This is a genomic window from Candidatus Finniella inopinata, assembly GCF_004210305.1.
Lineage (GTDB): Bacteria > Pseudomonadota > Alphaproteobacteria > Paracaedibacterales > CAIULA01 > Finniella > Finniella inopinata_A.
The window spans coordinates 1-57,671 of sequence record NZ_SCFB01000006.1 but is presented as its reverse complement, the minus strand read 5'-3'; the positions used below and the strand labels follow the sequence as shown (position 1 = coordinate 57,671).

General features: G+C 45.1%; 44 protein-coding genes, 2 tRNA genes and 1 pseudogene. 25 read left to right on the top strand and 22 right to left on the bottom strand.

Annotation, left to right across the window (positions count from 1 at the left end; translation table 11 throughout):
- Nucleotides 1–140: 140 nt before the first annotated feature.
- Nucleotides 141–1,295 (top strand): polysaccharide pyruvyl transferase family protein, encoded by a 1,155-nt coding sequence (locus EQU50_RS05220; protein WP_130154088.1) that lies wholly within the window; start codon nucleotides 141–143, stop codon nucleotides 1,293–1,295.
- A 71-nt stretch (nucleotides 1,296–1,366) separates the two neighbouring features.
- Here EQU50_RS05220 and EQU50_RS05215 read toward each other — a convergent pair whose 3' ends face one another.
- From EQU50_RS05215 to EQU50_RS05200, 4 genes are all read right to left on the bottom strand, one after another.
- A complete protein-coding gene (locus tag EQU50_RS05215; RefSeq protein ID WP_130154087.1) occupies nucleotides 1,367–4,003 on the bottom strand; it encodes a valine--tRNA ligase in 2,637 nt (878 codons plus the stop codon).
- 334 nt (nucleotides 4,004–4,337) lie between these two features.
- On the bottom strand, nucleotides 4,338–4,643 hold the full coding sequence (locus EQU50_RS05210; protein ID WP_130154086.1) for a hypothetical protein: 306 nt from the start codon (nucleotides 4,641–4,643) through the stop codon (nucleotides 4,338–4,340).
- An 86-nt stretch (nucleotides 4,644–4,729) separates the two neighbouring features.
- On the bottom strand, nucleotides 4,730–5,494 hold the full coding sequence (locus EQU50_RS05205) for a hypothetical protein (protein ID WP_130154085.1): 765 nt from the start codon (nucleotides 5,492–5,494) through the stop codon (nucleotides 4,730–4,732).
- A 388-nt stretch (nucleotides 5,495–5,882) separates the two neighbouring features.
- The gene (locus EQU50_RS05200; RefSeq protein WP_242508826.1) at nucleotides 5,883–7,568 is read right to left on the bottom strand and encodes a ribonuclease J; all 1,686 of its coding nucleotides are present in this window, start codon (nucleotides 7,566–7,568) and stop codon (nucleotides 5,883–5,885) included.
- 254 nt (nucleotides 7,569–7,822) lie between these two features.
- Here EQU50_RS05200 and EQU50_RS05195 point away from each other — a divergent pair, with 254 nt between their 5' ends.
- Together EQU50_RS05195 and EQU50_RS05190 are read left to right on the top strand one after the other, a co-directional pair.
- Nucleotides 7,823–8,434 carry a hypothetical protein gene (locus EQU50_RS05195; RefSeq protein ID WP_130154084.1) on the top strand — a complete coding sequence of 204 codons (612 nt, stop codon included), beginning with the start codon at nucleotides 7,823–7,825 and terminating at the stop codon, nucleotides 8,432–8,434.
- Nucleotides 8,435–8,585: 151 nt separating this feature from the next.
- Nucleotides 8,586–9,737, top strand: coding sequence for a L,D-transpeptidase family protein (locus EQU50_RS05190; protein ID WP_165380347.1), 1,152 nt, complete (start codon nucleotides 8,586–8,588; stop codon nucleotides 9,735–9,737).
- A 24-nt stretch (nucleotides 9,738–9,761) separates the two neighbouring features.
- Here EQU50_RS05190 and EQU50_RS05185 read toward each other — a convergent pair whose 3' ends face one another.
- The gene (locus EQU50_RS05185; RefSeq protein ID WP_130154082.1) at nucleotides 9,762–11,615 is read right to left on the bottom strand and encodes an autotransporter outer membrane beta-barrel domain-containing protein; all 1,854 of its coding nucleotides are present in this window, start codon (nucleotides 11,613–11,615) and stop codon (nucleotides 9,762–9,764) included.
- A 188-nt stretch (nucleotides 11,616–11,803) separates the two neighbouring features.
- Here EQU50_RS05185 and EQU50_RS05180 point away from each other — a divergent pair, with 188 nt between their 5' ends.
- On the top strand, nucleotides 11,804–13,159 hold the full coding sequence (locus tag EQU50_RS05180; RefSeq protein WP_130154081.1) for a carbohydrate-binding module family 20 domain-containing protein: 1,356 nt from the start codon (nucleotides 11,804–11,806) through the stop codon (nucleotides 13,157–13,159).
- Nucleotides 13,160–13,173: 14 nt separating this feature from the next.
- Here the strand turns inward: EQU50_RS05180 and EQU50_RS05175 are convergent, their stop codons facing one another.
- The 5 genes from EQU50_RS05175 to EQU50_RS05155 form a co-directional block, all read right to left on the bottom strand.
- The gene (locus EQU50_RS05175; RefSeq protein WP_130154080.1) at nucleotides 13,174–13,569 is read right to left on the bottom strand and encodes a hypothetical protein; all 396 of its coding nucleotides are present in this window, start codon (nucleotides 13,567–13,569) and stop codon (nucleotides 13,174–13,176) included.
- Nucleotides 13,570–13,746: 177 nt separating this feature from the next.
- Entirely contained in the window at nucleotides 13,747–14,895 is a 1,149-nt protein-coding gene (locus EQU50_RS05170) for an ISAs1 family transposase (protein ID WP_130153184.1), read from the bottom strand.
- A gap of 109 nt (nucleotides 14,896–15,004) precedes the next feature.
- Nucleotides 15,005–16,141 (bottom strand): glycosyltransferase, encoded by a 1,137-nt coding sequence (locus EQU50_RS05165; protein WP_130154079.1) that lies wholly within the window; start codon nucleotides 16,139–16,141, stop codon nucleotides 15,005–15,007.
- Nucleotides 16,142–16,143: 2 nt separating this feature from the next.
- A complete protein-coding gene (locus EQU50_RS05160) occupies nucleotides 16,144–17,616 on the bottom strand; it encodes a glycosyltransferase family 32 protein (RefSeq protein WP_130154078.1) in 1,473 nt (490 codons plus the stop codon).
- Between the two features lie 15 nt (nucleotides 17,617–17,631).
- A complete protein-coding gene (locus EQU50_RS05155; RefSeq protein ID WP_130154077.1) occupies nucleotides 17,632–18,981 on the bottom strand; it encodes an autotransporter outer membrane beta-barrel domain-containing protein in 1,350 nt (449 codons plus the stop codon).
- A 351-nt stretch (nucleotides 18,982–19,332) separates the two neighbouring features.
- On the opposite strand from EQU50_RS05155, the gene dapD reads away from it, so the two are divergent.
- The 5 genes from dapD to EQU50_RS05130 all read left to right on the top strand — a co-directional run bounded on the left by dapD (nucleotide 19,333) and on the right by EQU50_RS05130 (nucleotide 27,199).
- Nucleotides 19,333–20,145, top strand: coding sequence for a 2,3,4,5-tetrahydropyridine-2,6-dicarboxylate N-succinyltransferase (gene dapD, locus EQU50_RS05150; protein WP_130154076.1), 813 nt, complete (start codon nucleotides 19,333–19,335; stop codon nucleotides 20,143–20,145).
- A 109-nt stretch (nucleotides 20,146–20,254) separates the two neighbouring features.
- Nucleotides 20,255–22,639, top strand: a complete 2,385-nt coding sequence (locus EQU50_RS05145; RefSeq protein WP_130154075.1) for a DNA translocase FtsK — start codon at nucleotides 20,255–20,257, stop codon at nucleotides 22,637–22,639.
- A complete protein-coding gene (gene recJ, locus EQU50_RS05140) occupies nucleotides 22,640–24,415 on the top strand; it encodes a single-stranded-DNA-specific exonuclease RecJ (RefSeq protein ID WP_130154074.1) in 1,776 nt (591 codons plus the stop codon).
- 217 nt (nucleotides 24,416–24,632) lie between these two features.
- Nucleotides 24,633–26,432 carry a tetratricopeptide repeat protein gene (locus tag EQU50_RS05135; protein WP_130154073.1) on the top strand — a complete coding sequence of 600 codons (1,800 nt, stop codon included), beginning with the start codon at nucleotides 24,633–24,635 and terminating at the stop codon, nucleotides 26,430–26,432.
- A 485-nt stretch (nucleotides 26,433–26,917) separates the two neighbouring features.
- Nucleotides 26,918–27,199 (top strand): hypothetical protein, encoded by a 282-nt coding sequence (locus tag EQU50_RS05130; protein ID WP_130154072.1) that lies wholly within the window; start codon nucleotides 26,918–26,920, stop codon nucleotides 27,197–27,199.
- Here the strand turns inward: EQU50_RS05130 and EQU50_RS05125 are convergent.
- Complete coding sequence (locus tag EQU50_RS05125) at nucleotides 27,196–28,257, bottom strand: Ppx/GppA phosphatase family protein (protein ID WP_130154071.1); 1,062 nt, start codon at nucleotides 28,255–28,257, stop codon at nucleotides 27,196–27,198. The genes EQU50_RS05130 and EQU50_RS05125 overlap by 4 nt on opposite strands.
- A gap of 188 nt (nucleotides 28,258–28,445) precedes the next feature.
- On the opposite strand from EQU50_RS05125, the gene EQU50_RS05120 reads away from it, so the two are divergent.
- The 4 genes from EQU50_RS05120 (at nucleotide 28,446) to EQU50_RS05105 (ending at nucleotide 32,630) form a co-directional block, all read left to right on the top strand.
- A tRNA-Gln gene (locus tag EQU50_RS05120) sits at nucleotides 28,446–28,519 on the top strand.
- Between the two features lie 22 nt (nucleotides 28,520–28,541).
- Nucleotides 28,542–29,591 carry an MraY family glycosyltransferase gene (locus tag EQU50_RS05115; RefSeq protein ID WP_130154070.1) on the top strand — a complete coding sequence of 350 codons (1,050 nt, stop codon included), beginning with the start codon at nucleotides 28,542–28,544 and terminating at the stop codon, nucleotides 29,589–29,591.
- A gap of 113 nt (nucleotides 29,592–29,704) precedes the next feature.
- Complete coding sequence (recO, locus tag EQU50_RS05110; protein ID WP_130154069.1) at nucleotides 29,705–30,403, top strand: DNA repair protein RecO; 699 nt, start codon at nucleotides 29,705–29,707, stop codon at nucleotides 30,401–30,403.
- A 1,330-nt stretch (nucleotides 30,404–31,733) separates the two neighbouring features.
- Nucleotides 31,734–32,630, top strand: coding sequence for a DMT family transporter (locus tag EQU50_RS05105; RefSeq protein ID WP_165380346.1), 897 nt, complete (start codon nucleotides 31,734–31,736; stop codon nucleotides 32,628–32,630).
- Here EQU50_RS05105 and EQU50_RS05100 read toward each other — a convergent pair.
- The 5 genes from EQU50_RS05100 to ubiG form a co-directional block, all read right to left on the bottom strand.
- A complete protein-coding gene (locus tag EQU50_RS05100; RefSeq protein ID WP_130154067.1) occupies nucleotides 32,614–33,186 on the bottom strand; it encodes an energy transducer TonB in 573 nt (190 codons plus the stop codon). The two genes, EQU50_RS05105 and EQU50_RS05100, sit on opposite strands and share 17 nt — an antisense overlap.
- Complete coding sequence (locus EQU50_RS05095) at nucleotides 33,183–35,141, bottom strand: TonB-dependent receptor plug domain-containing protein (RefSeq protein ID WP_130154066.1); 1,959 nt, start codon at nucleotides 35,139–35,141, stop codon at nucleotides 33,183–33,185. The genes EQU50_RS05100 and EQU50_RS05095 overlap by 4 nt, the downstream gene beginning before the upstream one ends.
- 114 nt (nucleotides 35,142–35,255) lie before the next feature.
- Complete coding sequence (locus tag EQU50_RS05090) at nucleotides 35,256–37,316, bottom strand: beta strand repeat-containing protein (RefSeq protein WP_130154065.1); 2,061 nt, start codon at nucleotides 37,314–37,316, stop codon at nucleotides 35,256–35,258.
- Between the two features lie 120 nt (nucleotides 37,317–37,436).
- Nucleotides 37,437–38,039 (bottom strand): hypothetical protein, encoded by a 603-nt coding sequence (locus EQU50_RS05085; protein ID WP_130154064.1) that lies wholly within the window; start codon nucleotides 38,037–38,039, stop codon nucleotides 37,437–37,439.
- A gap of 97 nt (nucleotides 38,040–38,136) precedes the next feature.
- Nucleotides 38,137–38,889, bottom strand: coding sequence for a bifunctional 2-polyprenyl-6-hydroxyphenol methylase/3-demethylubiquinol 3-O-methyltransferase UbiG (gene ubiG / locus EQU50_RS05080; protein ID WP_130154063.1), 753 nt, complete (start codon nucleotides 38,887–38,889; stop codon nucleotides 38,137–38,139).
- Nucleotides 38,890–39,027: 138 nt separating this feature from the next.
- Between ubiG and EQU50_RS05075 the strand changes: the two genes are divergently transcribed.
- The gene (locus EQU50_RS05075; protein ID WP_130154062.1) at nucleotides 39,028–39,780 is read left to right on the top strand and encodes an outer membrane protein; all 753 of its coding nucleotides are present in this window, start codon (nucleotides 39,028–39,030) and stop codon (nucleotides 39,778–39,780) included.
- 81 nt (nucleotides 39,781–39,861) lie between these two features.
- Here the strand turns inward: EQU50_RS05075 and EQU50_RS05070 are convergent, their stop codons facing one another.
- The 3 genes from EQU50_RS05070 to EQU50_RS05060 form a co-directional block, all read right to left on the bottom strand.
- Nucleotides 39,862–40,623, bottom strand: coding sequence for a DotU family type IV/VI secretion system protein (locus EQU50_RS05070; protein WP_130154061.1), 762 nt, complete (start codon nucleotides 40,621–40,623; stop codon nucleotides 39,862–39,864).
- Nucleotides 40,624–40,629: 6 nt separating this feature from the next.
- The gene (gene tssK / locus EQU50_RS05065) at nucleotides 40,630–41,976 is read right to left on the bottom strand and encodes a type VI secretion system baseplate subunit TssK (protein WP_130154060.1); all 1,347 of its coding nucleotides are present in this window, start codon (nucleotides 41,974–41,976) and stop codon (nucleotides 40,630–40,632) included.
- 108 nt (nucleotides 41,977–42,084) lie between these two features.
- Nucleotides 42,085–43,950: an autotransporter assembly complex protein TamA gene (locus EQU50_RS05060; RefSeq protein WP_130154059.1), complete on the bottom strand. Its 1,866-nt coding sequence runs from the start codon at nucleotides 43,948–43,950 to the stop codon at nucleotides 42,085–42,087.
- A 248-nt stretch (nucleotides 43,951–44,198) separates the two neighbouring features.
- Between EQU50_RS05060 and EQU50_RS05055 the strand changes: the two genes are divergently transcribed.
- A complete protein-coding gene (locus EQU50_RS05055; RefSeq protein WP_130154058.1) occupies nucleotides 44,199–45,179 on the top strand; it encodes a hypothetical protein in 981 nt (326 codons plus the stop codon).
- 107 nt (nucleotides 45,180–45,286) lie between these two features.
- On the opposite strand, the pseudogene EQU50_RS05050 reads toward EQU50_RS05055, so the two are convergent.
- Both EQU50_RS05050 and EQU50_RS05045 read right to left on the bottom strand, forming a co-directional pair.
- Nucleotides 45,287–45,654 (bottom strand): annotated as a pseudogene (locus tag EQU50_RS05050) (integrase core domain-containing protein); the annotation flags it as partial.
- 39 nt (nucleotides 45,655–45,693) lie between these two features.
- Entirely contained in the window at nucleotides 45,694–45,927 is a 234-nt protein-coding gene (locus EQU50_RS05045; RefSeq protein WP_130154057.1) for a hypothetical protein, read from the bottom strand.
- Nucleotides 45,928–46,093: 166 nt separating this feature from the next.
- Here EQU50_RS05045 and EQU50_RS05040 point away from each other — a divergent pair, with 166 nt between their 5' ends.
- The 10 genes from EQU50_RS05040 to EQU50_RS04995 all read left to right on the top strand — a co-directional run bounded on the left by EQU50_RS05040 (nucleotide 46,094) and on the right by EQU50_RS04995 (nucleotide 54,829).
- Nucleotides 46,094–46,855, top strand: coding sequence for a hypothetical protein (locus tag EQU50_RS05040; protein ID WP_130154056.1), 762 nt, complete (start codon nucleotides 46,094–46,096; stop codon nucleotides 46,853–46,855).
- Nucleotides 46,846–47,274, top strand: coding sequence for a hypothetical protein (locus EQU50_RS05035; RefSeq protein WP_165380345.1), 429 nt, complete (start codon nucleotides 46,846–46,848; stop codon nucleotides 47,272–47,274). The genes EQU50_RS05040 and EQU50_RS05035 overlap by 10 nt, the downstream gene beginning before the upstream one ends.
- A 37-nt stretch (nucleotides 47,275–47,311) precedes the next feature.
- The gene (locus EQU50_RS05030) at nucleotides 47,312–47,590 is read left to right on the top strand and encodes a helix-turn-helix domain-containing protein (RefSeq protein WP_130153492.1); all 279 of its coding nucleotides are present in this window, start codon (nucleotides 47,312–47,314) and stop codon (nucleotides 47,588–47,590) included.
- Nucleotides 47,587–48,438 (top strand): IS3 family transposase, encoded by an 852-nt coding sequence (locus tag EQU50_RS05025; RefSeq protein ID WP_130153610.1) that lies wholly within the window; start codon nucleotides 47,587–47,589, stop codon nucleotides 48,436–48,438. The genes EQU50_RS05030 and EQU50_RS05025 overlap by 4 nt, the downstream gene beginning before the upstream one ends.
- Nucleotides 48,439–48,995: 557 nt before the next feature.
- On the top strand, nucleotides 48,996–49,358 hold the full coding sequence (locus EQU50_RS05020; protein WP_130154054.1) for a hypothetical protein: 363 nt from the start codon (nucleotides 48,996–48,998) through the stop codon (nucleotides 49,356–49,358).
- Between the two features lie 87 nt (nucleotides 49,359–49,445).
- Nucleotides 49,446–49,519, top strand: a tRNA-Gln gene (locus EQU50_RS05015).
- A 31-nt stretch (nucleotides 49,520–49,550) separates the two neighbouring features.
- Nucleotides 49,551–50,846: a proline--tRNA ligase gene (gene proS / locus EQU50_RS05010; RefSeq protein WP_130154053.1), complete on the top strand. Its 1,296-nt coding sequence runs from the start codon at nucleotides 49,551–49,553 to the stop codon at nucleotides 50,844–50,846.
- 5 nt (nucleotides 50,847–50,851) lie between these two features.
- Nucleotides 50,852–51,676 (top strand): SDR family oxidoreductase, encoded by an 825-nt coding sequence (locus EQU50_RS05005; RefSeq protein WP_130154052.1) that lies wholly within the window; start codon nucleotides 50,852–50,854, stop codon nucleotides 51,674–51,676.
- Between the two features lie 90 nt (nucleotides 51,677–51,766).
- Nucleotides 51,767–53,020, top strand: a complete 1,254-nt coding sequence (locus EQU50_RS05000) for a lipoprotein-releasing ABC transporter permease subunit (protein ID WP_130154051.1) — start codon at nucleotides 51,767–51,769, stop codon at nucleotides 53,018–53,020.
- A gap of 165 nt (nucleotides 53,021–53,185) precedes the next feature.
- A complete protein-coding gene (locus tag EQU50_RS04995) occupies nucleotides 53,186–54,829 on the top strand; it encodes a hypothetical protein (RefSeq protein ID WP_130154050.1) in 1,644 nt (547 codons plus the stop codon).
- 30 nt (nucleotides 54,830–54,859) lie between these two features.
- On the opposite strand, the gene EQU50_RS04990 is transcribed toward EQU50_RS04995, so the two are convergent.
- On the bottom strand, nucleotides 54,860–57,340 hold the full coding sequence (locus tag EQU50_RS04990) for a hypothetical protein (protein WP_165380344.1): 2,481 nt from the start codon (nucleotides 57,338–57,340) through the stop codon (nucleotides 54,860–54,862).
- Nucleotides 57,341–57,671: the final 331 nt, after the last annotated feature.

Genomic DNA, 57,671 nt, shown 5'->3' with positions numbered 1-57,671 from the left:
ATTTATGGTTTCAGAAACTCCTAGATGAGGTTGTCATGTATTGTAGCTAAAGCATTTTTAATTTTGGCTCAGGAACTCAGTATAGTAAATTCTACGTAAAAGAAGGGCACCGCGTACCCAAATTATAAAGGCTTGGTTGTATGAATAAAGAGAAGCTGAGCAGAGTCCTGCTGATTAACGATACCACAAATTGGTATCACTTTGGATGTACTGCCACCAGCCTGGCAATTAAAGATGAAATTACCAAACTGGGATATCAATTAGATTCCATCTCAATCACAGAAACTTATAAGATCACCGCACCTCCAAGCTCTATCCAAGAGTTTAATGATGGAAATAATTTTATTAAATTCTCTGTATCACATTCCGAAATTATAAAAAGGATAAAGCAGAATGATATTATAATTGTGAATGGTGAAGGGACCCTTCACGGAGTCAGACCTGCCCCTTTAAGCTTATTGTATTTGTGCTATGTCGCTAAAGTATTTTGCAGAAAGCATGTGGAAATTATAAATCATTCAATCTACCCACAAGACAATCTTTCAGTTGATGACCGTAACATTATAAAATTATACAAGCTTGTTTATGACGCTATAGACTTTGCAGAAATTCGTGAGCACTTAAGTTATACTTTAGCAAGGAAGATAGGAATTAGAGCGATTGAGAGCTTCGATTGCTCGCCCCTATATATTAAAAATCATTACACCCCTGACGGAAAAAAGGATCCTAAAACCTTATTAATTGCAGGTTCTGCTAACTGGCTGAATTTGAATATTTTGTCTGATGAAAGGGGTAATATTGATGAATTTAAAAATGGGCTTTCCCAGTTCAGCTCTTACTTAAATGCAATGCATCGACAAGGATATAGCATAACCTTTTTATATGGAGCAAAAGACTGGGCTGCCAAGGACGATAGGGAATTCATTGCTTTTGTAAAACCCAGACTTAAATTCGATTTAAAAATTTTTGAGGCCAAAAATATAGACCAATGGCTATCGTGTATTGAAAATGCAGAATTGCTAGTGAGTGGGAGATTTCATCATACAATAGCTGCGGGTTGTCTGGGCACAAGATTTATTGCGCTGAATAGTAATACACCCAAAATGGATGGGTTATTGAAAGCATTAGGTACAGAACGTGCTCTTAGATATGATGATCCAGATCTAGCAGAAAAGCTGCATAAACAAACATTAGAATCATATGACAAATCAATAGATCACATTTTAGGTCAGAAATTATGTGATAAAGCTATGTTGAACTTTCATTGCTTGCATAATGCCATTTGTTATAAATAAGCATCTGGGCTGGATGTCGTATGCTGTCTAAAGGAGGAGAACCTTCAATGAACTGTATCAGTCTCATAAATTTACCCCTCCACAATTCGCCTCAACCGTTTTTGTTCGTGCTGTTTCGTTTCTAACAACTGTTTGTCAGTCTGCCATGATTCAGGTTTTGCCTGCTGATAGGCAGTGTTTCGAAGTTTATTCTCTAAGTGGTTTGATTCTTTCATCAACGTTTCCAACTTGATGTCCAAAACTTTATAGGCAGCCTCAAGATTAATTAAATGCCCTAACTTTAAGTAGAAAGTGTTTTGTCCGATCACAAACGGAACGCTTTTCTGTTTTTCTTCGTCCTTTGGGTTGAAGTCAAAGCTTTCTAAACGCGCAAGGTGCAAAATCCACGACTGATGGGCTTGCAAAACGGTTGCGTCATTCATGCAACCACCATCTAACAGCAAAGGGATCTTTAGGTTAGGGGACAGATTGAACAATCCGCGAAGCGACCGCACTTCGGCCACGATGCTTAAGGCAAAGTCCACGGCCTTTAAGTCTTTATTCTCTGCTAATGCCCCATCGATGGCGGGCCAAGCGCTTTGAATCAATAAGTGAGGCGCGTTCGGGTAAAAGGCGTGCCACAATTCTTCGGTCACTAGCGGAATGAACGGGTGGGCAACCTTCAAAAATTCCAGCAAAACCCAGCTGGCGGTTTGACGGGTTTCTTGATGGAGGTCCTGGTCGTCCGTTTCATGTAACAGCGGCTTCAAGCATTCAATATAAATATCGCAAAAATTCCCCCACAGGAATTGATACAGGCTTTGCGCACCCCAATCAAAACGATACGTTTCCAGGTGTTGGTGAACATCCCTGGCCAACATTTTTGTTTTATAAACAATCCAACGGTTCAACAAATGTTGGCAATTGTTACTGTCAAAATCTGGGTTATAAGTGCAGTCGTTCATTTGCAAAAAGCGGGCAGAGTTCCAAATTTTGGTCAGGAAATTGCGGTAGCCTTCCACACGCGATTCGCCCAACTTTATGTCACGCCCGGGGGCGGCTAGGGCAGCCAGGGTAAAGCGCAACGCATCGGTTCCATACTTGTCAATAATTTCCAAAGGGTTGATAATGTTCCCCTTTGACTTGGACATTTTTTGACCCTTTTCATCGCGCACCAACGCGTGAATGTAAACGGTGCGAAATGGAACATCATCCTTAAAGTACAGCCCCATCATGATCATGCGGGCGACCCAAAAGAAGATAATATCAAAGCCGGTGATTAACACATCTGTTGGATAGTAACGGTCTAATAGCGTTTCGTCCTGAGGCCAACCCAGGGTGGAAAAAGGCCATAAGGCGGATGAAAACCATGTATCCAGAACATCGGTATCGCGGGTCAGGTTAACCTTTTCGCCATAATGGGCGATGGCTTGTGCCTGGGCCGCCTCGTCGTCCTTAGCCACGAAGACATGACCATCAGGGCCGTACCACGCAGGGATCTGATGCCCCCACCAAATTTGCCGCGAAATACACCAAGGCTGAATGTTCCGTAGCCACTCGAAATACGTATTATTCCATTGTTCGGGCACGAAACGGATGCGGCCTTCCTCTACGGCTTTAATCGCCGGCTCAGCCAAAACCTTGGCATCCACAAACCACTGGTCGGTCAACCATGGCTGGATTTGAACGCCTGACCGATCACCATAAGGAACGGCATGGGTTATCGCCTCTACATTTATCAACAGGGCATGCTCGGCCAGTTCGGTCACAACTTTTTCACAACCTTTGTCAACCGACAATCCTTGAAATTCTGCAGGCACCTGATCGTTCAAACAAGCATCGGCATCTAAAATATTGATCTGCGGCAGGCCGTGGCGTTCACCCACAGCAAAGTCATTAAAGTCATGGCCTGGGGTTATTTTGACAGCCCCTGTGCCCTTTTCGGGGTCGCAATAGGTATCGGCGATGATGGGAATAACCCTGTCCGTAAGGGGCAGGTGGACCATTTTACCAATCAGGTGCTGATACCGTTCATCATCGGGATGCACGGCCACAGCTGTGTCCCCGAACAAAGTCTCGGGCCGTGTTGTTGCCACCAGGATGCCTTGCGTTGGATCATCAGCCAGTGGATAGCGAATATAATACAGGTGTCCCTTAACGTCTTGGTTGATAACCTCTAAATCAGAAATGGCTGTTTTAAGCTTGGAATCCCAATTAACAAGGCGTTTAGCGCGATAGATAAGACCTTTTTGATAAAGCTCTATAAAGACTTTGCTGACGGCTTCAGACAACCCTTCATCCATGGTAAAGCGCGACCGTTCCCAGTCGGGTGAAATGCCCAACCGGCGCTGTTGTTCAACAATCGTGTCCCCTGATTCTTTTTTCCATTCCCAAACCTTTTCCAAAAAAGCATCCCGCCCCAAGTCTTGTCGCGATATGTTTTTTTCAGCCAATTGACGCTCCACCACCATTTGTGTCGCAATGCCAGCATGGTCGGTTCCTGGTTGCCATAAGGCATCAAACCCGCATTGGCGTTTAAAGCGCACCAGAATATCTTGCAGTGTATACGTCAACGCATGCCCCAAATGCAGGCTGCCGGTCACGTTGGGCGGCGGCATCATCAGGGTAAACGGGTTTTTATCTGACGTTGGGTCAGCCTTAAAAAAGGGCTGCGTCTGAAGGTAGCGAATCGATTCAAAGCTTTTCGGGTTAAAGGTTTTTTCTAGCATTTCTAAATTTTTATTCTCAGTTTCTGTGTTTTACAAAAGGGGATACTAAGGCATCCTATATCCTTTTTACCCTTTAATGATCAAAAGGTGGAAATGGTTTTATAAAACTGGTTGTAAATTTATTAAGACCAAATTCATTTAGATGAACAGACATTCTGGTATTTCCATGAAAAAAACAGGAAGACGGTCTGTAAATTAGCTATGGTTTCGTCCGGAGGGTATTGTGACTTTTATAAAAAAAGCACCCTGTCTGTGTGGCAAAGTGCTGCATGAAGTGTTTTTAGGGTGCGATTAAATTACGATGACCTTCTGAGTTGTTCTAATTACCCCGCGCTTACCTTTTTTTACGCATGTGTGCGTCGTATTGAGCCTTCGTCACGCCGCCTCTTTGGACATCTTCTGGTCCACCACCATCCAGCTCTTCGTCGTCATCAGAAGCAGGAGCGGCGTTGGCAGCCATGGCTTCATCACAAGCAGCTTTAAGGTGTTTATTCGTTTTCATTTTCGCTTCATTTGCTTTTCCTGTGCAGTATTTTTCGACAAAAGCCTGTGGGTCGGCCTTTTCAGAAGCATCCACGCTGTCTGCATAACCAAGAGCCATCAGTCCTATTGCTAAGATATATTTCAAATTTTTTAACATTGTTTATTCTCCTTATGGTGTTTCTGGTGTAAAGAAAAAGCACCCTGTCTGTGTGACAGAGTGCTGAATAGGGTATTTTTATTTTTTTAATAATCTCTCTTATTTCCCTTCCTCGCCTTCCTCTCCATCCTATCACCTAAAGCTTGTTGACGGCCGTAGCCACCCATAGATCCGCTATACAACGAGTCACCCTCCTCCTCTTCGTCTTCTTCAGTAGTTCCACTATCATCCTCTTCGCCTTCGTCGCCTCCAGCGGCGCCATCCTGGTCTTCATCGTTCATTTGCTCGCCGTCATCGTTATTATCTGAATCGTCTCGTTGAGCCTGCTCTGCTTCTGCTCTTTCGTTTTCAGCATCGGCTGCGTCCTGCTCTGCCTGTTTTTGTTTCTGGATAGCAGCTGCATGGGCATCACGTGCTTTTTGCTGATTAGCTAGTGCTTTTTCGTGTTGCAGACGCTTTTTCTCAGATTCTTTTTTAGAAACGTCATGTGCTTTGGCAGCTGCAATATGCTTATGTGTTTTATGGGCTAGATTGGCTGTTTTACATGCCACTTTAAGCGTTTTATCTTTTACTTTTTTCATGTCTGTGCAATGGCTTTTAACAAATGCCTCTGAAAAATTTTTAATTTTCATAGGGTCAACTTCGGTTGCACATCGCATAGCAAAGGCATAGTTTTTGGGATTTTTTGCTTTTTGGGCAGTTGCGACACTTCTGGTACAAGTAGCGCTACCTGGTCCTGCGGCCTCTCCCATCCGGCGGCTAATATTATCAAACATCCCAGCCTTGGCGCTGTCTGCATAACCCAGGGCTATCAACCCCATGGCTACGATATATTTCAAACTCTTTAACATTGTTTATGCTCCTTATAATAATTAAACAATAACAAGATTTCTGTAATCTTTAATTAAAGTCTATTTTATAAAGGTTAACAAAACGTCAATATGCTGGAAATAAATTTACATTATAGGAAGAATACATGGATGGCCACGGAGCGATAGCTCCTTGCCGTGATGGGGTCGCTTTCTTATTAAGTGAAATGTGTATACCCCATTCAAATGATTTTGCGGGATTTTTCCCATACATAAGCACCTCGGATGTCATTCCCGTGCAGACGGGAATCCAGACAACAATACAACTGGACCCCCGCCTTCGCGGGGGTGACAATGGGTGACGAGGGGGGCACAATACAGGTCTTCAAGGGGCGACTGAATTCCGGCGAAATGACCTGAATTGGGTATATCAATCTTTCACAATGTGAATCTCTACCAAGGGCTTTTTGCCAAGTCGTTGATTAACAAGCTGCCTAACAACTTTCCGCAAGTCGTTCATCGAATTGGTTTCATCCTTTATAAAGTCAGCCGATGGCATATCCCTTACCAAACATTGAAGATCGCGCTTAAGGTCTTGCTCTTCTTCGCCTGGTTGACAAACCCCCAACAAGGTGAATTGAGGTAATCGTGTTCTGCTGCCTAATGCACTGATCCCCACGGTTATAAAGATAATGCCCTGCATAGAAAGTTTATTGCGTTGTTTTAAAACTAAGCTGTCCATGGGAATCATACGGTCCCCATCCAGGGCCCAACGCCCCGTTTGAACCTGTTCAATCACCGACACAGATTCGGCACCCAGCTGAATCAAGCTGCCATTCTGGGTGGCTAAGACGTCATTGACTCCTTGCTCCTTGGCCAGTTGCGCATGCGCGTGCAGGTGACGGGCTTCGCCGTGTACAGGAATGGCAGAACGGGGGCGCACCCATTGATACATTTGCTTCAGCTCATCACGGGCGGGATGGCCCGAGACATGAATATCCTCATCGTTGGCGGTAATCAAAGTAACTCCACTTTGGACCAAACGATTTTGCAAAGATCCAATATGACGTTCATTGCCTGGAATAACACGTGATGAGAAAAATACCACGTCGCGGGGGCCCATTTTAATAACCGGATGCTGCAGGCTAGAAATGCGGGCCAACCCCGACCGGGCTTCGCCTTGTGAGCCAGTTGTGATAAACAAAACCTTCTCTGGTGGCATGTCTACGGCTTCGCGGTCGCTTATGAACCCAGGCAGGTTGTTCAAATAACCAGCATATTGGGCGGCGGCGACCATGCGATATAAAGAACGACCCACCAGGCAAACCTTGCGTCCATGGGCAGCAGCCGTCAGGCCAATCGTTTCCAGCCGGGCAATGTTAGACGCAAAACACGCAACCGTTACGCGATGGTTGGGAAACTCACCAATCAGTCGGTTCAATTCATCCCTGACGTCCTGTTCGGATCCCGATGACCCCTCGCTTAAGGCATTGGTCGAATCACAAACAAGGGCCAGAACACCCTGATCGCCCCATTCTTGAAGGCGTTTGAAGTTCGTTGCCTCGCCAACCAAAGGATGGGGATCAATTTTCCAGTCGCCCGTATGAATGACCGTCCCTAAGGGTGTTGTGATGGCTAAAACATTAGGTTCAGCAATCGAATGGGTAATGGTGATAAATTCAACCTTAAAATGGCCGATTTGAACTGTTCCTGACAGGGGAACCTCAATAATCTCAACCTCGTCAGCCCAAATCTTATCAGAAATTTTTTGGCGAATGATGGCGGCCGTAAAGGGTGTTGCATACAAAGGGCACCGAAGGTAAGGCCATAAGTAAGGAATGGCACCCACATGATCTTCGTGGGCATGGGTCAAAACCAACCCCTTTAAATTTTTTTGAAATGGCAAAATGGCCGATGGATCAGGACTTAGAACCTCGACGCCCAAACGGTCATGAAATGTAATGCCAAGGTCAACCATCAACCATTGCTGATCGTGACCATACAAATTTAAATTCATACCAATTTCGCCAGCCCCGCCTAAAGGAAGGAACCAGAAATCTTTTTTTGAGGGCAATTTTTTCATGAAAGGAAACAAAACTCTTAATAAAGTGTCCATAACGCTACCATAAACTGGTTTTTGCTTACAGTGAAAAACAGCTTAATTAATTCAGCTTTTACATCATCGGCAGATGGGCCAAAACAAGAATTTAGGTCTGCTCAAAGAGTTCTAGGACTATGCGACCCTAAAACATGTTCGCTTATCATGCCATCAAGAATTTTAAAATAAGAATAATTTTAAATTTTCAACTTTTAGTTGTTTTTTCCTTAAATTTGCTGGCATAAAAAGTGATAACAATAAGGGGAATGGAAATGAACAAAATAGTGGCGTTATGTGTCCTTGCGTTAACAGTTGGAATGATTGGCGATTGTTGCAGGGCCTCGTCGTCAGCGTCATCAAGTTATGAAGCAGATTATCAAAGATTTTTAAAGGTAAAATTGGTTTATTGCCCGAAGAAGGAGAGTGATGTCGGGAAGATAGTACTGCCGATAAAAGAGTTACGGAACCCGTTAGAGGGGACATTTGATTTATCTGGGTATGATGATACTGGACAATACTTGAGTATAGCGACGGGATACCCTAAGGAAAAGAATCCAGAAAACGCCGACAAGATAGAGATATGGATAGCTCCAAGGTTTTTAATTGAAAAAGAACTGACGACAACAGCTGGTCATTTTAAAGGAATCATGAGTAACTGGCCAAGCACGGTGCCGGTTGGAATTTTTTGGAGGTGGGGAGGATGGAATAATCTCGAATGGATGGATTATTTGACAACGAATTCATTAGAAAAAATTGGAGATAATAATTTATATAGAAAATATCAATTCTCCCAGAACTCGGACGAAGAGAATTATAATACTACGGGCATGAATATGCTAAAAGAACACTGGCGTTCGCTGTCACGTTATAAGTTGGAATCTTAGCCCCAGACGAAGCCCATTCGCCGAAATAGGATCCCGCGAAATCATTTGAAATGGGTACAGGGTGAATCTGTGGCGAAAACGGCCTGCTTCATTCTTCGTTAAGGAAGTGTATGCTGTAGTAGCAATACCACCTTAGAATATGATGAACAGAATGTTTTCGTTTGGTCGCTTTTTAACGCCTATTTTTTTCTGTTGTATGACAGCGACGCGGCTTGGCTCTGCCAACGAAGGGATCAGCCCTCCAAGCCCGCTGGTTCCGCAAATTCAGGCGCTTGAGGGCCTTTTGGAAGACTATGAAAAGGAGGCTAAAAATCCTTATCCGGAGTGGACTTGCACCCAGTATGCCTTTAAAAAAGGTGACAGCGATCCGATAGTGCGAACAGTCAAAAAACAACTGAAGGACCCTGATTTAGGAACCAGCTTTGATTTTGATGACGATTTAGAACAGGCCATTATTCGCTTTCAAAAGCAGCATTTTCTGAAACCTGATGGCGTGATCGGAAAGGCGACGTGTCGGGCTTTAAACATGACGGTTACGGACCGTATTCGTAAAATTAAGCTGAACCTTAAGCGATGGAAAAAGCTGTCCCCGCTGCTGAATGGTCGGTGCGTTATTGTGAACGTCCCAACGTATCATGCAGAAGCTATGGAGGGGGGCCAATCTATTCTGAAGCAAGACATTATTGTGGGCATGAAAAGCCGAGCCACGCCCCTTTTTAGCACGACCCTGACCAGGGTGGTTTTGAATCCCGCCTGGTATATGCCTGACAGTATTTTTTTCAAAGATAAACTAAAGAAGATTCAAAAGGACCCCAATTATTTGACGCGCAACTTTTATGTTGTGGCCGATCAAGATGGGGAACTGGTCAGTCCGCATACGGTGGATTGGGATCAAATTTCAGACGGCTATTTGCCTTATCGCATTCGCCAATTGCCCGGTTCGCATAATGCCCTGGGCAGAATCAAATTCCATTTGGAAGGCACACAAGCCATTTACATGCATGACACGCCCCAAAAGGAATTGTTTCAAAAATGTCCCAGAGCCTTTTCGTCGGGGTGCATCCGTCTTTCAAAACCCCTGGACCTGGCACTTTGGGCTTTAAGCAAAACCGATTTGAAAAGTGCCAAGGAATTCGAAGAAACAATAGAAGGGGGGCAAACCAAAACATATGGTTTAGAGAAGCCCCTTCCTGTTTATTTCACCTATATAACCGTTTGGGTTGATGAAAACGGTCAGGGCTTATTTAGCGATGACCCCTATGATTTGGACGAAAAAGAAATGCGCCAGGAAAGGGGGAAGTAGGGCGATTGCCAAAGCTTCCTTTCATCAATATTCCCCGCCTTCTCCTGGGGTAATTTGCAATATTGTGTTCAGATGAGTCGGGTCCGTGCTTAGGTTTGTGCCTTGAGCTATCCAACCATTAGATGATAATCCCCCATAATTGGTCGTTCTCCGCAGTTGCCATGCGTAAGTCTGTCCAACTGGTAACGCCACAGACCCTATCCAAGACCATGATGGTGTCACTGTTGTATCACCAGAACTGATTGTGTTATCGGCTTTTAAAAGGGATTCTAGCTTATCATTTTTTAAGGCAATCTCGGGGGTTTCACCTGTAAAAAAGTTTTGGTTCCCCCCTACTCTTGGCGCACCATACCGAATCATAAGGCCCTGATTATAGTCCGTAAGCCATTGTCCTGAATCGGGATATTTTGCTGGCACCACAAATGTAAAGATATTCGTCTTCGGCTTTTTCTTAAGGCCAAGTTCAGGGTATGAATACGTAAGCTCAAGATTGTACTGATCCAGTTGCTGATTAAGGGGGGCTAATGGGTCAGGGCTGCCTGTTAAACCACGACATTTTGCAACAATGTAACCATCAGGTGCAAAGGAATCTGTTGGCAAAGTGCCAAGCTGAACCTTCATGCCAGCATCAAAGGTAATGGTGCCAGAACCTCCACCTGCTAAATTAAATCCAGAACCAGTCGGGAATAAACGCCAGATACTGTCTGCCTCAAAGGTTAGACTGCCGCCGTTAATAGTGCCGTATCCCCCTATGGTGGCATTAGCCTTTACAGTAATGGATGTCCCAGGATTACTGGTTTTCGTTCCCCAAACGGCATCGCTATTGTTACTTGTTACGCCAATAATGAATTCCCCCGCTTCAACAACCGTTCTTCCTCTCCAGTTTCCATTGTTGGTATTCAGCACCAACGTCCCCGGCCCCTTCTTTGTGAAGATGCGCCTAGTCGCACCAGTGTCATTAATGTATGCACAAGCGATGTCATTATTGTTGCTTGTTCGCAGTGCGCCGGTGTTACTATTCCTTGCATCTGGATTCAGCGTAATTTTTTTTCCAGCCGTGACCGTGAAGTTAACGTTACTGTTATCAGAATATGTAATCTGACCATTAGCATGTTGTATAGGCTGACTAGCAAGATATATAGCCCCACCTTCGTAAGTAGCCCCATTCCCTGTAAAGTGGGTGTCAGTCAAGTCTATTTGTGCGGCAGAAAAAATGGCGCCTCCTTTATTGGCCGTGTTATTCGTGAATGTCACATCACCAGAGACGTTTAGAGTGTTGAAACCAGCAATAGCTCCACCAACAGCTCCAGCGTCACTGTAAGTGCTGTTGTTGTTAGAAAAGACCACAGGTCCAACGCCACTGATCGTCACGCTGGAGGCAGAGATGGCACCCCCACTTGAGTCGGCATGATGCCCATCAAAGGTCACAGGTCCAGTGGCGTTCAGAGTCAGACTCTTCCCATCAGCCAAGCCTATAGCCCCGCCGGATCCATTGGATCTAGTCCAGTTGATAGAAGCAAAACTTTGAATAGTCAGCCCCTTAAGGGTCAGATTTTTGTCTGAAGAGCTATAAAATAGGCTTGCTCCTCCTCCGCTTATTGTTGTTATCCCGGAATTCACCCCTTCAATGGTAAGTGAACCGAAGTCGGATATATCTACGACAGATGGACCTTGTCCTGCCGAGTTGTTGTTTTCATCGTCGTCAACTGCTGCTGTCACAAACTTAAGGGTGTGAGGATTGGTTTTATTAGCAGCAGGGATCTTGTCAAGAGCAGCACGAATATTTTTGTAAGAATTACCGCTGTCCAACTGCACATTACTGGCCCACGCACTGGAAACCCCAAGACACAAACCCAAATAAAAATAACAAAAACGCATAACTCACCAAATAAAAATATATATTATTTATTTTATAAGCGAAGAATATTAACAAATAATTAATAGTGCAATTAATAAATCATGGTATTATAAGCTGAAATAGATAGGATTTCTTTCTGCTTAATAAAAAATTAATGAAGTAGATGATATCGTCTATAATTAAATTCGTATATTGAAATTTATTCATTATGTTTGATTTTTTAACCAAGTATTTTCCAATTTTTATATTCTTGATATTAACAGCACTTTCTTCTTCAGGGGAACTTTCAGCGGCAGATGATGGGCAAGCTTTTCAAAATCTGTCTATGCAACCCAAGTGTAACCAGGGTTATGATCTTCCCTCACGCCAAATGCTTGAAAAGTTGTTGGTTCATCCAGCGGCGAAAAGGGGTAAGGCTGTTTCACAGACCCTGCACGCCTCAACAGAAACGCTTCCGACCTCTTATGACATGCGCACTGCTATTGGGGGCATCGAAAAGGCCGCAGAAATTTTTTCTGTATACGACCAAGGCGAAGTTGGGTCCTGCACCGCCAATGCTGCAGCGGGGGCTTTGCAATACCTGCGCATCTTGCAAGGGTTACAGAACTATCCACCATCCCGTTTATTTATTTATTATAACGAAAGAAAGCACTTGGGATTGGATATGAGTCAGGATACGGGGGCGGAAGTTTACGCTGCTGTCTATGCTGTTGCAGAATTTGGGGCTTGCTCAGAGACAACCTGGCCTTACAGCGATCCCTATGCTTACTCTAAATACGATCCACTTCCAGATCCCGTTTTTTTTTCTCAACAGCCGAACGATGCCTGTTATAAAACCGCACTTAGTAATGTGGCTTTGGCTTACGATCAGTTAGACGCCCCCAGACCCACTGACGATAATTTATTGAAGGCTATTAAAACGCATTTACATCAAAATCACCCTGTTCTTATGAGGCTGAGTATAAATTACTCCTTTTGGAATAATGACGAGAGTGAAAAAGCAGGGGTTGTGCCCCTGCCTGGGGCCCCCGTGGTGGTGTCGGAGGGCGAATTTGTTGCTGATTCATATTATGGACCTCATGCGCTTATGCTGGTGGGATACGATGACGATAAGAGTCAGTTTACAGCCCGAAATTCTTGGGGAACAGTGACCGGTGACAAGGGCTATTGCTATTTGCCTTATGACTATATCAATTATTCGATTTACGATAACTTTACTTGTAGTGATTTTTTTTCCGTGTCTCAGGTTGGAACCATCTACACAATTACATTTTCTGTTATTGCCACGACATTGGGGGGGCAGAATATTTTTGTTGTGGGTGATTTACCGAAATGGGGGGGGGGGCTTGGCTGGCAGACCAACCAAGCTTTGCCATTATCTCGTCCTAATGATGGCAGCCCCACATCAACCTGGACTGGCAGCATTAATTTAGCGCCAGGTCAAAAGGTGAATTACAAATATATTAGAATAGATTCTTTGGGTAAGATTCTTTGGATGCCTGGACCTAACTTGTCTTTTACATCCAGTGAGAACCATCAAACCCTTACTCATCATTGGGAGTAGCTGATTTTACCTTCTCAACACCAAGATTGTTCATGATAATGAATGCCCGCTGTCTGCAGGGGCCATTTGTAATGAGAGCCTGTTGTGTTTTTCGCTGGTCCAAAAAAGAAGTCGGGGGGAAATAAAACGTCACGATTGCCACCCCGTTTGGCCCCGTTATAAAAAGCCATGCCGAACATCATAGGTCCTGTATGCAACAAAGTTCGATAAACCATTTTGGTATACGGACGAAGGAAATCTGGGCAGGTTTCAGAGCTTGCCCCCTTAACAATCAAGTCAAGGGCTTCATCGATAACCGGGTGATTCGGTTTGCAGGCGATCATGGCGTTACAGGCTGCAATCGCTTGAGGGCTTTCCATGCCGCTGTAAAAATCAAGCAGCTTGTTTAAAACCAGGGGCGATTGGGTCATGGCGATTGCACTGACATCTCCTCAGCCTAGTTTTTAAAATTACGGTTTCTGCTATTTCCCAAACTTTTGTAGATTGATTTGATTTTGTAGGTTTTGAGAGATCTACTTCCTGTTTTTTTTATTTTTAGACACTATCCTCCCCTTTAAAAGACTTACCGTTTATATCAGTCAATCCGCTCAAACGCGCTTTAAATTGTGGTCAGCGGTTAGAATTTTCAATAAGTATTTGTTGTCCCAGCCTGCTACCTTCCGTCGACAGCTCACCCCTCGTTTATTCGTTTTTTCTTGCTTGAGTAGATTCAAAGCAATACGTCTCATGACAGCCAAATTCTTGGCCGCGTGGCCAACATGCACCTGGTTATGGTCTTCCCTAAAACCTACATCCAAAGACCAGTGCAGGTTAATTTCTATGTTCCAGTGTTTTCTGACAGCAACCATAAACTGATCAATATTTTCATAGGCTAAACTTGTTAGAAAGTAGCGGGTACTACGCTCAACCTGATTATTAGTTGTGCGTGTTGTTTCAAGCATGCCAACACCCTTTAACCCAGGCCAACGAAGTTGAAATACTGCCGGATCGCGTGCTGATACTAATGTATAGCGACGTGTTTCTATGCGACCATGATCATGGATCTTCTCTACTTTCCGTCGATTAAGCATCTTCTTGTACTGACGTGATTCTCCTATATGGAAAATTGCCTTGACCATTTCATGAAGCTTCGGTTGATTATCTTTTAGAGCTAATACGTAGTCTGCACCTTGAATTAAGATCTCTTCAGCAATTGACTGCTGACAACCCATGGCGTCAATGGTGACTGTACTACCAGTAACATCAATCATCTTGAGTAATTTTGGAATGGCTGTAATTTCATTGGATTTTTCATCCGTTTTAACTTGCCCTAAAAGAAGACTTTGATTGCTTGCCCAGGCACTTACAATGTGTAGGGCTTTTTTCTCTTTTCTTCTGTTGCCAGAACCCCGTAGCGTTTTTCCATCAATAGCAATAATCTCAGAATTAACATCGATAGAGAGTGACTTGATCCATGCATAAAAGCAGGATTCAAATTGCTCTGGGTCAAGTATGGAAAACACACGGCCAAAAGTATCATGAGATGGCACACCATTAGGCAGCTCGAGAAATGTTGATAACCAATCGTATTTGGCTTTGCCAAATTCACTAATATCAACCCAGTTATCAGCGCCACAAATTGTGGCCAATATTGTTATTACCAAGATATCGTGCAATTTGTGAAGCTTGTTGTGGTTATCAATACGAGGATCGGCAAGAGGTTCAAAATGTTTGAGGAAAGTATCTGATAACTGCATCCCTGTTTCCTTTTTCTTTATTGAGAAAAAAGAATAATAACAACGGATAGAACAGCAGAAAAGCCGAATAAAAAATTAGGAAATAATTTTTAGAATACTAAACTAATTTTCAGTGCAATCGCCATGGCGATTGGGTGAACTTAAAATCGGTATCCCGATAAACACCCCCTGTTCCTTTTAAAATTATCAGACGTAGGGTGTCAGAGGCTGCCCCATAATTTTTTTGCCTCATGAAGGATTCGAAAATTTTGAACCATTGAGTGTTTTTAGGAAGCGAGTTGACATGTTTGACCTCTATAAACCGTTCAAGTCTGTCTGCCAGCGCCCTATTAGCCATGCCTGCCAGGGGATGTTTGGCAACCGTCATATTTGGACAATTGACCCACAAAATATATTTCCATCCTTGTTCAGGCTGACAAACCTGCATCGTTTCAGCCAACCAATCGCTGTATTCGGATTTTGGTTCGACTGGTTTACTTTCATCACTTAACCAAATGGTGTGAATGGTTAAAGGAATCTTAGGGTTTCGGGTGGGCTTTTCGTGTTCAATCAATTGCTGGTAATCGATATAACAATCAGAAATCTTTTGGTAAAATGCCGTCGGGGCTATGCCGGCTTGGGGGAGGATTTTATCTCTAAAGTCTGTCAAAAAAGGCCAACCCACGTCGCCTTGGAAAGCACACCTTAAAAAGTCATAATCCCTTGCCGAGGAGGCCCAAAATGATCGACACGTTGGCTGTATGATAAGTTTTAAATCCTCCTCCAAGGTATCGATATTAATGAATCCTTGCTCGTCTGGTGCATTGGCCAAATGGCTAAAAGAATAATGCTCTGGTGTTGTTAATATTTCTGTTTTCTTCGATCCCAAAGTTATGGCCTGCACAGCGTGAACCACCGCTGGCGTACCTGCATAATTCAGCAAACGAAGGTGTTTTACCTGGCTGATGACAACTGGAAAACATTTTTCATCCAGGGTATTCCAGGTAATTAAATTCCACCCATCTGGGGCATTAATCCGGTGAGGAATGCCCGGGGTCGTTTTTATAACAAGCTGTGATACCACCAACAACTTGACGGGGCTGTCTAAATCATTGGTAAGGGTAACTTTTTTTAAAGAGGAACCTGATAACAGTTTACTAATGCTGGTCGTCTGGTCGCATTCGAAATCAAACTGACTGTGCGAGGAGTCGGCGGCGTTGATTCCTAAACACAAGGCAATCAGGAAAAAGGCCCAGATTTTAGCCATCCCTATTTCGCCCAAGTGCGGTGATAATAGTGAATGGCCATCGTATCCAGACCCCACTGCATACGAGGATTATCCCAGTTCAGGATGTCTGTCGCATTCCTTTGGGGTGAAAAAATCCGAGGAGGTAAAATCATATCGCGTTTGCCGACCTGACCGGATTTTGTCATCAGGGCGATACTAATGGGGCCATACCCAAACCCCAACAAAGCGTGGAAAAGCTTATTACCTTCAACAGATTTTAAATAAGTTGGAGCCTTTGAAGGCGTAAGGTTTCTTTGGATAATGGATAGAATCTCGGCTGAAATAGGGTGATTAGGAGTCGCTGCTATCAAACCACTAGCAGGAGTCACACCGCTAAAACCATCAAGACCTATGTAAAAATCAAAAGCCTGATGATAAGGGATTAGGCTGTGGACAACTTCGGTGTCTGTGCCTCTAAAGACTCCCCCATACTGCTGCAGAGCCAAATGTCTAAAGATTTTAGATACCAAGTGAGGATGGTCAGCCGCAATTAATTTTTCAATGTGTGACTGAAGGGGGGATGAAAAACCCAGGATATCCTTAAAAGTCAGGTGTTTTTTTAAGTCATCAGACAATCCATCAAAGGCATGTTTATCCGTGACCCAAACAAAATGCTCCCAGCCTTTTTCAGCTTTGCAACTTTTGATTGTTGTCTCTAGCCATGTGGCATATTGATTTGGAAAAGCCTCAGACGATGGCCATATGGTATGGGTAATCAACGGTATTCTGGGCGTTGCTGTGGGTGACGTATTTGTTAAGAATTGGGCATTCGCGTTATAAAGAGCCTGTAATTTTTGTGCAAAACCTTCGGCAGAAAAACCCTCTGCGGGGCATAAATCATTCTTAAAACCTAAGGTGTGAGCTGCGAGTTCAGATGATTTTCGAGCCGTTGATAGTTTGATAAAATTTGCAGCCCCCAAGGGTTTGGGAAAGGATCGTTGCGATGTGGAGTCAATGGAGAAAGCAACCGCTTCGATTAAAGGTTTGAAATTTACAAAAATATTCTCGGTGCGCAGTCGTAGATCAGAGATGGTCGCTTCCGTGTGCATGGGGATGGGTAGTTCTTCGCCTGGTTTAATCTCAAACGTTCTAATAAGCCACGCTGTGTTTGGCTGGTTTTTTTTCAATACCATTGAGTACTGAGAAACCTGACTTTTGATAATCGGAAAGTCTTGTGCGTCAAAGCCTTCGATTATTGCGTAAGTGTGGTTAACTTGCGGAATAAGTAACGCCACCTCCTCCTCCTCGTCAGCTTCCAGTTCTAAGGACACAGTCTGTCTAAATGCCACATCAATTGATGCCACCGCAGATGTTTGGTTAAACAGTTTAATGCTTTTTGGTTTGGATTTTTGTAACAGACGATTGTTCTCAACAATCTGTGCATCAGATGCCCGGACGTCCCACATGAGGGCGGACACCATTAAAAGAGAAACAATTACGGTTTGCACGAACACGTTTAACTCCTTAATTTAGAATCGATATTCAGCTTTTATGATGAACGAGTGATTTTTTTGAGTTTGCTGATAAGATCCGGTATAGCCGGCAAAAAACTTCAGCTTGGTGTCACCATCGTAGTAGGACGCATTCACAGAAAAGTAATGTGTCTTTGTTTTGCTGCCCGCTTGGTTGGTTACAATCGGCGCTGCCCCCGGTATATTCACATTTACAACAACTGGTGACCCTGATTTGTCATACTGATAGCCGCGCTCGTATACACCAGTTAGACGAATCTTTTTATTACCAGGTCTCCATGTGGCTCGAACACCAATACCGCCATAGACTTCATTGGAAGTGGACGTTATGGAACTGGTATTAAGGTTGTAAATCCCAGCCCCTTTCTCTGAATAGCTGCCTGATTTGCTTCGAATGTATGTGTTACCAAAGCTTGGTCTAACGGACCACATTTCATTCACGATAAATAAATAGGTCAGCTTGGTATCAACAACGTCTGTGTACATTTTGTGATCTGAAAGGGCGTAATAATCTGCACCGCCGGCGGTCAGTTGATGACGTTGGTTATCTTGGAAAGAAAGCGTACGCGACGCCATAATATCGTAGCGCGCACCTTCAAAAAATGTCATCGAGTGATACCCACCAAATGTCATGCCTTTTGTCTTGGTGAATGATTTCGTATTACCCAATTCTTCCTTGCGGCCATAGTTAAGACCACTCATTAGTCCTATAGTCAATTGTCTCTTTAAATTTCTGTATTCCGCCCCTATGAGGGCACCTGAAAGCCAACTTCTATTACCAACTTTTGAAAAGGCTGTTTGTTGACGTCCAAAGCTGTAAAACGGGCTGACCCAGACTCTTTTTTCATCGCCTTTCTTGTCGTCCATAGGCAAAGATAGCGGGCCATTTTTTGATAATGTTTCTAGAATATCTTCCAATTTGCTGCATTCTTGCTGGTAAGGGGTCACAGTTTGCAAGTTCCGAACATCTTTTAAAGGTCGTAAAGATTCCGGAAGAATAGAAGTGAAGTTCTGGATTTTTTTGAAATTACTGAATTTTTGAGAGGAACGAAAGTCGTCATCGCTGCCACGAGTGGTGGTTTGGGCTTGGTTATCTTCTGCCGCGTTCCCAGCACCATCGCCTGAGGCCTGTTCCCTGGCATCGATAAGCGCGTTTGCAAGATCGTCTGCAGTGGAACTGGTTGAAACGGGGGTGGTAGGTATAATAGGTGTAATGACGTAGCCTCCATGTCCTTCATTAAGACTTTGGTCAAAGTAACGATACTCATAGGTATCTGCATAGCCTGGATGTTTAACATCAACATAATAGGCATAGGGGTCATAGCCACTAGATCCATAAGGAATCATGTAGATCCATAAGGAATCATGATGCGATCCCCATTGCTATCGATCACTGTATCTGTAATCACGAAGTCTGGAGTGCCATTACCGTCCAGATCCACCGCGACTCCCTCTGTAGGCGCGCAAAAAGCACTTTGGCTATAAGAAGCCGTGAGCAGTAACAAACAGCTTTTAAGAAAAATCTTACGGATATAAGTCATATATAAAATATTTACTAAAATTACTTTTTCTTTAAGATAATTTTTGCATAAATAAAGTTAACAGAAGGTTAATTTTTGTATGTATCTTTCAAGCCTTGCCGCTATTGCGATGAACTCCTATGATTGGCTTCTAAAAACCCGTTAGGAACATTTATCAATGCACCAAAAACACCAATCTCTTATTGAAAAGGCTTGGGACGAAAGAACTGGCCTTCAAGTAACGTCCGTTTTAAGTCAAGCCATTCAAGATATTTTGGATTCCCTGGGCCAAGGACATCTTAAGATTGCTGAGAAGATTGACGGCCAATGGCAGGTGCACCAATGGTTAAAAAAAGCAGTGCTATTATCTTTTCGTGTTCGTCCCAACCAAATCAAGGGGGCCGATCGCCACTGGTACGACAAGGTACCTTTAAAGTTTGAAGGCTGGGAACAAGATCATTTTGAACAGGGAAACATCAGAGTTGTGCCGGGCGCTGTTGTTCGCGAATCTGCCTACATCGGGCCTGACGTGGTATTAATGCCGTCTTTTGTTAATGTGGGGGCGCACGTGGGCCAGGGCACTATGGTTGATACCTGGTCAACGATTGGGTCCTGTGCCCAGATTGGAAAGAATTGCCATATATCGGGCGGTGTGGGTATCGGTGGGGTGCTGGAGCCGTTGCAGGCGAACCCAGTGATTATTGAGGACGATTGCTTTATAGGCGCCCGAAGCGAGGTTGCTGAGGGGGTCATTGTCGAGCAAGGCGCCGTTATTTCCATGGGCGTCTTCCTTGGCGCCTCGACCAAGATTGTTGATCGTCAAAGTGGCGAGGTCTTTCAAGGGCGGGTGCCGGCTTATTCGGTCGTAGTTCCTGGAACTTTACCGTCATCGAATCCACAAGGGCCGCATTTGGCGTGCGCCGTTATTGTTAAAAAGGTCGATGCCCAAACCCGCAGCAAAACTAGTTTGAACGAGTTGTTGCGATATTGAGGGGGGCTTTCACCGGCCTTGGGCTCCTGAAACATAAAAATTCCCAACCTTTCATCCACCCGTAGCCTGTGCTATAACGATCACACATTCTGTTATAGTATTTCGTTTGATGATTTTTGGTTCCTCTCGTCAGTTTTTGCCCAACGCTGCTAAAGCTTTTCTTAAAAAAAGTTTTAAGCAGCTGGTGGGACTGTGTCTGTTGGTAGCCACAGTCGTCAGCTTGGTTTGTTTTCTGGGCTATAACCCAAAGGATCCGTCTTTAAACACAGCTACAGACTCCGGCACTATTACCAATTGGCTGGGCCAAGGGGGGGCGCTTGTTGCAGATGTCATTACCCAATTATTCGGCTATTCCGGGCTTTTGGCCTTTTTCATTATTGCGTGTTGGGGATGGAAATTTTGGCGGCAACCTGACTTCACGATTCCTTCCTTTCGCATTTTAAACGGGTTGATCGCTGTTATTAGTTTTAGCATTTTTTTGAATGGGTGGTTCACCTGGAAAAGCTGGAAAATCATCCATGCTGGCGGGGCTTTGGGGTGCCTGTTGGTCAATGCTCTGCAATCGTTGTTTCGTGCCTGGTCGGTTCTGGCTTTTTTTAAACCCTTTTTATGGGCGGTGGGGTTTATGTCCTTAGCGCTGGCGTGGTATGCGGCCGGCCTTTCATGGACAAGCCTAAGGGGTTTTGTGCATATGGTTATCCGCGGAGTTCAAAAAATCAGCAACTTTGTCGGGCGTACGGTACTTAAAACAAATTGGGTCAAAAAAAGTGATGTGTTGATCAAAAAAAGTTCTCAAACCCTGCCACCTTGGTTAAAAGGCCTTGAAACAGCCGAGTCTAGATTTATTCAGCCAATTCCCTCTTTTTCAGAGGAAGAACCACTGGATGAATTTGTGGATGACGTTGCATTTGATGAAGAGGTTCCACAGCCAGTAAAGCCGCTCCGCAAAAAGGTTTCAGCGGCACCGTCGGCCGAGGAAATCTTGGCTAGTCGCGGGCATTCTGACGAATACCAGCTGCCCACGTTGGATCTGTTGGATCCAACCAGTTCAAATACAAAAAACGTTAAGATGCTAAGCCAAGAAAGTTTGGAGAGTGCGTCCAAGCAGTTGCATTCGGTTTTGGAAGAATTTGGTATTCGCGGGGAAATTGTCAATATCCGCCCCGGGCCCGTGGTAACCATGTACGAATTAAAGCCAGCGGCCGGCATTAAGACATCCCGAGTTATTGGGTTGGCAGATGATATTGCCCGTTCGATGAGTGCGCTGTCGGTTCGCATTGCTGTCATTCCCGGCCAAAATGTTATTGGTATTGAATTGCCAAATCCGTATCGCCAAACGGTTTATTTGCGCGAATTGTTATCAAGCCCCGAATACCAACAGTTGGACAAAGGGCTGCCGTTGATATTGGGTAAAGACATTGGCGGTCAACCCAGCATTGCTGACCTGACCCGCATGCCGCATTTATTGGTGGCGGGAACCACGGGGTCAGGTAAGTCAGTGTCGATCAACACGATGATTTTGTCGTTGTTGTATAAGTTTTCGCCAGAGCGCTGCAAGTTCATCATGATTGATCCGAAGATGTTGGAGTTGTCCATTTATGACGATATTCCCCACCTGTTAACGCCTGTAGTGACCGATGCTAAGAAAGCCGTCGTGGCGCTGAAATGGGCGGTGAAGGAAATGGAAAATCGCTATCGCGCCATGGCAAAATTAAGTGTGCGCAATGTGGATGGTTTTAACGCCCGCCTGGCAGAGGCACGCAAGAATGGCGAGCTGTTAATGCGGCGGGTGCAAACAGGTTTTGATCCTGATTCAGGCAAACCAACCTTTGAAAACCAACCTCTGGATTTTGCGCCCCTCCCCTATATTGTTGTTGTGGTCGATGAAATGGCCGACTTGATGTTGGTGGCTGGTAAGGAAATTGAAATGGCCGTACAGCGATTGGCCCAGATGGCCCGTGCTGCGGGAATTCATCTGATTATGGCAACCCAACGCCCCTCGGTCGATGTGATCACAGGGACCATTAAGGCGAACTTTCCAACCCGCATCAGTTTTCAAGTTACATCCAAGATTGACAGCCGCACCATTTTGGGCGAACAAGGGGCGGAACAATTATTGGGCCAAGGGGATATGCTCTACATGGCCGGTGGGGGGCGCATTAGTCGCGTCCATGGCCCCTTTATCAGAGATGAAGAAGTTGAACGGATTGTCAAATTCTTGAAATTACAGGGCGAGCCAAGCTATTTGGAAAGCATTACCGAAGACGAAGAGGGTGCCACTGAATCTGGTGAGGGGGATGATAAAGGCGGTGGCAATGACTTGTATCGTCAGGCGATGGATTTAGTCCTAAGCGAGGGGAAAGTGTCGACCAGTTTCATTCAACGCCATTTACAAATAGGCTATAATCGCGCTGCCCGCATCGTTGACCAAATGGAAAAGGCGGGCGTGATTAGTGCTGCCAACCATGTGGGTAAACGGGAAATTTTGAAATAGATGGCGAACGATCCTTTCCTATCTGCCACTGGTAAAAAGTGGGAGTTACCTAAGGGTGATGAGCGGTTGATTATGGCTCTTACCCAACGTTATCAGCTTCCCGATATTATCTGCCGTCTATTGGTTAACCGGGGTATTACCCTGGAGACAGCTGAAAGTTACCTGCGGCCAAAGTTGATGACGTTGATGCCGGATCCATCTTGTTTATTGGATATGGCCAAGGCGGTAGACCGAGTGATTGATGCCCTTGTCAAACGTCAAAAGATCGTGGTGTATGGCGATTACGACGTGGATGGGGCTTGCGCCTCTGCGCTTTTGCGGCAGTATTTTCGTCACATTAATTGGCCTATTGACCTTTATATTCCCGACCGTATCGAGGAAGGGTATGGTGCCAACACCCAGGCACTGGAAGACCTGCACAAAAAGGGCGCGCAGCTTGTTTTAATGGTTGATTGTGGCACGACCGCCTTTGAACCGCTGAGCCGTGCACGGGATCTGGGTCTGGATGTGATCATTTTTGACCACCATACGGCCGAGCCGAAACTGCCCCCCGTTGCGGCCCTGGTGAACCCCAATCGCCTGGATCAGGATGCGGCCACAACAGCCCAGCTTGGGCACTTATGTGCAGCTGGGGTCACCTATTTGTTTTTGGTCGCTTTGCAGCGTGCTTTACGTCAACAAAATTGGTTTGTTGAAAATAGCGTAGCTGAGCCCAATTTATTGCAATTTCTTGATTTGGTCGCCTTGGCAACCGTGTGCGATGTGATGCCGTTAACCGGCCTGAATAGAGGGTTTGTGACCCAAGGGTTAAAGGTTCTGCATCAGCGGCAAAATCTGGGCCTAAGAGTTTTGGCCGATGTGGCGGGTGTGGGCGAGGCGATGACAACCTATCACTTAGGGTTCGTTTTGGGCCCCCGTATCAATGCCGGCGGGCGCGTTGGAAAGTCTGATTTAGGCAGCCGTTTGTTAACCAGTGTGGATGGTCTGCAAAGCAAAGATCTGGCCAGTCAATTGCACGCCCTTAATCTGGAACGCCAAGCCATCGAAAAAGGCGTGTTGGAACAAGCCATCGAACAAGTTGAAGCCCTTGATCTGGTAAAGAATCCCGTTTTGTTGGTAAGCGGCCAAGGATGGCACCCCGGCGTGATTGGTATTGTGGCAAGTCGTTTGAAAGAACGATACAACCGCCCAGCCTGTGTTGTGGGGTTTGATGGCGACCATGGCAAGGGGTCAGGGCGATCCGTCAGTGGCGTGTGTCTTGGCACCGCCATGCACGTGGCCGTTCACCAAGACTTGCTGGAAAAAGGCGGTGGGCACGCCATGGCCGCTGGGTTTAGCGTTCATAAAAGCAAATATGATGCTTTTTATGATTTTTTGAATCAACACCTGGGCAAACATTTACAAAATTACGCGCCGACCTTGCGCCTGGACGGTTACCTGTCGGTGGGTGGCCTGACGCCTGAATTTCTGGAGGTATTGCAGCGGTTGGAACCCTATGGCCAGGGAAATGCGTCCCCCCGATTTGCGTTTAGCCCCGTAAACATAGGGTATTTAGATACGGTTGGTGAAAATCATTTGCGGTGTCAAATCACAGACCAATCAGGCAATCGCCTGAAAGCCATGGCCTTTCGGTCAAAGGACACCCTTTTGGGAGATTATCTTCAAAAAGCTTTCCTTGAAAAGCGGCTTATTCAAGTCGCCGGAACAATTCACCTAAACACATGGCTTGGTAATCAACAGATTACTTTGTATATCGATGATGCGATGGATGCATAATTCCCCTCCGGCTCCTTGTGACGACGGTGGGTGCGGGGTTTAAGTATCAATTGCCCCAACCTTAAAGCATTAGACAAGCGTTTTAAAACGGCGTGTTTCAGTCATACGTTTTCCTTTACACAAGAATCAACTGACTGAATTCTCTTTATTAAATTTACTTTAAGATGTTTCATTGTATATTAAGGGTAATTTCTTCCAAGACTTGGATTGTTGTTCGATGAAAAAAAACTTTTTTTACCTGTGTGTGCTTTTTGTTTGGTCAGTTGGGGGCGCTTATGCCGCGGCGGCAGCAAGCGATGCGTCTGCGGCATTGGAAAAGCCCCAAAATATGTCCTGTATGGCTTGGCTTGAACAGCTTGAGACAAAAAGAGATAAGCTATTGCAACAGGTCAAGGATAAAGAGTCATGCAAGGAATTGTATAAGTGTGCCGATGAGATTTCTGCCACTATCGGTGGTAAATATGGCATTTCCTCTACCCCAGCTACAGAACAGGAGAGAGAAACAATTATTCGGTCCATACACAGGACACGTCAAATGATTCCTTCTTCGCTGAATTTAATGGCCGTCTACCTCGGGGAGCATACATATTCAACAGGCGTCTTATCTGAAGATTTATTGCTTGAAATTGCTAAGGGTACGCAAACGGATCCGGAGCTTCTTCGCAGCCATTTGGCGGCCATAGCTGTGGTCGACGGGGCCAGTTTTTCATTAAAAGCAGGTGATCGTCTTTATCTGCCAAATATAAAACCTAATATCCTGCTTATTCATCACGACGAGTGGAAGGACGATTTAGAATGGCTGTTGGGCCCCATATTTGAATCGGCAAAGAGGCCCCCCCTTGTTGAGACACTGATTCAGACGCTGACAAAGGTTGCAAAGACCAAAGATGCGCCCTTAAATACCTTTTTAGAATCTGAGGCTTATAAAGAATTTATTAAGGGGGAGGAAGAGTATGTTAACACATCGTTTTTTGAATTTTGTCATTCACTTAACGAAACATCTCATCATCTGTCGGCCTATGAAAGAAAATGCCTTCAGATTCTTGCGCGTCTTAAAATAGGCACTGCTGAACAAAACCTGAAATTGATATCCACAATTGAAGTTAATATAACAGGTGATATTGAAAAATATGTCGTTGACATAGAAGGTAAGCCTGATTCAGTTCTGGTTGGGCTGCTTTACGTAAACGCTGGTAAAAAATTAGAAAAACCTGAGAGCTGGATCAAAGCAGTCTGCGAAAAGATCCTGAATGATCCTGGGGCGGGTCATTATACACTAATAAAGTTTTTGCAAGCTGTAAAACAATTAAAAATACAGGATGGCTCATTAGTAAAAAGAATTGGGGAAAAGTTATTGAAACTTAAGGATTTAAGGCCGGATGATTTAATGATTGCGGCCATAGCGCTTAAAGAGCTGGGTAACCCTGACTTGGAATTAGAAGCATGGCAGAAGTTAATAGGCTATCATAATGTCCCAGTGCGTCAATTAACAGATGCAGCCGTGGCCTTTAATCGATTGGATAAAAACGATCTGGCATTAACAGCCTGGAACCGAGCAATTGAGCATGAAGAGGCAGCCACCATTCATGCGGATGATTTAATCTGGGCTGTCCGAAACTTGGGAGAATTGGGTAAAGGAAAAAGCAAGACAATAGACCTTCTTAACAAGGCAATCGACTATTCCGAGGTTACGCCGGATGATTTAATCTGGACCGCCGATGCGCTTGAAAAATCGGGTTTAGGAACATCCAGGACATTAGAACTTGTAAACAAGGCACTTGGTCATAAAGACGCAGACACCCTCAATCCGAGTAGTTTATGCTGGGCCGCCGAGAGGCTTCAAAAATCAGGTGAAAACGATCGGGCATTAGAAATCTTAAATCAGGCAACTGATCATCGCGACATTACGCCGGATGAGTTAATCTGGGCGGCCAATGCGCTTGAAAAATTGCCTGATTCTGACTTAAAAACACAGACTCAGCAGAAAATTGAAAAATTACGTTCTGAAAAACAATAATATACCGCATTCAGATCATTTTGGATTACACAAACCATTTTGGTCTGTAATATGACTATGGTTGTTTTTTAATATTTTGTTAATCTTTTATCTGTAATTTAATAGTGTGTTTTAGTTTGCGTAAGGGCAGTATATGCGTTTTTTTATATTTCCATTTTCTTTATTTTTGATAATTTTTAATTTTTCTGCATTTTCAGATGACAGCTCGGATGAGTCGCCGTCATCATTGGGAATTTACTCGGCTACGTCGTCACCACGAATTTCCTCTGTTACATCATCGCCAAAAATTTACTCGGCTACGTCGTCTCCAAAAATTCGCCCTTTACAGATTTCTGATGATGAATTCGAAAAGGTACAAAATTTATACAAACCCATGAAGAAAACTGAGAAAGCTCGTCTAAAGAAACTTAAAAAGTATTAAGGAAATCACTGGCGATTCGAAAAAGATCGATAGTATTTTTAGGGAATTTTGGATTCAACAGGAATTGCAAGAAATTGAAGATTTACGACTTATCTTAAGGGACTCCTCAAGAAACCGAACCTTTATAAGAAACTGGCCTCAAGCGGTTGAAAAGAGTAATGAGGAATGCAAAAAGTATCTATTTAGACAACACGATCCTGATTCATTTGAGGACCAGGACAAAAAAAAATTATACAGCGACTTTAAAGATATTCTAGACAATGCATGGAAAGAATTATTCACAGCTGCTGCCAAGATCACTGAGATTATCGATGATGGGGAACCAGACTCAGAAATGATCCTCTAACTCAAATTCACCAGCAGTTCGGACAAAATGCCCTCTCTGACGCCCCGATCGGCAACCCTTAATTCGGGAATCGGCAGGGCATCGCAAATCCCCTCTAAAATGGCGGAACCCACAACCACCAGATCTGAACGGCCTGCGCCAATGCATGCGTGCTGCGCCCGTTCCGGGATGCTCATGGCTAGGATTTTTTGACTGATAAAGTGTAAGCGAGACGTCTTGATAAAAAGACCGTCGATCATGCGCCGTTCGTATTGTTTAAGCCCCACCTGAATGGCGGCCAAAGTGGTGACCGTTCCAGAGGAACCAACAAGCTGCACAGAATCGTCATTGATATGACCCTGAATCTGATTGCGTTCTGAAAAACGGCCCAGTTCATGGGATACGCTGTCCCTAAGGTTTCTGTGAATCTCGGGGCTTGCGGCAAATTGCGCATAAGATTCACTGATGGTCACAACGCCATAAGGCAGAGAAATAGAATCAATCACCTCAAACGGAATAGGGTAACCGGGCCGGCCGCGGTTCCCAGACAGGCGTAACCAAATAACCTCCGTACTGCCGCCGCCAATATCAAAAACAATGGCATACGGGATCTTTGGGTTCAAAATGGCAGCGCATCCTGTTAGGGCCAGGCGGGCTTCTTCTTTTCCCTCGATGATCTCAATGTCAAGGCCCAGCTCTTCTTTGGCACGTTCAACCAAAATATGGCCATTGGTGGCACGCCTGCAAGCCTCAGTCGCAACAGCCCGCACATGTGTAACACCGTGGAAGTCTATTTTTTTGCGGCACGTCTTTAACGCATCCAGGGCCCTTTGAATGGCAGCAGAAGAAAGCTCGTTATTTTTGTGAAGGCCTTCGCCGAGTCTTACGATTTTCGCGAAAGAATCAATAATTTTCCAACCAACCAAATTTGGACGACGACGAAAAAAACTTTTTTTCAAACTGGCTACGTTAACGCTGGCAATCAACAGGCGACAGGAATTGGTACCCAAATCAATAGCACCCAGCATAGGATGATGGTCGTTTTCAGCAGCTTTGGAAGAAGTCGGAGTCTTAAACATCGCTTTCAGAAAACTCTCATTATTTCTCTTAATTGAAGGTTAAAAGTCAGAAACATCAATTTTTTGTTGCCTTCTAACCTTTGTTATTCTACAAAAACTCATGACAATCAGCCACAAGTCATTCCAAAAATTGTGGGTGGATTTCGAAAAGAGTAAAATAAGCACCAGGCGAATACAATCTAATTTTATGGGGGATAGTTTAGCGGTAGAACTCTCGGCTCTGACCCGGGCAGCTCTGGTTCGAATCCAGGTCCCCCAGCCATCGCTATTTTCGTGTTCGTTTTATGCATAAAGCTTTTTTCTATCAGATGACTCACATAGGGTTGATAACCTTTCTAATCGCAGTCATCGCTGGTCGTTTGTTGATGCGACTCAATATTTCTGCTGTGCCTATGTCACGTTCTTCCCATCAAATTCCTACCCCCTCGGCGGGGGGATTATCTTTTATGTTGGCTTTTGTGGCTGGTATTGGCCTGTATTTCTTCGCTGACCCTGATAAACTTTATTTTTTAGCGCCATTTTTAAAGGCGTTTGCCATTGCAGCCTTTCTTTTAGGAAGCGTTAGTTTTTGGGATGACTGCTATCCAGTATCCTATCGTGCGCGATTATTTGCCCATCTTTTAGCAGCCTGTGTCCTGGTCATAGCCGGATTGAATCTTGATTTTCCTGCCTTTTCCCATCTTAATAACACTTGGTTTGCGGAAATCATCACTCTTGTCACGCTTATCGGCCTTATCAACGGCGCCAATTTTTTGGATGGATTAAACGGTTTATTAGCCGGGTCAGTTGTTTTGAACCTTATCTTTATGATTTTTATAGCTACGCCGATGTCGGGAGTGGCTGTTCTGGCCATGATTTTGATATTTGCGCTTTTGGGCTTTCTGGTTTTTAATTTTCCGTTTGGTAAAATCTTTATGGGGGATGTAGGCAGCACCTTTTTAGGGCTAGCCTTAGGCTTTCTGGCGCTGCTTTTGCAAAATCAGGACTTATCCCCCAGTGATACAGCCCTGGTTAACAAAACCTTTGTTTTAAGCCTGATGCCCATGGCATTTTTATGGTTTGATGTTGGCTTCACCCTTGTACGCCGGGCGGTATTGGGCCGACGCCTGACCGAGGCACATCGCGATCATCTTTTCCACCTTTTGTATGACGCCGGTCATTCTCATGGATTTGTAAGCAGCATCTACTTTTTGACCGTGATTTTTATGGGATGCCTGACCCTTAGTTGCCATTACGGGTTCACCAGCTTTGTTGAGCTTGTTATTGTTTATGGTATAGTTCAGGCAGGGTTTTGCTGGTGGGTCTTTAAATATACCCAAAGGGTTTCAGTGTGAATTCGAAAATAAGTCCTGAGCGCCCCTCAATCTGTTTTGGGTGTAATGAGCGTACATGAGGACGCGCAGTGACGCAATTTTCGAAAAGCAGCTTTTGAAAGGCGAAGGGTATAATGGAGTGGCACGATAAAGGCATTGTCTTAAGCCAGCGCCCCTGGAGCGAGAGTTACTCCATTGTCAGCATTTTCACCCCAACCCAGGGTCGTCATGTGGGTCTTATACGGCCGGGACGCAAGCCAGAGGCACGCAACCAGTTGCAGCCTGGTAACTTCGTTCAGGCCACCTGGAAAGCCCGCCTGGCTGATCATTTGGGCCGATGGCAGATAGAGATGGATCGGGCGACCTGGACGCCGCTGGCCAACATTCCCAAGCGCCTGGCCGCCCTTAGTTCCGTTTGTACGTTGTTGGACCAAGGGTTACCTGAACGGCATCTTTATGCTGATTTATACAAAAGCGTTGAAAAATTCCTGCAAAGTTTAGCAACCGATGACCATTGGCAAACGCAGTATGTGCAGTTTGAGCTGGACCTTTTGGCGACGTTAGGGTTTGGCTTAACCCTTGATTGTTGCGCCGTGACGCGGTCGACAGAAAACCTGATCTATGTCTCGCCTAAGTCGGGTCATGCCGTCAGTGAAGATGTAGGGAGGCCCTACGCCGATCGATTATTAAGGTTGCCTACTTTTCTGTTACAGGAACAGCTGACACCGTCAGAGCAAGAGATGCGCCTTGCCCTGAACTTAACGGGGTATTTTCTGCATCGCTATGTGTTTGAGAACAAACCCCTTCCTGTTGTCCGACAGCAGGTGTTGTAGTGGTGGTGGGTGAGACTGCCTTTGCTTCTTCTTCAGCCTTTTGTTGACTTTCAATGTGGCGGCCAAAAAAATGATGGATGAGTTTTAGAATGTTCTCGGGATACACTTTTGCGTTACCAGTTCTCATAACGCTCGTTCTTTCTCCCAATAACCACGACTCGGTTTCAAACGACTGGGCATTGTTTAACAGTCCGTGCAATATACCAATAATATCTTGGGAAAGACGGGAACAATACCCCTCTAAAACTTTTTCCTGGAAAATATTAATCTGTGAAAGGTAAGCCGAGGCTTCTAAAAGACGATGTTCTATATTCGCTATTAAATGCCCAACCTCTGTCAATGGGCTGTGGCCTACCAATGCTATGTCTGTACAGTCGATCCAAGAGACGGCCCACTGGTCCTTCCCCATAACGTTCCTAGGTTCGTAAAAAATATTTCCAATGCTCATATCGTTATGTTTGGCCGTTGTAACGTGGGTCCCATGATTTTTCATAAAAAACATATGGAATGCTGCTAATGCGCGACCGGCAGACCAAAAAATATCACCCATAGAATCAGAATGAACCCCTTGAAACAAAGAAAGTGCCAAAGAATGCCCTTTAGCTTTTGGGAGTATAAGAAGGTCCGCGTAATCGTCAGAGCCATTAGAGGGCGTCAGAAAAAAGCAACGAACTGGTAAACAAATGGTCAACCCATCGTTTGAAAAATCAGCTTTTTTCTCCAAAAAGGTTTTGATCAAGTTGTTGACATGGTCCAATTCCTCGCAAAGACCTATCCCTTTTTTAAGGCGTGCCACGTAGTTAGTGCCTATCATAACTGCAAAACTTTCCATTCCTGGTTTGTCCAGGTATTCTGTCTGCCCCAAAGCTTGTCCTTCGCAATCCTTCAAAGCTTCCCACATGTGGTGATGAACACGCGAGGGGTCCCACTGGAACGTTTGATACTTGGTGGCCGAGGGGTGTGAGTATGGGTTCACTTCAGCCGGGGCGGCGCTGGAGGCCATGATTTCGCTAGAAGCTATACACAACAGGCCCGCCGCACCTATCCGCAGAATAAAAAGTGAAAACACTTTTTTCAAAAAACACCGCATCCTTAGGCTCCTTAAGGGAATGACCTGAATTGAATCTCTATAACCAAGTTACCCTTAGAGCATTTAAAATAAGGTTAAAAATGCAATACATTAAAGAAAAATTTCTCCAAAGACTGTTCAACACAGCTTGTTTAAAAGTTAATGTAAAGCCACAAAATGATTGAGAATGGGTGTATAGTTCTCTCGGGCGAGTTGGGGTTTTCTCGCCAAATTCTCATGAAAAAAAGTGAAAGTATTTCCATGACTGCTTCTAACAAATCTAACTTAAACCTGACCCCCTTTTACGGGGCTGGGTTGATTGTGTTGGTGGCGGTGCTCACAACGATCAGCAACGGCCTGACGCACTCGCTGCCAAAGACGCTTTCCAGCAGTCAGATTCTGTTTTTTAAATCATGTATTGGTTTTTTGCTGGTTGTGGCCTGGCATCGGACAACTTTGAAACAGCTGCTAACTACCCAAAACCTAAAGTGGCAATTTCTAAAGGGGTTTGCGGGTGCGGCCGGTAACGGTTTTTGGATTGCCGCAGTGCAGGTGTTGCCCCTGGCTGACAGCAGTGCCCTGTCGTTAACCAGTGCGTTAATGACAACAGCCGGCGCCTATTATTTCTTTTCTGAAAACCCCACACGCCCGTTGTTATGGGCCATTGGCGTGGGATTTGTCGGAGTGTTGGTTATTCTTAAACCCTCCTCAGCGATTTTTAATGTTTACAGTTTGTACCCCCTGTTATCGGCTTTCGCGTTCACAGCCTCCTCCCTCATTATCAAAAAAGTTGCGGTTAAAGATTCATCACAAACGACTTTGTGTTATCTGTTGTTTTTCATGGCATTGTGCAGCTTTTTACCCGCCATTTATTATTGGCAACCTGTCGAGATGAATGCGGTTCTGCGGCTGGCCGGCATCGCCGTTTTATACCTGTTGGGGCAGCTGGCGCTGATCGAGGCCTATACCTATACCCAGGCGGCTTTCCTGGCACCCTTTAAATTTGCCCGTTTCCCCCTGGCCATCGCGTCGGGCTGGTTGTTTTTCGGTGAACACTTTTCATGGTCAACGTTGGCGGGGGGTGGGCTGATCATCGCTTCCTATTTTTACCTGGGGGCCGTTACCCATCGCTTGAGAAAAGTTAAGCCTCTAAATTAAACACAATTGGCAACGTAACCGAGAGGGGTTTTCCGGATTTGTCATGGCGGGTGAAACGCCATTTCTTAACGGCCTCAAAAACTGCTTCTTTTAAAATAGGTGCTATGTCATTGCCTTGTTTCACATCAATTTTAACCACTAAGCCGGCGGCATTAATTGTAAGCGTCACAATCATTTCGCCCTTCAGGCCTTGTCTTCTGGCTTCTTCGGGGTAGGTTGGAACGGGATTGTTCGGAAAAGGCACAAGAACAACGTTCGCCATCCCATCCTCTGGGTTTTCTTGAAGGCTGCAAGGGCCAGGCTGGGGGGGCATTTTCTTTGGATGGAGTCTTTTAGGAGGCTGAGGCAAACAACCAGTTTCTTGGCTCAGAGGTATGGATTCAGGTGGCAAGCATGAAAGAGAAGACGGGGTAATCCATTGAACCTCAACACAAACGGGTCGTGAAACATTGGCCGTCTCGCCCTTAAAATCGCCGACTGAGACGATCCAACCTGTGCCAGCGAAGGCCAGTCCATGCAGTAAAAGGGATATGGGCAGGGCTTTATTTAGCTTCATACAGACGCCCTAAAGCCCGCATAAAAACTGACACCCGGTTGCAGGTACCCCGCAGGTTGTTGATAATGACGATTCAAAACGTTCTCTACTCTTACAAAAAATTCTTGATGACCATAGCCTAAAATAGGCCGATTGGGTTTATAATTTAGCGTCGCCCGCAGCAAAATGGGCCCAGTCGTATAGACGCGCGGCGTCGTTCCAAACCGGGGGCGATTGACTTGCTTGCCATCATAGCTGACGCCCAGCCCCCCATCGCAATCAGACGTCATTTGCCATTGAAGGTTGGCTGAAACTTTATGTAAAGGGCGGTTGACAAGCGTTTCCTTGGTCGAAAGGTCTTTGGCAGAAGTGTACACATGATTCATAGAAACTTTTAAGTCGCTGACGATTTCCCATTCAACGAATGATTCCACCCCTTGGGTTCGTGACCTGTTGATATTGTTGTATCGATAAAGCGTTGGCGTTAGTTGCTGACCTGCGATCAGATCTTTAAGGCGTGTTTGAAAAAACAGCGTTCCAATGCGAATCGAACGGCCTAAGGCCTGCTGCAGACCAACCTCCCACCCGTATCCTTTTTCGGGGCGAAGGGCGTGATTCCCGCTTGATGGATCAAAAATCTGAAATAAACTGGGGTTGTGAAGAACGGTTCCATAAGCCACATACAAGTCGGTGTTGGTCTCAAAGTGGTTATACGTGACGGCGGCGCGATAGGTGGCATGGGATTTGAATTGACGATGGTGATGGCCCCTGCCCCCTAAATCAACCTGCACGCGTTCGTGAGGGATAGTGTTGTGGCCAACAAAAAAGGAGGATTCATGGGATTGCGCTTCCTGATGGGTGATCCCTGGTATTAGGGCCTGATAAGATTGCTGTCGGTGATCGATTCCCACATCAAGGTTGTGATTTTCGTTAAGGTGAAGGCGGTTATGGCCTTGAAAGCTAAGGGCTTTTCCCTTGAAAAAATTGCGGGGTGAAAAGGGGGGCTGGTCTTGGCCATAGATACGCTGGCTTTGTAAATATCCGATGTGGATTTTGGGCTGCCATGTGCGATTTTTGTCGGTGGTTTCAGCCGTTAAACTGTGTAGATCATAGATGGTTACGTCCTGACTGCTTGGGTTCGGGTCAAACGGGTTGGCATAACGGGACCGACTGCGTTGATGGCGATTGTGAAGGCTAAGGCGCCAATTCTGCAAGGTTTTTAATCCGCAGTGGGACGTAAAGTTTTGTGAATCATAGGGGTCGGGATGGTATTGCCGGTTAAGGGTTCGATTGGCAGGGGGGACAGAGGATGGGGTGTCAATTTGACGATGGCCGCCCTGGATATAAAAATCGACGGATGGTTTTTCTCCCTGAAAACTCAGGTTTTGACGATAACTTTTGTGCGATCCCGCTTCGCCAACAAGGGTCGCGTGGTTTTCCCCTGTTCCCTTTTTGGTTGTCAGTTGAACAACGCCACCCACGGCACCACTGCCGTACGATGCCGTATGGGGTCCTTTTAAAACCGTGATTTTTTCCAACGATTCTGCCTCCAGCTGGCCAAAGTCGAACGCGCCATTCGGGCTGCTGGGGTCGCAGGCCTGAACCCCGTCAATCCAGATAATGACATGTTCTGGGTTGGCCCCCCTTACAAACAGTTGCGCCATTTTTCCCACACCGCCCTGTTGAACCAGGTGAACGCCTGGGGTGTTTTTCAAGGCGTCCGTCAGAGTCGTTTGTTGTTGGGTTTCAAAATTGGCGGCAGAAGAGGAGGAGTTTGAAAAAGACGCGTTATTAATTTTCTTGGCTTTAATAACCAAAGCAGGCAGCAAGGTTTCACCATAAATAGGACTTGTCAAAAGATAAAGCAGGCCAAAGGCGATGAATAGGCCCTTTCCGTCATAGCGAGCGATTTCCCCATTGAAAGGAAGGGGCGAGGATATATCCGCGTTTGTCAGTTTAAAAAAGTCCCTTAACACAATCTACATGTTGTTGTTTTTTGTCATAATCAACACAATATATGGTGTTTTTTCAAAGACTGCAACGACAAAGACTGCAACGACGGGCCCATGAAAGCCGATTAGGAGAGAGGTCTAATGCGTCCATAACACTTGCAGCTGATAGGTCCGGGCGAGATTGGTTGGTGTTAAGTTACTAATGGTCCCTGTCAGAAGTGGCGCTGGCGAAGAGGGGTTTATGGTGGTGGACTGGTAAGGGGTTGTCTTGTATAGGCTGTAATTATAGGTGACTCCCGGCAAGAACGCTGCAGAATTGCCAGTCCAGGTGAAGCTGTTGCCAAAAGCCGCCACATTGGGATCCGTATCCCCCACGCCTACGTTGACACGGCTTCCGTCTGTCTGAAAGGAATCGACCCAATTTTGGGTTAGGATTACATTAAAAAGCGACCCTGACGCAGGTGCGCACTGGATCATCAACCCCTCTCCGGCATTGGTCAAAGATCTGAAATCGTTGGGAGTGCTACTTTGTAACGTAGGTGTGTTCGAGTTTTTTGTCTGATCATGCGTGAAATAAATCCCGGGCACCACAAATGTGACCAGTGTAGCTTGGGCAGAAGTCGGTGAGGTCAGTGCATAATTCATTGACCTTAGAATCACACTGTTTGGCGAAGCTCGATTATCCAGGAAAAAATTCTGGGTGCGGAGCGAAGCATTTATGGAATCCAAGCTGCCGGTCAGATTTGTATATTTGGCAACGGTGTAACCATTCGATGGAAAATTGGTGGCTGTTGGGATTGTGCCCCGAATCTGAAAATTAGCGGGAAGAAGAGACGAAACATCAAGGGTTCCAGCCACATTAAGAAGACCACATGTTGCGCCATTCCCTAACAGAATTGTCCAACCGCCGGCAAGGTATGCTGATTGAGTGTTAACAGTTCCCCCCACCGTTAAAGTGGCGCCCTTGTTGACAGTAAGGGTTCCACCGTTAGGGGTGCTTCCCCACACAGCGCCGTTTCCAGCCGTATCTCCCACAGTCAAGGTGCCCGCAGTAACTGTTGTGTTCCCAAACCACGAGTTATTATTGGTATTCAAAACCAACGCACCAACCCCATCATTGATGAATGTGGACCATGCAAAATCACCCGCGCTGCCAGGGTTGCACGCTATGTCGTTATTGCCCGAAGCAGTTGATCCGGCCAAAGTAATCGTTTTTCCAGAACTAACGGTAAATGTAAAACCCTGAAGACCGTTCATATAAACGGCACCGCCTGATGCGGCGCTATTGACTGAAAACAAGACGTCAGTCAGTCGCAGTTCTCCACCACAATAAATGGCTCCACCCTTGGAACCTGCATTCACGGCACTGTTATTCGCAAACGTAACCTGGCCAGATCCCTGCAGCGCAATATTTCCATTGGAATAAATGGCCCCTCCCAAACCAGCAATATTTCCCGTAAAAATTACCGGGCCAATGCCGTTCAGGGTAAACGAATTTTCAGTCCAAATGGCTCCACCTTCAGAACCAGAACCGATAGCACTGTTGTTTGTGAAAGTGACTACCGCATTGGCGTTCAACGTCAAGTCTCCCACACCGGGAAGAACTGTCGGTCCTGAAAAAAGCGGACCTGTGCTTTTATTGCCCACAAAAGTTAGTGTACCAACAGCGTTCAAAGTTACAGTTGGTGTCGCAACAACAATAGCCCCCCCATTACCGCAGTTGGTATTTGTATTTCCAGAAAAAATCACCGATCCCAAACCACTTAGAGTCACAGATTGAAGGGCTTCGCCCGAATACATGGCCCCGGCGAATCCTGTTGCAAATCGCACAATGTATGGTTGTGTAAAATTCTGTATGGTCACATTAGAAAGGGTCAGGGCAGACGTTGGCAGGCTGGAAAAAAGTGAATTTGGGCTGAATCCGGCTGCAGGCTGTATCGTCGTGCCGTTTGTTTGAGCGCTGTTAATTGTAAGGGAATCAAAGGATGCAAGGGGATATATATCTGTCTCTGACTGGACCGGATTCAACAGGGTAAAGGTGTGCGTTCCATTGTTAGCAGCTCTGACGCCTCCCCCATGGCCATAGGTCCCATTAATTGTTGGATAGACACGAGATGCGTCTCCATCCAGCTGTACATTACTGGCGGACGCACCCCCTAAGCCAAAAAAGAAGACAAGAAAAATAAAATATAATCCCATCGTAAATACCAATAAATACAAATAAATCAGTTTTTATTATAAGTGCATATTCTTAAGAAATGATTAACAGGGTGCTTCTTAACGTTTCCAGCTGGCGCCCCCTTTCTTTTAATCCAGTTATCAGGGTTTTGGAACCTGCAACTGATAGGTTCGCGCCAAAAGGCCAGAACTGGGAATTGTAATACTGCCTGACAAAAGCGTGCTGCCGCCAATAATATTTCCTTTTGCCTCGTAAGTATCGGTTTTCACCAAAGTCCATTGGTACGTTGTATTCGGCAAAAACGCGGCAGAGCTGCCCACCCAGTTAAATGTATTGCCAAAAAAACTAACGGCGGGATCAACAGGATTTGCCGTGGAAGAACGGGTTCCATCTGCAAGAGTGCTGGAATCATTCCAATCTTTGGTCAGAGGAACTTGTATATAGCCGGTGCCTTGACAGTTGATCAGCAGTCCCTCTCCCCAATTAGTCAGGTAATCGCCTAACACAGGTTCCTGATTCTGGAAATAAACCCCCGGCACCACAAACGTGACCAAAGCCTGTGCTTCAGAAGACGACACATAAGTAAGACTATATCCAGTTCCCGATGCTTCAGTGCCAACAATTGCATGGACACCAGCTGTTGAATTTATTGTCGGATGGTCAGCACCACCGTCCAACTGCGCATTGCTGGCCCACGCGCCGCTTACGCTTAACATCAAACCAAAAACATAAAAATATCTCATATTAAAAATTCCTAAAAATAAATATAACAATTTTATTGTAAATATAAAATATTAATAAATGTTTAATAGTCAATTTTTATGTTTCATAAAAGCCCTTCTAAATCGAATTAAACCCCGCGCACCCAATGTAATTCACGGCCAGCGATTCGCTTAACGACCAGGGTTGCTGAGTCGAAGACAAACAGTGCAGGGGATTATAGTGAAACCCCTTCAGATCCGAGAAGCAAAGGCCGCAATCTTGCAACCAACGGGCCAACGTTGCCGGTTCGACAAACCGATTCCAATCGTGTGTCCCCCGGGGGACCAGTCGCAAAATATACTCCGCTGCGATGATGCCCTGCAGGTAAGATTTGACGGTCTTATTAAGGGTTGAAATAAAAAATAATCCATCCCGCGATAACAAGTTCGCACAAGCTTTCAGAAATTGCCCCGGATGATCCACATGCTCAATAATTTCAAGGGCGCACACAATGTCGAACGGCTGGGGGGGCAATTCTTCCACGCTGGCCACCTGATAATTGATTTCCAAATCGAATTGTTTGGCGTGAATCTTGGCCGTTTCAATGGCCTTAGGGCTGGCGTCAATGCCCGTAACGGTCGCCCCCAAACGCGCCAGCGGCTCGCACAAAATGCCCCCACCACAACCCACATCTAAAATTTTAAGGCCCTTTAAAGGCTGTGCGGATAAGGGATCGATCTTAAAATTCCGGGAGATATGGTTTTTGATAAACTGCAACCGACACGGGTTTAATTGATGCAGGGGCTTAAATGGCCCCGCCTCGTCCCACCATTGGTCGGCGATCTGGTCGAACTGGTAGACCTCTTCGGGGTTTATTGTCTGACTTGTCATCAAGCGTCCTCTGTTTGTAGATGCCAAAAAGTCACAGTTATGTGATTTGAAACCTTAGTTTGTCAGGTTCCTGTTTTGTTTTATTATCTTTTGGTCATATTTTGGTGAAATTAATATACAAAAAACAAGGTTTTAATAATGAAAAAGTTATCTTTAATTTTATTGGGTGCTTTAGCAGCAATTCAAGCTGCACAAGCAGCGCCGGCTTCTTTTAATGGTTATTATCTGGGCGGTCAACTGGGGTGGACACAGCGCAATGATAAGACAAGTATTCCAGGCGTGGATACAACTGACTCAGGTGTTCGCTTCCAACAAGGTGCGAGCAACAAGACAAAAAAGGCCAACGGTTTAACGTACGGTCTTTACACAGGCTATGGCCACAACAATAACGGTTTTTACTTTGGTGGTGAATTCAGTATTGAAGGCGACAGCGCCAGTAAAAATGTATCCAATGGTTTAGCGCCTACAGCAACAGCACTAGGTGTTGTTACAACAGGCACCGGTAAGATTGATACTAAATATGAACGTGGGGTTGTATTTGGAATTACACCTCGTCTCGGTGCTGTGATTGCGAATGAAAACCTTATCTATGCGAAATTAGGTTTGGAATTTAGCCGCGACAAAGTCAAGGCCAGTTATGACGCTTCAGGCCGAGCTGCAGGTACAAACTATTCAAGGTCCGGTAAAGTTACTGCATCCAAAAATCAATTTGTTTTCGTTCCTGGAATTGGTTACGAACGCGCGTTTGGTAACTTGTTAGCCCGCGTTGAATATGGTTATAATCTTGGTGGAAAAATAACAACTGGCAATTTAATTAATGGTGTCAATAGTGCAACGACTGTTAAATACACAGCGCACGTTGTTAAATTTGGTTTAGCTCACAAATTCTAAATTTTCTATCGTTCCCGCCCAGGCGGGAATTCATTCCGATCACGCCCCCTCAAAAGGGCGTGATTTTTTTTTGTGGAAAACCTATATCAGCGGGCTTTGGCGCGTCTGCTCAAAAATAAGGCCAAGGGCCTGGTGTACCTCTGACGCCAGGCGATACCAAACCACATACGTGATGAACACATACATCACAATAACGCCCCCAATAGCGCAGGCCCACGCCCGGTTATCAGGCAGGCCCCTACCCGCCGGCTCGGTTAACGTATAGTCATAACATTGTCGCATCAGATAAGGCTGATCAGTCTTTGAAAGGCTGGGCAGGCGCCCTTGAATCGCCTTATAAAGGTGATCTGTGTACCACTTTAATTTCTGGTCATCGCCAGACCCCCGATATTGGCCGCGAAAGCCCAAGCTTAGCACCATGAAATAAAGCAAAGCCATCTCTGTGCGTGCGGGGTCGTTGTTTTCCAACAAAGCATCCAACTTCTTGAAAACATACTCACCAGCAATTTGGGTCTCGAACAGCTGCGCCTCCATCAAAGACTTCTCCCAAATTTTGGCGCCGGCCCATTGCAAATTCAAAAAAATCTCGTCAACCAACGCTACCATCAGATATTGGGAATCGCGAAATGCTGCTGTTCTGCCAACGCCAACGGCATATTCCATTTTCAGGGCTTGTTCTTGCAATGTGTCACGAAGACGGGCCTGAATGGTCTCGACCACGGCAGGTGTATTGGGGTCTTCGAACACATCTGTTGGAATATTCAGTCGAAGCGCCCTTTCCTTTTGGCGCAGCACTTCATAATAAAAGGCTTGAAAGTTTTCTAACAAAAGACTTTTGGCCATGGTCGCTTAACCCTTTTGGTTTTTACGGACATATAAAACAATTTCGGCCGGGCGCCAGTTGATTGTGTCGGCCGGGTTGAATATGTTCAGGTTTTGTTCTGCCTTTATATAGGTTGGATCATTATCCACTTCGAATACAACCACGCCGCGGCTTGGCATCAATTCGAACAGGTCTTCGTTCTTTAACACCCGCCGTGCCGCCCCTCTTATTCGGCGGGCGCGTACCGACTCAACCGCAAAGTCACAGGTGATGACGGAATCGTTCATCCATTCCTCAATCTCAGCCTCGCTCATCCCCTTGGGCGCGCGAACGCCGATATACAGCTTTTCTGACAAAAAAGCGGGATTCAGGGTTAAATAGAATAACCGATCCTTCTGGTTAAAGGAAAAAATGGCAAACGCCACCTCGATACTGTGAAGGTTCTGGTAAATCAGTTCCAGCACAGGGCGAAAACATTTCAACAAGTCATTGTGGTTATAGGCCGGCAAAACTGGCGGAATTTGAGAAAGCCGCAACGGAGCCAAGGTCCCCACAACCTCGCACAGTTTTTCGAACAAGGTCCAGGGTTGAATAGCAGGACTATTGAGCAGCACCTCTAAGCTTGGCAGAATCGTCACCAAAGGACGTAGCATGTTTGAGGTTTCCTGCAAAAGGGGCGTTCCCACCTGGTTTTGCCATTTCTCGCACAAATAAACCGCTTTCTCGCGTATTTTCTGACAAACCTCGGAACACAGTTGCCAAAGAACGGTGTGGGGATCAACACGAAAGCATGGAGGCATATAAGGGGTTTGCGCAAAGACTTCGTCTCTGAAAGCCATCTTTAAAACAGGGAAACCAACTGTTCGCGATGGCACCTTTTCGCCCACATGCAAAGACAGTTTGGGCACCAAACAGGGAATTTTTATGGCATTATCATCCAGATTGATATCTTTTGTTTCCATACCCTCGGCCGATAAGTAACGGGCCTTTTCACCTACCACGGGCGATATGCCAGGTATGTATTCGGCGATGGCCAGATTAAGGATAATCTCTTCATTCACAGAACTGGGTTTAAATGGTTTCAGGTCAATTTCTAAAGGGGCGTCTTCGTCGATTGTCGCCTGGTAGTCAACGACCAGCCCATCGGGCATCACCGCCTGCAAAGCCAAAATGCGCACCAACCCATCGGGCAAGACAATCGGATCCAGCTTCAAATAGCTGACACCCCAGTGATAGGGTGCAACCAGTTTCATGTGATGATGCAGGATCTGTTCGAACCGCAGATCGTTTTGCTGCAAATGTTGCGGCGATAACAGCATGCCTTCGTGCCACTGAATGGCCGGAATTAAGGATACCCCTAAAGGTTTATTCATGCAGCGCCTCCCTCTCAATCATCTTTAAGTTTAGTAAACTTTTAATAATTATGAAGTTTTTTGGTTGAAGCCGCAACAAATGGTTTGATTCTCTTCAAGCAATTCGCCTTAAAACGCCTGCCCCACACTTAAATAAATTTGAAACGGGGCGTCAATTCTTTTGCCAGATGTGTCTTTCCGTCTTTCCATGGGAACAGCGATGTCGGCACGAATTGGGCCCAGGGGGCTGTAGTAGCGAAAACCCACTCCCGCCCCCCACAAGGCCCCTTTTGAAAGGCTTGGTATCCGGTCCGTTTCGACAGAGCACCCCTCTACAAAGGTTACAAACCCCGTGGTCTCAGTTGTTCTAAAGCGAAGTTCTGTTCCAACCTCAATCAAAGAACGTCCACCCTCTGGGATACTTTGACCGTCAAGAGGGCCGGCTAATTGGTAACCATATCCTCGAACAGAGCCGCTGCCACCAGCATAGAACCGTTTATTGGGGGGAATGGCCTGCAGGGGTTGGTTGAAGATGCTGCCCCCTTTGACAAAACTTGCCCAAACAAAACGGCTTTCGCCAATTTCGTTGGTGGCAAAGGGCAGGTAAGCAGACAACGCTGTTGAGCCAACAACCATTCCATTTTTATTTCCCATACGACCATAATAAGGCGTCACCTTTAATTCTGCCTTCATACCGCGGGTTGGATCTAACAGGTCATCGGTAAAGTCAGCCTTCAATTCCCCTGGAATCCCCAATAACCGGGTCCGATAAATGACCGTTTGACGTTTGATACGTCCACCCTCAACCTCTAATCCAATTGCTCCTTTAAAATGGTCATTAAAGGGATGCTGAAGACTGGACCCTACGCTATAGGTTCTGCCAGTGTAGGCGCGCGTTATCTCACGCAATAAAAACGCCGTATTTTTCAAGGTTTGAAGGGGTTTTCCAAAATCGGGAATATCATACGATAGCTTGGCTTTCGTTTCGCGTTTAGATGATTGGAACGAAGCCCCCAGTTGCTGGCCGTGCCTGGCCAGGTTGTTGTGATACCAAAATAAATGGCCTCCTATTCCTTCGGATGTTGAGAACTTTGCCCCCACACCAACGGCCCGCGCCGCGCCTTCAGACGTTTTGACAAGCATCGTCAAAGGCTGATATCCATCTTTTGGATTCCCCTTTTTTTCAGGGGTGATGGTCACACTGGACAACAATCCCGTTTCCAAAAGCTTTCGGCGGGTTTTGTCAACTTTTCCTTGATCGAAAACCTCCCCTTCTTTCCAGATGACTCGATTTTGGATGTAACTCTCCTCTAGGTTATTTAACCCGTCAATATGGGTGGACTCTATGCGGGCCAGGGCCTGGGGATTGATCGTATAAATAACTTCTACGGTTTGTTTGGCATCATCAACCCTGCCTTCAGGCTCCTCAACGTCAGCAAAAGGGTAGCCCATCGTTTGCAGATACTTTTTCAGCCGTTGGGTGCCTTTTAAAACTTTTTCTAAATCCACAATATCCCCCATCTTGGTTTGGGTTATGTCCTCCAAAGCGGCTGTGGTCAGCATCGATATAATTTGGGGTTGTCCAGGGCTTTCCACCTTAATTGACCCAAGCCTATAACGGAGGCCGGGGGTCACTTTGATGGTCACTTGAAAGGGGTCTTTTTTATCATCAATATGGAATTCAATTTTCCCCTTAAAGTAGCCAATGGAAGCCAGACCTTTTTTAAAAGAATCTTGATCCATTTTGCAACGCTTGATCAACCCCGCCAAAGAAATTGGTGGACGATGCTCTAATTTCATCAAAATGGATGCCTTCTCCAGAATGGCCTTAATCTCGCCATCGATGGGGTCGGCCCACAAGGTTTGATAACCAATCCCTTGCGTGTGCACGTCCAGGGCCTGAACATCACCGCCAAAGTTTTCATCAAACCAGCGACAGCCAGTCAGCAGAAGTCCTAACGCCAAAGTGATAAGAACCAGAAAAAGTTGTTGCACGTATTGGAATGCTCTTAAAAACCTGATCCTTAAATCTAGAAGGGTTGAGGCGACTTACAAAGCAGAAAGTTTGATAGGGGTAAATAAAATGGCAACCTAGACGTTCCATGGCTTCCCGTTGTACCCACGACTCATTTACTATATGAATGAATGCGTCTTTATTTATTCAGAACGCAATACTATAAATTCATTGACAAATTGTTTGATCTTACATTACTTTCTAAACATTAAATTACAGGAGTATAAAAATGAAGACATTTAAAATATTGGCCATGGGACTATTCTTTGGTCTGCCCCAGATTTACGAAGCTGCAGCATCCTGCGCTGCAGAACCATCTGCCACGCAAGAAGACTATAACCGTTACTGTGCAGGGGTTTTGTCTAGAACTTATAGGGCAATGAATGAAAACAACAATTTTTCAGTAAAGCCCTCCACTCAATCAGCTTATTGGGAAACAAAAACGCTTCTTGGAAACCCATTCATTGTGAAAAAAAGAGGTATTCCTTTATCGGCAGCCCTTGCGGATTTAACCAAAAAGGAATCGAAAACAGAATTTGAATGTATGACCGCACAACAAATTGGCTTTTGGAATGTTTTATCATCAGCCACATTAGATAATTCCATCACGGAGCTTGAAAGGGATGAAAGTTTTTTCCTTCCCCTGATTAGCAGTCCAGGTTTATCACCGTTCGAAGCTTATGCGAGTGCAAGGGGGTTTTGGTTCAGGGAAGGCACGTTTAATGTGGGCCCTCATCCAGTTGACATGCAGGAGGAATGGTCAAAGATTCAAGCATTTAAATCGAACCTTACTAAATTAGAACTTCTTTTGGACTGTGTTGACCCAGTGCAGCAAGACGAAAACTCTCTGCCCTATCAGACTGTATTGGGGGGAACTATTTACCTGCCAAATGTGGAGGGAATAACCGGCCCAGCAAGGGGAGAAAATCTTGTCTGCGTTGATGATAAGGCAGGGTTACATTACGGGTATGGTCCTTTTTTCAAAGATGGCCCAAAAACATTGTCTGCAATTGGGAAAGAACTCGAAACGTATGCAAGAACACAAGATTCGACAGGGTATTTTAAGAAAATGATCGCTCCTCTGCAGACATTAAAAGCAGAAGGAAAGATTCAGAAAATGAAAGACGGGACTCATCCCCTTCAATATCATATTATAAGGGAAGCATGCTGCTATTTCAAAATGCCAGAAGGTTGGAAGGCGCCATCATAATTTAATTTTCAACTACCAAGGGCTCCTCGTCACGACAAAGGCCCTTGGTATGCATTAATATTAGTTCCACGGTTGCATCTTTTGTATAAGTTCAGGCACTTTGAGACTCAGGCAGCATCTTTGAGCAGGATGTTATGAACATATTGCATAGGTGTTAATCCTTTCAAGTTAGAATGTGGCCTGTAGGTATTATATTTTTAAGAGCGTTGTTGAGTTCAATCTTCATGGCTCCGATAAAATCGGCTAAGAGGTTAGAGTTTGCATAGAATTCTTCTCTGAAGATTCTGTTTCCTCGCTCGACTCCCCCGTTGTAGGTTGGCCTGCTGGGAGGTAAGACGATAAGAGGGATGCCAAGTTCAGCGCAGGCATCCTCGAACTCAGCCATGAATTCGGATCCTCCATCGACTTGAATAGAGTGGATTTTGAAAGGGGCGATTTCAACCAGATCCAACAGGAATTTCTTGGCAGAGGAGCTTTTGGCATGGCCATAGATTTTTCCCTTCCATGCTCCTCCTCAACACAAAGTAAAAGCTTCAGCGAAGCCATGTTTTATAAAGAGAAAAATGTGCTGGGGGGTCAATAAACTTGGCGGTTGACATAACGACGGCGCTTCCTTAAATAACGTGCGAACACTGATGCCCAAAATGTCCGATGCCTCTTCGCAGCTTAATTCATGGCGACTGTGCCGGTCATATATGTCGGTAAACCTCCTCTTTAACGTCTCTTGTTTTAAAGTCGTTTTTTTCATAGTCACCTCCTCCTTTTTCCTGGAGAGAATAAATAAAACTTAAAATCGAACAAATAACTTGTTATATAGATTTAGATTGAAAAGAATAACTGTTAACCCTATATCAACGATTGATGTCTTAGAATGGCATGTGTGAAGGACGAAATGATTTAAAGGGGTATGAAAGATGAAGTGGCTTGTTAAAGTATCTGTGGCGTTGGTTTTGTGGTGTATAGGATGCGGTACATCGTTCATCTCGGCGGTGGAGGTGTCTGCCGGCGGTGTTGATGATTTAACAGGAAAACTTATAGGGAATCTGACCCGTCTGCACGGGGGGTCGGCTCTTAATACGCCATCTGGGCTCACCAATAATGCAGCAAGTTTGATTGCAGGGCTTATTCAAGTACAGCAGTCATCCCCAGCCACATTGGAAAAGCTATTTAATAACTCAACTCTTCACGATCAGTTTGGGTTTGAACATAAGCCTGAGTTTGCCTCATGGGCAGCATTTTGTCGCCTGCATAATTTAAAAGAACTGACGAACTCTCAGGCTGTGGGGGAATTGGTTGCTCTTTTGTTTGAAACTAAGGAAGAACTTATAAGGGTTTTAATGCAGAAAGGAGAGGATCTTACCTCCGACCAGCCTTATTTCACCATAGCTATCCTGTTGGGTGATGCAGCGGAAAAAATTGTCAGAGGATGCTGGGGCATTGATGAAAAAACGCCAGCAGAGCAGGGCCTTGCTCAGCGGATTCTAGATGGCTATAAAAAGTCTGTTGAAGACAAAAAATCCTTTGGTCACCCCTTACAAAATACAAATAAACATTCTAAATTTTTCCTGTTAAAAGCCAAGGCCACTTTGTTGTTTTGGAACAGATACATCAAAGTATCTCTTCCCCTCATAACATGGATGCCAAGCGCCAAACCTTTTTCCAACAAATGGGCCTAATACAGGATCGTTCGTCTTCTTCAAGCTCGTCTCCATCTGCATCATCTTCATCGGTTGCAGATAGTCTATATCAAATGGCCAAACAGCCAAACAAGACACTGCGGGAATTCTTAAACGGGCAATCTTCAGATTCAGGGACAATTTATGAGACTCTTTTAGAGGTTATGACTAAAGCCCAAGAGATAATGAAAGAGGCAGAGAAAAAGGCTGGAGATAATTCTGAAGAAGGACGACGACGCGCTGTTAATCAAACAATTAATTTTATAAGATCAAATGTGAACAAAATTGATCATCAAATCACGCAAACCAGTGCGGATATAAAGAAGTTAGAAGGCGATCTGGAAACGTTGGAAGCAAGATCAAAGTGCCCTGCACCCCAAAAACTGGACACAAAGTTAAGAGAGTTTTTTAGCTCCTGAGTGTTGTATAAAAGACAGCAACTGAAGGAAATAAAAAATGGGAAAGATCCGCCAACAACACAGCGGCAAAACGAAATTAGAAGCAGCGATTGCGATGATCAGTGGCAAGAGCCCCGTATCAGAACTTTCACAAAAATATGGCGTTCATCAAAGCGTTCTCCAGAGGTGGAAGAATGAGCTTTTGGATGGTGGGCCTGAGATTTTCAGCCGTCGCAAAAAACCTAAAGAAAATGGCCCCACAGTTGACGATCTTCAACGCAAGATTGGCCAGCTCACCATGGACTTAGATTTTCTAAAAAAAGCGTTGGGGAAATGAGCGTTAGAGAGAAGCGCTCCATTATTTCCCCGGACCAAGGCCTGACAATTCAAAGACAATGCGACCTTCTAGGGCTTCACCGTTCAAGCTATTACTATGCCGAAAAGGAAGATGAATCTTACACTGAGATTATGAACGAAATCATGGACATATGGAGGGAACACCCCTTTTTTGGCTATAGGAGAATCACCGGCTGGCTTTTGGATCGGGGAATACGCATCAACCACAAGTGCGCCCTGCGATTGATGAAACTTATGGGATTGCGGTCCATATTACCCAAACCCCGGACAAACACCTCCATCGCAAATCGTGAAAATGCTGTCAGACCGTATCTTTTGAAGGAGCTTGTGATTGATCACAAAAACCAAGTCTGGGCCACGGATATCACCTACATCAAGCTCCCCGGCGGCATGGTCTATTTATTTGCCTTGATCGATTGGCACACACGATTTGTTGTGGGCTGGAAGTTGGCCAACACAATGGAAGCAAGTCATGGGATTGAAGTTTTAGAGGAGGCCATAAAACGTCACGGATCGCCGGAGATTGTGAACTCGGATCAAGGCAGCCAATTCACAGGGGAAGCTTGGATCCTAGCGGCAGAAGCCCATGGGATCAAGGTGAGTCATGATGGCGTGGGGCGCTGCATTGATAACATTCGGATTGAACGGTTGTGGTGGTCCATTAAGTATGAACATATCCATCTTTACTGCCATCAAACCATGTGGGAGCTCGAAAAGGGCTTGGAGCACTATTTGATCTTTTACAATACGAAACGCCGCCATCAGGGGATCAAGAACAAACGTCCGGCTGATTTATATCTGGTGGGGGAGATCAAAGAGGCTGCCTAATATGGCGGGGCCCTGCCCCACACCCCGGAATATTTAAAGCATGCTTAAAGGTGAGCTTGAAGGAAGGGGGTCACCGAAGCAACCCTTCCCTTAACCATGCACGGCCATCGGCTTTCCAGCCTGTTCCGTGGGAGAAAAATAGCATCGTCCCGTGGATTGATAAAGGGAATTTGTTGGAAAAGTGAAGGGGAAAATTAGGGGAGTCAAAAAAGAAAAAAAGTACTGGACGGAGAAAAATGCCCGTGGTAACAATCATCAAAACTCAGGGACGGAAACTCTCTTAAATAGTCCTCAATTATGTCCAGTCCAAAGGGTGCACCGCAAAGTTAGCTTTTTTTATAACTGACTTAATCTATGTTCCAAATACTAAGGATTTTCAGGAAGGCAAGATTATTAAACTTAATCACAATATGATCAACCAGTTGGAATCATACCTTCTTCTCGGTACCGTGTACGCATCTGCACTCTCTATATTATACACGAACAGACAATTAACCAAAGTTGAAATAGATGTAATTTTTGCTCAGTACACAAAAATCCTCTGGAGAGATTTAGGTTTGAGCAAACCAGCATCGGAGTCATTCGGATACTGTGATCCGGGGACTCAGGAAGGATTGGTGAATTTTTTAAATAAGGAATACAGACCGCAATTATTTGAAAAGCAAGAGCTTTTAAAAGAACAACAAACTCAAAAAGATCGCTTACAAAGCCAGTTTAACAACGAGCAACAGAATCTAAAATTAATTTCTATGACTGCTGAGGAGCAAGCAAAACTTGCCAGTGAAGTGGATAAATTAACGAAATTTTATGAAGCTGTGAAAAAAGCTAAGGTGGCAGCACAAAATTGGTCTAATGGCAAAGGCCCAAAATTTGAAAAAGACACCAAGGAAATTCTCATGCCATACAAAAACCTTTTCTAAAAAATCTTATGTAATTTACGTGAAGTCTGCAGTTGCATCTTTACGCTTGCAAAAGTTAAGCATTTTGTTAAGCTGGACGAACTTCGATGGGGCATAGCCAAGCGGTAAGGCAGCGGTTTTTGGTACCGCCACCCTAGGTTCGAATCCTAGTGCCCCAGCCATCTTCTCTTCTGAACAGAAGGTCATCCCTTTATGCGTTTATCCCAATACTTTCTGCCAACTTTGAAAGAAACCCCTTCAGAGGCCCAAATTGCCTCGCACAGGTTGATGTTAAGGGCTGGCATGATTAACCAAACGACATCTGGAATTTACACCTGGCTGCCTTTGGGGCTAAAAGTTTTACAAAAAATAGAAAACATTGTTGCTGAGGAACAAAACCGAATTGGATGCCACCGCGTCTTGATGCCAACTTTGCAGCCGGCCAGCCTGTGGCAAGAAAGCGGCCGTTACGAGGCGTATGGCAAAGAGATGCTGCGTTTTAAAGATCGCCATGATCGCGAGATGCTGTATAGCCCGACAAATGAAGAGGTGATCACCGATATCGTTCGCCAATACGTTAAAAGCTATCGGGCCCTGCCCCAAATTCTGTACCAAATTGGTTGGAAATTTCGTGATGAAATCAGGCCCCGTTTTGGCGTCATGCGTGGGCGCGAATTCTTCATGAAAGATGGCTATTCCTTTGACATTGATTATGAGGGGGCGAAGGCTTCTTACGAGAAAATATTCCAAAGTTATTTAACAACATTCCGCCGCTTAGGCTTGACGGCCATTCCGGTCCAGGCGGACTCGGGCGCCATTGGCGGTAACCTAAGCCATGAATTTCAAATTGTGGCTCCCACCGGTGAAAGCACCATTTATTATGACGAAGACTATGATCAGTTAAGCGATCAGGATATGACGTTAGAACGTTTGCGAAATATGTATGCAGCGGCTGATGAAAAGCATGACCCCTTCCAATGCCCCATTCCTCAGGAACGTCTAAAGACAGCCCGCGGCATTGAAGTTGGCCACATCTTTTATTTCGGCACCAAATATTCCAAGGCCATGAATTTGACGGTTCAGGGGCCGAAAGGCGAACTGATTATTCCCGAAATGGGGTCTTATGGTATTGGTGTTTCTCGTTTAGTTGGCGCCATCATTGAGGCCAGCCACGATGACAACGGCATTATCTGGCCCGATTCCGTAACGCCGTTTCACGTGGGACTGATCAGCGCCAAAGCGGATGATGCGCAGGTAGAAGCAGCAGCCACAGCCTTGTATCAACAGCTTGCCACGCGCGGCTTTGACGTTTTGTATGATGACCGGTCAGAACGAATAGGCGTTAAGTTCGCCGATATGGATTTGATCGGCCTGCCATGGCAAATTGTGGTTGGCAATAAAACCATTGAGCATAATACGGTGGAGCTGAAAAACCGCAGAACCGGTGAACGCCAAGATTTATCCATTGAGGCCTGTTTGACTTATTTGCAGAAGCATATAGACGTTTAACTGGGATGAAAATTAAGGTAATAGTTTTTTTACTATTTTTGCCAATATATGCCTCAGTCGCTGGTACAAAAAATACAATTATGGTTACCGCTGCCACGGGGGAACTTGGCCAAGCGATCTGTGAACAGCTTGCGTTTAAAGGGAATAATTTAGTCATTGCAGGAAGAAATCCTGAAAAAATAGAGGCCCTGAAAAAATCCTTGAATTCAAAATATAAAGAAATTCAGGTGCAAAGCATACACATCGACTTCTCAGACACCAAGACTATTGAAGATGCCGCAAAGATAGTCTCACAAAATTCACTTAAGGGTATCGTCCTTATTGGTCCACGACCTTTGCTAAGTAGAGAGGGCATTCCAGATAAAGGCAAATGGGCGAAAGTTTTTGAAGAAACCTTCATCGCCCCACTTGAAGTCGTTAGATCGTTTCAGCCTCATCTTCAAAATAATGGCAGCATTGTTATTATTTCGGGGAACTCTTCCAAGAATTACCTGCCAAGTTATCCCAACACCAACGTCATACGTCTGGCGTGGACAGGGGAAATTAAAAACCTTATGCACTTTTTTGGAGAAAGGAAGATTCGCGTTAATGCCATTTCACCAGGTGTGATACTGACGAACCATCATATAGAAAGGATAACAGCAAAGGCTGCGTCCAACAAAGTTACCTTTGAAGAACAACTTGCCAAAGATACAGCGGCCATACCCCTAAAATCTTATGGAAAACCAGACGATGTGGGAAATTTAGTGTCGTTTTTGTTGTCGACTAAATCTGACCATTTAAATGGGACAAACATTGTGCTGGATGGCGGCGAATCAAATGCTTATTAGGTTTTTGCCTCATCACCAGCTTCCAACCCGATGAAAATTCGTCTATGGTGACAAAGCGTTTTGCCACCTTAACAAGGAATTTTTAAGATTATGATCTTCTCCCTCTTTGAAAGGTCAATCGCTTACCGATATTTACGCTCTGCCCGGCAAGAGGGGTTTGTCTCTGTCATCGCTGGCTTTTCATTTGTTGGCATTGCTTTGGGCGTTGCCACCCTCATCATCGTGATGTCCGTCATGAATGGATTTCGCCAAGAATTGTTTGATCGAATCACCGGCATGCGGGGGCATTTGTTGGTGCAAGGGATCGATAAGCCCATCACAAATTATCAAGAAGCCACGCAGATGATTCTGCAAATTCCGGGGGTGAAAAGCGTTTATCCCTTGATAGACCGCCAAGCGATCGTCATGTTTCACTCACAAGCCCGGGGCATAGCAATTCAGGGTTTGACGCAAGATGACCTTTATCAAAAAACTCTTGTCTCGACGAATATCAAATATGGAACCCTGGCTGGGTTTGAGGGGGATAAAATTCTGGTAGGCGCGCGCCTTGCAGAACAACTGCACCTTAAGGTGGGCGATCGACTGTTGATCATGGTGCCAGAGGGAACGGCAACGGCTTTTGGTACGCTGCCAAAACAAAAATCATTTCAGGTGCAAGGGATCTTTGAGGTGGGCATGCATGATTATGACAAAAACATCTTATTTATGCCCCTGGAACTAGCCCAGAGTCTGTTCAAACTGACCGGCCAGGTTAGCCATATTGAGATTTTTATTTCTCACCCGGAAACAGCCCCCTATCTGGCCGAAACTTTAAACCAGGTATTGGAGAAAACTTGGCCTGGTCTTTTGCAAGCTGTTGACTGGCAACACAGTGATGCGCAAATTTTTCACGCGGTGCAGGTTGAACGGAACGTGATGTTCCTGATTCTGACACTTATTATTGTGATTGCGGCCTTTAATATTATTTCCAGCCTGATCATGTTGGTCAAAGACAAAACCCGTGATATTGCCATCTTAAGAACCATGGGCGCCAGCCGGGGGTCCTTGATGCGGATTTTTTTGTTAACCGGCTCAACAATCGGGACTGTTGGCACGCTGGTGGGGGTCGTTTTGGGATTAGGGTTCGCGCTTAATATCGAGAGAATTAGGCAGGTTCTGCAAGGCCTTATCGGGACCGAGCTGTTCAGTGCCGAGATTTATTTCCTATCGCAACTGCCAGCCAGGGTTGACCCGACGGAGGTCATTTATATCGTCCTGATGGCTCTGATACTGTCATTCCTGGCCACGGTCTACCCCGCATGGCGCGCAGCGCGCCTTGATCCCGTTGAGGGTTTGCGGTTTTAATATTCCTAAGTGCCATCTGCGATTGAAAGACCTGCTTATACCCGCTTTTCCTGCGCAGAAACACCGTTAGCATATTGAAGAGAAATACACAGAAAAACTCATTGAAAAGGTTGTCTATGTATACTACTTACGGGAAAGCTAATTAACCATTTTTATGGTCGAACAGTGAAAAATATACTTAAATTACTTTTAGTGTTGGGGCTGCTTTTAAGGGCGGGGCATGCCTCTGCTGCGCCTGAAGATGATCGTGATTTAGCAGCAAGTCGTTCCAGTAGTTTCCTGACGTCGTCAACGCCTACTCTTCCTAATGGGAAAAGTCTTGAAGAATGGAAGACGGCTATTGAAAAGATCGAAGAGATTGTAGCTGATCGAATGGGTTACAATGGAACCCTTCTTGCTTTTATGAAACGAAAAGATCTAAGTGTTGAAGCCAGGCTTGAAGTTTACCGTGGAGTCGTGGGAGGTTTACCTAAAGGAAACAACCCCTTAGATAGTGCGGTTAGCAGTATCGAGGCCGACCTAAAGATTTACGACGTAACTCATGATCAATTTATGCGGCAAATTAAGGTTTACACATCTCTGGTTGAAAGCGGCCGATCAATAACGTCTTTTAAGATCGTAGAGGTTCTGGATGAATTATATATGGGTCTTTATGGAAAGTATTTAACAGAAGAAAACGCTCAAAAAAAATTTATAGATTTTCATAAGAAATCTAAAAAAGTGAGTATACATACTAAACTTGAATGTATAAGTAATCAAAAAATAGCGGGAGAGCTTTTATATTTAGAGGGGATCTTACACGCATTGGCTTCTTTTGTTGATAAGGTGACTATCGACGTACATGCGAAATATTATAGAGAAGTGGCTACAGCAGACGGAACAATAATTGGGGCCTACAAGATAGAACGTGAAATTTTAGAGAAAATTTTTGCTAGAAGAGATGAACTTCAAGGAAAACGGATTGTCGTGCATGCCCTCTCAAATAACCCCGTTGATGTGGAAGCTGCAAACAGAAGCCTTAAAGAACATATAAATAGCATAAATGAAAATTTAAATAATGCGCAACTCGCATATGATAATCTGATATTAATAGATAAAGAGCTCCGTACAACAAAAGAAAAAGTAACCCAAGAATCAATGGGGGATAAAAGACAGCAACTTATAAAAAATCTCAAAGAGTTTGAAAAATGCCTTACAACTGCCGAAAATTTAATAGGTATGCTTGAGAAGCGCACGTTAAAAATCAGTAAAAAAAAGAAAGATAGTAATACGGTATCTGGGTCAGCCGCCGCCGCTCCAGCGACTAGGGCCAATCATGCAGGCTTCAGCGATCATTCTTTGACGCAAACAGATATGCAATCCTCTTTTCCTGTCAATTCTTCTTCGTCTTCTAGCTCTTCATCAACTCCAAGCTCTTCTGCCTCCTCCTTTGGAAGAGAAATGATTGATAAAGAAAAGCGAAGATATGACCAAGCCACAGAACAACATATCTATGGAAAAAAGAGGGAGCCAAAATCAGGTGCAGATCTTGAGAAATTGACAAAAGAGGTCAATTTATTTAAGGCTGTTGCTGAGGACAACCACACAAAACAGAATATCAGATATGAAGAAATGCTAACCCTTGTTCGAAGGATGGGTGGAGACGTTTTCCCATTTGGTAAGAAGGGAGGGTCTCATCGTCGGATTGAGATCCCCCATGTAAATAATGGGAAAATTATCACGTGTGGAACTTACGAACCACACGGAGGGGAAGGATATCCTCTGTGGCTGGATTTTTCTATGAACGCTATCACCAGGGCCATGGCTTAATTTTGAGAATCGAGTAGGCGGGGCTCTTCACTATTCCGTCTCTTCTTTAACCAAAGCCTGCGCATTCTTTAAAAGTTTGTTGATGTATTCAACAACCGTATCATTATAGTTGAACAAGGACCCCAACCTACGCCCAGCATACACATGTTCTAGAGTCAGCGTCTTTGTCTTAACGCGCTGATAAAAACGATCATTTTTAAACCGCAGCAACTCTGTCAGTAATTTTGGGTTAAGAACCACGTGATTTGGTGACTCCATATTAAGATTTGCGGCGTCATTTTTTTTCAAGCTTTTCTTAAGTTGCCCTTGCAACTCTTGTAGCTCTGTCTGCAGTTCTTTTAATTTCTTCTCCCTACTCTTGCCCGGCAAAGGTTCCGTCCGTTCTTTCTCCTCAAGGAAATGAATTTGGGAGGTAAGCTTATCCTGTTTGTCCATGTTTTCATCAATATTCATTTCCTGGTTGCTTTTCTCTAGTTGACGTTTTGCTACTCGTTGAACGATGTCTTCCAAGCTGTGCCTTTCTGGATTAAGCAGATAAGACTCAGTCAAATCTGTGAAAATCGTACTTGCCGCGGCCACTGCTGCGAGGGCAAAAGGCGTTCCAGCCCCCATACTTGCACCAGAAAGCGCTGCGCCCCCTGCTGCAACGCCGCTGTTCACAATGATCTTGACGGCAACATTCAGAACTTTTCTTTCTTTGCTCTGAGTCTCAAGGCCGGCCGTGTGGAAACACAACCGGAAAAGCTCGCGCAAACTCTGTATATCGTCTCGGACAGCCAGTTCTAGATCCGCGTTTGTTGATGGCAATGGCAGGTTTGTGATCGAAGCGAGCTTTTCATTTTCAAACACTTCCAGCAATCGGATTTGACTATCTGGCTTCTCGGATACCTCTGGAATGACTTTAAATTGGATCCATTTCGACTGTTTCTTTCCGATGTTTTTCACCAATTGGCCTACCACGGTTCCAAATATCGCAAACGCGGTTTCAGAAGCGATACCAGCTCCTTTGAAGGTCGTCTCAATCTTTCCTATTTCTTTCTCTTTTAAAAACTCCGCAATTGATTCCACTTTTTCCTTATCAATGAATGCATCTTTTGCAATGTCCAAACCTGCAGAGACCGTCGTGGACACATGATCAATCATCGCATCGGAAACTTTCTCCAGATCCTCAATGATCTTGCTCTCTTCATCTTCATCCTCATCCTCGTCATCCTTCTCGACAATAGACGCTTTCTGGGCAACAACCCATTCGCGATAAGCGTTGATGGCTTCAACAACGTTTTTTGATGCCTTAACAACCGACTCGTGCGGTCCTGAGAGTTTTTCTAAGGGATTGATGAACATCGCCAGGATCGCCATTGCGTACCGATGTTGCGGCCCGATCACCTCTGGTAGATCGGCATCATTCCGAAGCAGAAGAGTCAAAATTTTATCGATACTTTCCGCCCCATCCGAAAGGATCTCCTGGTCCTCGTCACTGAGCTTCAGGTCCACCTTCATTGAATCTATGGCATGCGTCAAAAAGGACTTAAAGACCAATTTATCCTTAAAAAAGCCCCCAAGCAGAAACCGTGCTGGATGTTTCTTCGGTAAATCAGTTAGACCGTCTGATTTAACAGATATCAAAAGGTTATCGAAGACCTCACGACAGTTGCCCAGAAGTTTTTTTTCGTCTTCGTTTTGCGAGACAAGTATTTTTCCAGGTTCTATCTCTTTTTCCAGTTCGTCCTGAAGGGGTTCCAACGTTTCAATCATGGTCCGAAGAAACGCTGAAAGACTTAGAAAGACCTGTTGGACATCAGATACTGCAGGGGCGGCAGCGGGAATACCGAGATCTTCCGGGACATTAAGGGCAAACGACGGATTTTTTGAGATAGATTCGAAAAACGTGGCAATTTCTTCTAAAGCCTTTGGATCATAGGGTACACGTTTCATGCCTGACTCATAATCTGTCCCAATGCATGCGAACAAGTCTGCCAAGTCATTAAAATATCTTTGACAGTTTTCCTTGTCACTGTCTTCCACAGTTTCTGGCAAAATATCCATGAGGCATTCCACGATAGAACGTTCTGTTTTAGCCGCCTTCTTAACAGCTGCATCGCCTGCGTAACTCACAGCAAGGCTGATCGGAGCATTCAAGAAGTCGCCAACAACAGGTATTGATTTGATCCCACCTGAAATTGCTCCTTTGACGATCGTTTTGCCTACACCAGCCAGATCTTCTCTATTATCCTCGAACCACTTAGCCACCTTGTTATGATGGTTAACCGCCTGCGCCGTCCGGCTTCTTAAAAAATCGTAAAACCCCCCGCGAAAAGCAGCAATGAACTTGCTTAGCTGTTGATTGATTTCAAAGAAGGTTGGTTCAGCTGTCAGCTCCTTTTTCTCGGCATGCGGTAAGGGAGGGGCTGACGGGTGGTGGGGCGCACTTCTACTCTCCGACGCAAAACAAGCATCACTTTTTAGAATTTCGACCAACCCTGTGCCACAAAAGCAGAGAGTTGACATCACGATACTTATTTTCCGCAGTCTCACGCCCTATCTCCTCATTATAATTTCCCCTCTAAGACAGAGGAGGCAATATAAACAGAATAGGGCATTTTCTTTAAAAAAAAGTTAATCTGAGCAAGGCTCATAAGGGTTTGACCTTAGGCCATCAAGAAGATCCTAAGGTCAAACAGCTTACAACTGTAATTAAACCCATCCACCAATAATCTATAAAAGTACCAGGCATTAGGTGGGGGGATCGAATCTCCTCGTTCTATTGCGTATTCCGGCGAAAATCGAATAGTGATTCCGGTCTAAACCGAACGGCAATTCCGGCTCAATTCGAATGGTGATT

Coding starts and splice junctions, on each gene's coding strand:
- EQU50_RS05220 (WP_130154088.1), top strand. CDS start 141: ATGAATAAAGAGAAGCTGAGCAGAGTCCTGCTGATTAACGATACCACA.
- EQU50_RS05215 (WP_130154087.1), bottom strand. CDS start 4,003: ATGCTAGAAAAAACCTTTAACCCGAAAAGCTTTGAATCGATTCGCTAC.
- EQU50_RS05210 (WP_130154086.1), bottom strand. CDS start 4,643: ATGTTAAAAAATTTGAAATATATCTTAGCAATAGGACTGATGGCTCTT.
- EQU50_RS05205 (WP_130154085.1), bottom strand. CDS start 5,494: ATGTTAAAGAGTTTGAAATATATCGTAGCCATGGGGTTGATAGCCCTG.
- EQU50_RS05200 (WP_242508826.1), bottom strand. CDS start 7,568: ATGGACACTTTATTAAGAGTTTTGTTTCCTTTCATGAAAAAATTGCCC.
- EQU50_RS05195 (WP_130154084.1), top strand. CDS start 7,823: ATGAACAAAATAGTGGCGTTATGTGTCCTTGCGTTAACAGTTGGAATG.
- EQU50_RS05190 (WP_165380347.1), top strand. CDS start 8,586: ATGTTTTCGTTTGGTCGCTTTTTAACGCCTATTTTTTTCTGTTGTATG.
- EQU50_RS05185 (WP_130154082.1), bottom strand. CDS start 11,615: ATGCGTTTTTGTTATTTTTATTTGGGTTTGTGTCTTGGGGTTTCCAGT.
- EQU50_RS05180 (WP_130154081.1), top strand. CDS start 11,804: ATGTTTGATTTTTTAACCAAGTATTTTCCAATTTTTATATTCTTGATA.
- EQU50_RS05175 (WP_130154080.1), bottom strand. CDS start 13,569: ATGACCCAATCGCCCCTGGTTTTAAACAAGCTGCTTGATTTTTACAGC.
- EQU50_RS05170 (WP_130153184.1), bottom strand. CDS start 14,895: ATGCAGTTATCAGATACTTTCCTCAAACATTTTGAACCTCTTGCCGAT.
- EQU50_RS05165 (WP_130154079.1), bottom strand. CDS start 16,141: ATGGCTAAAATCTGGGCCTTTTTCCTGATTGCCTTGTGTTTAGGAATC.
- EQU50_RS05155 (WP_130154077.1), bottom strand. CDS start 18,981: ATGATTCCTTATGGATCTAGTGGCTATGACCCCTATGCCTATTATGTT.
- dapD (WP_130154076.1), top strand. CDS start 19,333: ATGCACCAAAAACACCAATCTCTTATTGAAAAGGCTTGGGACGAAAGA.
- EQU50_RS05145 (WP_130154075.1), top strand. CDS start 20,255: ATGATTTTTGGTTCCTCTCGTCAGTTTTTGCCCAACGCTGCTAAAGCT.
- recJ (WP_130154074.1), top strand. CDS start 22,640: ATGGCGAACGATCCTTTCCTATCTGCCACTGGTAAAAAGTGGGAGTTA.
- EQU50_RS05135 (WP_130154073.1), top strand. CDS start 24,633: ATGAAAAAAAACTTTTTTTACCTGTGTGTGCTTTTTGTTTGGTCAGTT.
- EQU50_RS05125 (WP_130154071.1), bottom strand. CDS start 28,257: ATGTTTAAGACTCCGACTTCTTCCAAAGCTGCTGAAAACGACCATCAT.
- EQU50_RS05115 (WP_130154070.1), top strand. CDS start 28,542: ATGCATAAAGCTTTTTTCTATCAGATGACTCACATAGGGTTGATAACC.
- recO (WP_130154069.1), top strand. CDS start 29,705: ATGGAGTGGCACGATAAAGGCATTGTCTTAAGCCAGCGCCCCTGGAGC.
- EQU50_RS05105 (WP_165380346.1), top strand. CDS start 31,734: ATGACTGCTTCTAACAAATCTAACTTAAACCTGACCCCCTTTTACGGG.
- EQU50_RS05100 (WP_130154067.1), bottom strand. CDS start 33,186: ATGAAGCTAAATAAAGCCCTGCCCATATCCCTTTTACTGCATGGACTG.
- EQU50_RS05090 (WP_130154065.1), bottom strand. CDS start 37,316: ATGGGATTATATTTTATTTTTCTTGTCTTCTTTTTTGGCTTAGGGGGT.
- EQU50_RS05085 (WP_130154064.1), bottom strand. CDS start 38,039: ATGAGATATTTTTATGTTTTTGGTTTGATGTTAAGCGTAAGCGGCGCG.
- ubiG (WP_130154063.1), bottom strand. CDS start 38,889: ATGACAAGTCAGACAATAAACCCCGAAGAGGTCTACCAGTTCGACCAG.
- EQU50_RS05075 (WP_130154062.1), top strand. CDS start 39,028: ATGAAAAAGTTATCTTTAATTTTATTGGGTGCTTTAGCAGCAATTCAA.
- EQU50_RS05070 (WP_130154061.1), bottom strand. CDS start 40,623: ATGGCCAAAAGTCTTTTGTTAGAAAACTTTCAAGCCTTTTATTATGAA.
- tssK (WP_130154060.1), bottom strand. CDS start 41,976: ATGAATAAACCTTTAGGGGTATCCTTAATTCCGGCCATTCAGTGGCAC.
- EQU50_RS05055 (WP_130154058.1), top strand. CDS start 44,199: ATGAAGACATTTAAAATATTGGCCATGGGACTATTCTTTGGTCTGCCC.
- EQU50_RS05045 (WP_130154057.1), bottom strand. CDS start 45,927: ATGAAAAAAACGACTTTAAAACAAGAGACGTTAAAGAGGAGGTTTACC.
- EQU50_RS05040 (WP_130154056.1), top strand. CDS start 46,094: ATGAAGTGGCTTGTTAAAGTATCTGTGGCGTTGGTTTTGTGGTGTATA.
- EQU50_RS05035 (WP_165380345.1), top strand. CDS start 46,846: ATGGGCCTAATACAGGATCGTTCGTCTTCTTCAAGCTCGTCTCCATCT.
- EQU50_RS05030 (WP_130153492.1), top strand. CDS start 47,312: ATGGGAAAGATCCGCCAACAACACAGCGGCAAAACGAAATTAGAAGCA.
- EQU50_RS05025 (WP_130153610.1), top strand. CDS start 47,587: ATGAGCGTTAGAGAGAAGCGCTCCATTATTTCCCCGGACCAAGGCCTG.
- proS (WP_130154053.1), top strand. CDS start 49,551: ATGCGTTTATCCCAATACTTTCTGCCAACTTTGAAAGAAACCCCTTCA.
- EQU50_RS05005 (WP_130154052.1), top strand. CDS start 50,852: ATGAAAATTAAGGTAATAGTTTTTTTACTATTTTTGCCAATATATGCC.
- EQU50_RS05000 (WP_130154051.1), top strand. CDS start 51,767: ATGATCTTCTCCCTCTTTGAAAGGTCAATCGCTTACCGATATTTACGC.